The following is a 55,673-nucleotide window of genomic DNA, read 5'->3' on the forward strand; positions in this document are numbered from 1 at the left end:
CTCATCTCACACCTCTTGGGCTGAATACAGGCTGCACCCGCAGGGCCGAGGGCCGGGCGGAAAGCGGGGCGGTGCACTTGTGATTCCGTGAGCCGGAAGGCTCTTGTGAGGCGGGGCCACGCGAGGGGTGCAGCAAAGCGCGGCGATTATACGCCAAGCCGTCCGTCGCGCGAGGTCCGTTCAGCCGCGCAGATGACCCAGGGGCAGCTCGGTGCTGCTCAACACCTGATTGAGCACGAAGCTCGAACGCACGCTGGTCACGCCTTCGATCCGGGTCAACTGGCCCAGCAGGAATTGCTGGTAATGGTCCATGTCTGGTACCACCACTTTCAGCTGGTAGTCCGCCTCCATTCCGGTCACCAGGCTGCACTCCAGCACCTCGGGACACTGACGGATGACTTCCTGGAAATGCTCGAAGCGTTCCGGTGTGTGGCGATCCATGCCGATCAACACATAGGCGGTGAGGCTGAGGCCGAGCTTCTTGCGGTCAAGCAGCGCGACCTGGCGGACGATGTAGCCGTCGTCCTCCAGCTGCTTTACCCGCCGAGAGCAGGGGGAAGGTGACAGTCCGATCCGTTCGGCCAGCTCTTGATTCGAGATGCGCGCGTCGCGCTGCAATTCGGCGAGGATCTTGAGGTCGTATCGATCGAGTTTTTCCATTGCAGAGCCATCTCTTTGTTCTGATTGCTGTGAATATTGCTGCTTTGGTGATTAATTGCGCAAGCAGTACTTTTGTGAGCAATATTCGCAATCATTCGTCGCGTTCGTCGCCGTAATATTTCTCTCAGTTTCACGGCCCGGACAGCAAGTCCACCCGACCCGCCCAATCAGGTGTGTCGGCGCCGCCGATCCAACCGGATCGAGCAGGCCCCCGGGTCCGCACTGCCCAATCAGGCAGGCGATGAAAGCGGCGACAAAATCGCCAGCACAGGACGAATTTCCCGAAGGGGGCCCGCTGTACGGGGCCCCCTTTTTTATTAGCTTCCTGAGGCGTCAGATCACCCCGGCCAGCTTTAGCAGCCACCAGGCCATGATTGCCAGCTGCACGAAGAACCCGGCAAATCTCAGCCAGACGAACAGCGCGCTGGTGCTGATGAGGTGCACGAGGCTCTGGAACAAGCGGGCGCCCAGCAACAAACCGGCGAGTGGATCGGTGACGGCGGTCTGCTCGGTGGTGATGGCATAGAGCAACAGCGCGGCCTGCATCGGCAGGTTTTCCAGGGTGTTGGCATGGGCGCGCACCAGGCGCTGCCCGAAGGCGCCGGGGGTGTTGCTGCCATCAGCGGCGAAGGCGTTGACCCTCATCCGCCCGGTCAGCACCAGCAGGCCACGCTGGTTCACCATCAGGAAAACCAGCAGCAGACTCCAGGCGACCAGGCCGAGCAGGGTGGTGGCGGAAAGGGACAGGGGCATTGCGGACTCCTCGTTCTTGTTATGGAGCGAGCGAGTCTAGAAGTTTTAGAGTAATTACTCTAGTCGTGTTTCACCACTTCACTGGGGTCGGCGTGCACCAGCACTTCGGCGCGCGGGTACTGGTCGGTGATGGCCTGCGCCGCCTCCTCGCAGAGTACATGGGCGCGGGATAGCGTCAGTTCGCCCGGTAGTTCCAGGTGCAATTGCACGTACCAATGGTTGCCGGAGATTCGCGTGCGCAGGTCATGAGCGCCGAGTACACCCGGGACGGAGCAGGCAAGCCGGTGCATGTCGGCGCTGATGGCGGGCGTCAGCTCCTCGTCCATCAATACCGAGATCGATTCCCGGGCGATGCCGATCGCGCTCCAGAGGATGTATCCGGCAATACCCATGCCGAACAGCCCGTCGGCCCGCTGCCAGCCGAAGCTCGCCAGGATGAGTGCGAGGAGGATGCTGCCGTTGAGCAGCAGGTCGGAGCGATAGTGCAGCGAGTCGGCACGGATCGCAGAGGAACCGGTGGCGCGGATCACCCGGCGCTGGAGCATCAGCAAGCCGGCGGTAAGCGCCAGCGACAGGATCATCACGCCTATGCCGAGCGCCTGCGCGCCGAGCGGTTCCGGGTCGTTCAGCCGTTCATACGCCTGGGCGGCCACCAGTACGGCGCTGACGCTGATGAACAGCGCCTGGGCCAGGCCTGCCAGGGCCTCGGCCTTGCCATGCCCGTAGCGGTGATCGTCGTCTGCCGGCTTCAGTGCGTAATGCACCGCCAGCAGGTTGAGCAATGACGCTGCGCTGTCCATCAGAGAGTCGGTGAGGCCGGCCAGCAAGCTGACCGAGCCACTCATGGCCCAGGCAATGGCTTTGGCAATGACCAGGGTGATGGCGACAACGAGTGAGGCGCGAGTGGCCAGGCGCAGCAACTGCGCGTGCTGGCGGGATGAGGTCATGCCGACTCCGGCTTGAAGTAGATGAAGTCCATGGCTGGCGTCTCCAGGCCCATTGCCGAGATTGCGGCGGATGCCTGGCCCCGGTGATGGGTGCCATGGTTGACCAGGTGGGTGACGATATCGCTCAGCGAACGCTGCTGTGGATCGCCGCGCATGTTGCGGTAATCCAGCGGGCGCAACAGGGTCGCGTCATCCAGGCCGACCAGTTGTGCCTGCCAGGCCTGGACGCCTGCCGCCAGGCAGGTGGCGAGTTCGTCACGGCCGCTGGCCACTTCCACATCCAGTCGATCATAGGGCTGGGGTTCCTGGCGAACCCTTGCCAGCCAGATGCGGTCCACTGCAGCCAGATGATTCAGGGTGCCGTGCAGGCTGCCAAAGAACAGCCCGCACGGGGCGCGGTACGCCGCGTCATCCACTTGCCGCAGGCTATCCAGCAGACGTTGGTACGCCCAGGCGTGGTAAGCCAGCAGATGTTGGAAATGCCGCGCCAGCTCGCCCATTTCAGGCCGCCGGGTGCAGACCGTATGCAGCCAACTGCTGCAGGTTGCCGCTGCGCTGCAGCAGTTGCGGGTTGTCCAGCGGCAGGTCATGGCCGGTTTCACGGGCGATGATCGACTTCAGGCGCACCGGGTCGACCTTGCCATCGGCGCCGATGGCCTCGCGCAGGGTTTCAGGGGCGACTTGTGCGGTCTGGCCATCGGGCAGGTAGATCGCGCCGGTGGCGAAATCGACGGCGAAGGCGATCAGGCCGGGGATCACATAGAAAAGAATGCCGATAGCATCCAGCGCGGCGACCACGGGGTCGATCTTGCCTTCGATCTGGCCACGACGATCCGGATAGAAGAGCGTGCCGCAGGCGGTGAGCTGGGTGAACAGAGCAGCGGCGACGGCGCCGCCGATCCAACGGGAAGCAATGCGCATATGCATCTCCTGGTCGAAAGATCGCAACTATACCAAGGCGTTCGTTTCAAAACCGCCTGGTTCATCTAAGACCCCGGCAAGGAACTGGCAGTTCGCCGGTATACTTTGCGCCTGCCTGGAGTACCCATGAATCCCCTACCCATCGATGCCGTCCTGCCCGACCTGCGGGCCGCCCTGCAATCTCGCCACGAAGCTGTGCTGGAGGCGCCGCCCGGCGCTGGCAAGACCACCCGCGTGCCGTTGGCGCTGCTGGACGAACCGTGGCTCGCCGGACAGAGCATCCTGATGCTGGAACCGCGCCGCCTGGCCGCCCGGGCGGCCGCCGAGCGCCTGGCCAGCGAACTGGGGGAGTCGGTAGGGGAAACCGTTGGCTACCGCATCCGCCTGGAATCGAAGGTCGGCCCGCGCACACGCATCGAAGTGGTGACCGAGGGCATCCTGGCTCGCCGCCTCCAGGAAGACCCGGCGCTCGAGGGCGTGGGGCTGGTGATTTTCGACGAGTTCCACGAGCGAAGCCTCGATGCCGATCTGGCTCTGGCCCTCTGCCTGAACGGCCGCGCCTTGCTGCGCGACGAGCCGGCGCTGAAGGTGCTGCTGATGTCCGCCACGCTGGAAGGCGAGCGTTTGTCGCGTCTGCTCGACGAGGCGCCGGTGGTGCGCAGCGAAGGTCGCATGTTCCCGGTGGAGCAGCGCTGGGGGCGCGCCAGTCAACCGGGCGATGCGCTTGAACCCAAGGTGGTGCAGGCCGTGCTCCAGGCACTTGCCGACGAACCCGGCAGCCTGTTGGTGTTCCTCCCCGGCCAGGCGGAGATACGTCGCGTTGCCGACCAGTTGGGAGAGCGCCTCGACGGCCGCCCCGACATCCTGCTCTGTCCGCTACATGGCGATTTGGATCTGGCCGCCCAGCGTGCGGCCATCGAACCGGCTCCGGCTGGCAAGCGCAAGATAGTGCTGGCCACCAACATCGCCGAAACCAGCCTGACCATCGACGGCGTACGCGTCGTAGTGGACGCCGGGTTGGAGCGGGTGCCGCGCTTCGACCCCGCCAGCGGCATGACCCGGCTGGATACCCAGCGCATCTCTCGGGCCTCGGCAACCCAGCGCGCCGGCCGGGCGGGCCGTTTGCAAGCGGGTGCCTGTTACAGGCTCTGGTCCGAGGCTCAGCATGAACAGCTGGCTGCCCACGGCAGTGCGGAAATCCTCCAGGCCGACCTCGCGGGTCTGGCTCTGCAATTGGCGCGCTGGGGCATTGCTGATCCCAACGAATTGGCCTGGCTCGATCCACCTCCCGCTGCCGCTTACGCCCAAGGTCGCGACCTGCTGCAACGCCTGGGCGCCCTGGACGAAGGCGGTGGCCTGACCCGGCACGGCCAGGCCATGGCCGAGCTGCCGGCCCATCCGCGCATTGCCCACTTGCTGTTGCGTGGACAGGCGCTGGGGCTTGGTGCTTTGGCCTGCGACCTCGCCGCGCTACTAGGGGAGCGCGACATCCTGCGCGGCGGCGGTGCCGACCTGCATAGCCGCCTCGCGCTGCTGGCAGGCGAAGAGCGCACGGCTCGCGGCTCTCGCGGCGGCGTCCAGCGCGCCCGTCAGCTGGCGCGGCAATTCCGCTCCTACCTGCGTGGCCCGGCCAGCGAGCCGGTGAACGACCCGGAGCATTCGCGTTGGCTCGGCTGCCTGCTGGCATTCGCCTATCCGGACCGGATCGCCCAGCAACGCCGTTCCGGGGGCGCTGATTACCGTCTCGCCAATGGGCGTGCTGCCACCTTCGGCGAGCCGGACGCCTTGATGAAGGAGCCGTGGTTGGTGATTGCCGACCTAGGCAGTCGCCAGGGGCAGCGCGAAGAACGCATTTACCTGGCGGCCGACCTCGACCCGGCACTGTTTGACGGAGCCCTGAGCGAACAAGTGAGCCGCCAGGACCTGCTGGACTGGGACGAGCGCGAAGGTGTGTTGCGTGCCGAACGGCAGGTCCGGGTCGGCGAGCTGGTGCTGGCCCGTGAAGCACTGACCGAACTTGACGGCGAGGCGCGTTCGCGCGCCCTGCTCGGGCTGGTGCGTCGCAAGGGTCTGGAGCTCCTGCCGTGGACGCCTGAGCTCCGCCAATGGCAGGCGCGGGTGAACCTGCTGCGTCGGCTTGACCTGGAAGACAAGGGTAAGAGCGAGTGGCCGGATGTCAGTGACGCGGCGCTACTGGCGACACTGGAAAACTGGCTGCTGCCCTATTTGGGCAAGGTCTCGCGGCTATCGCATTTCGCCAACCTGGAACTGTCCGGCATCCTCCAGGGGCTGTTGCCCTGGCCGCTGCCGCAGCGCCTGGATGAGCTGGCGCCGCGCACCCTGCAAGTGCCCTCGCAGTCGAGCATTCGCCTGGACTATCACGAGTTCCCGCCCGTGTTGGCGGTGCGCCTGCAGGAACTGTTCGGGCTGGCTGACACCCCTCGAATCGCCGGGGGGCGTCTGGCGGTGAAGCTGCACCTGCTCTCACCGGCCCAGCGGCCGGTACAGGTCACCCAGGACCTGGGCAGCTTCTGGCGCAATACCTATGCGGATGTGAAAAAAGACCTGAAAGGGCGGTACCCGAAACACTACTGGCCGGATGACCCCCTTGTGGCAGAGCCAACCGCTCGGGCCAAGCCGCGCAAGTCGTAGCGCTACGACCTGTCCTTATCCGAGGCAGAGGAGAAGGGCGGCAGGGTGCCGCCCTATAGGATCTCGACCTGAGCTCAAATGAGTGGAAGGTTCTTGGTCACGCAATGAATGCCGCCACCGCCGGCGGCGATCGGGTCGATGTTGATCTGCTCCACGACGCGGCCCGGATAGAGCTTGGTTAGCAGGTCCTTGCAGTACTTGTCCGCCGCCGCGTCACCGAACTGCGGGGCGATTACTGCGCCGTTGACGGGCAGGAAGTTGATGTAGCCCGGCGCGAAATCCGGGTTGTTGCTGGTGTACTGGTTGCTGCGCACCTTCAGGGGCGGCGGCAGGGTATGGATCACCAGCTTGCGGCCATCGGCATCCGTGGCAGCGTTGAGGATTTCCAGGTGCTTGCGGGTCACCGCGTAGTCGTAGGACTTGGGGTCGTTGTCCAGGTTGGCAATCACCACGCCGGGTTTGACGAAGCGCGCATAGAAGTCGACGTGGGCGTCGGTGATGTCCTTGTCCTTGATGCCTGGCAGCCAGATGATCTTGCGCAGGCCGAGGTTGGCCTTCAGCTCGGCTTCGATCTGCCCCCGGCTCATCCCCGGGTTGCGGTTGCTGTTGACCCAGCAGCTTTCGGTCATGATTGCGGTGCCATGGCCGTCCACCTCGATGCCGCCGCCTTCGCCGACCAGTGCGCTGCGGATGTAGCTGGCTTCCATCTCATAGCTGAGGGTGTCGGCCACGCGGGTGTCGTTGGCCGCAGTCTGCTTGGCGCCCCAGCCGTTGAAGTTGAAGTCCACCAGGCCCAGGCCGCCGGCTCCATCGACCACGAAGCAGCCGCCGTAATCGCGCACCCAGACATCATCCAGCGGCATGGTCAGGAATTCGATGTTGGTGGTGCCGCATTTGCTCTTGGCCTGCGACAGCTGATTGGCGCGGCACAGCACTGTCACCGGCTGGTACCTGGCGATGGTCTTGGCCAACAGGGCGATGGTGTTGTTGACTGCGGTCTCCCAGCCCTCCCAGACGCGGGAAGAAGCGGCGAACGCCACGATCACCCGCTCCTGCGGGCCTTGTTCGTCGGGCATGTACCAGCTGCCGGCCAGTGCCGCGGGCACACGGGCCGCGCCGAATCCTAGGCCTAGGGAAGCAACTGCGCCGATTCCGCTGGCAGTCATCAGCTGCTTGATGAAGTCACGACGTGTAGACATGGATTTTCCTCTGTTGGATGGGGTGGGCCCGTTGTCGCCGCGGTGCGTGTTGGATCAGTCGTGAATGGCGGTCTTGAACGTGGTCCAGGCGCGCATTCGTGCCCGCATGTCGCGCTGCGGGATGTCCTTGCCGGGGATCAGTCGAGCGTAGGTGGCTTCATCGACATAAATGTCCGGGTTGTTGCGCATGTCGGCAGCCACCATCGGCCTGGCCTTGGCACTGGAGGTCGGGTACCCGGTGGCATTGCTGATCGCTGCCATGTTCTCGGGACGCATGATGAAGTTGATCAGCGCATAGGCGTATTCCGGGTGGCGGGCGTCGGCGGGGATAGCCATGGTGTCCATCCAGACCGTGGTGCCTTCCTGCGAGATGCGGTACTGGAAGTGGGTCGGCTTGCGGGCTTCGTCCGCCGTGCGCTGGGCTTGGGTCATGTCGCCGCTGTAGCCGAGCGACAGGCAGATATCGCCGTTGACCAGCTGGGTGACCGGCTGCGACTGGAACTTGCGGATGTAGGGTTTGATGCCCTTGAGCAGCGCGACCGCGTCGGCCAGTTCGTTCGGTCTTGCGCTGCGGGGGTCGTGGCCGAGGTAGTTGAGCACCACGGCCAGCACCTCGTCGGGCGAGTCGATCATCGAAATGCCGCAGTCTGCGAACTTCGCTGCAAGCTCGGGCTTGAAGATCAGGTCCAGGCTGTTGACCGGTGCACCGGCCAGGCGCTTGTCGATCATCTCCTGGTTGTAGGTAATGCCGATGGTGCCCCAGGTGTAGGGAACCGTCGCGTGGCGCGAGTACGGGTAGCGGGTCTGCAGCGTGCGCAGGCCGGGCTCGACGTCATCCAGGTGCTCGAGCTTGCTCTTGTCCAGCTTCTGCAGGGCTCCGGCGCGCATCAGGCGCTCGGCCACGGTGTCACCGGGGAAGATCAGGTCGTAGCCGCTGTTGCCGGACATCATCTTGGCTTCCAGCGTTTCGCTGCTGTCCATCACGTCGTAGATGACCTGGATACCAGTCTCCCGGGTGAAGTCGCTGATGGTGTCCGGGGCGAAATAGTCCGCCCAGTTGTACAGACGCAAGACCTTCTCCTCCGCTTGGGCGGAAAGTTGCGCGCAGCCCAGGCCAAGGCCCAGCGAGACGATCAACAGCTTCTTGATGACGTTCATCTTCAGGCTCCCTGGCGCTGCCAGCGTTCGTGGGTTTGACGACCGTCCAGCCCCAGCAGCGGGCCGTACATTTCCGGGCGGCGATCCCGGTAGATGCCCCAGTTCAGGCGCTCCTCGCGCATGGCGGCGAGGTCCAGCCGCTGCAGCAGCACACCACTGCTGTCGCGGTCGGCCTCTGCCAGCAGCTTGCCCTTGTGATCGGTAATGAAGGACGAACCATAGAAACGCATCCGCAGTTCCGGATCAGTCGTCGCCACTTCTTCGCCAACGCGGTTGGCGGCGATCACCGGGAGGATGTTGGCAGCGGCATGACCGCGCTGGGCCAGTTGCCAGTGGTCGCGGGAGTCCAGTCCGGCAGCTCCCGGCTCCGAGCCGATGGCAGTGGGATAGAGCAGCACTTCGGCACCCATCAGCGCCAGGCAGCGCGCGGTCTCGGGGAACCACTGGTCCCAGCAGATGCCGACGCCGATGCGGCCGAACGCGGTATCCCAGACGCGGAAGCCGGTATCGCCGGGGCTGAAGTACTCCTTCTCCTGGTAGCCGATGGCGTTGGGGATGTGGGTCTTGCGGTACACGCCGAGCAGTTGGCCGTCGGCATCGGCCACCGCCAGGGAATTGAAACAGGCGTTGCCGGCGCGCTCGAACCAGCTCAGCGGCAGCACCACTCCCAGTTCGCGAGCGAGGTCGGCGAAGCGCTCGAGCACGGGGCTGTGGCCATATTCCTGTGCCAGGGCGAGGTGCTTGTGGTCCTGCTCGATGCAGAAGTACGGAGTGGCGAACAGCTCCTGCAGGAGGATCAGCTGCGCCCCCTTGGCAGCAGCTTCCCGCACGAGTTTCTCGGCCTGGTCGAGATTGCTTTCCAGGTCCCAGCTACAGGCGAACTGGGTGGTGGCGACGGTGAGCATGGTCATCGCATTACCCCTTCAGCGGCCAGGCCGGCTGTTGTTGGGTGATGCAGTGCACGCCGCCACCGCCATGGGCCAGTTGGTTGATCTGCACCGGAACCACTTCGCGTCCCGGGAAGGCCAGGCGCAGGGTCGCGGCTGCTTCGTCGTCGGCGGCAATGCCATAGGCGGGCATGATGATCGCGCCATTGGCGATGTAGAAGTTGGTGTAGGAGGCGCAGAACACCTCGGCGTCCTGGTCCACCGCCTCGCTGGCTTCAAAGAGTTCGAGCATTTCGAAGCGACGCCCCTGAGCGTCAGTGGAAAGCTCCAGGGCACGGCGGTTTTCGCGTGCCACCCGGGCGTAGTCCGAGGACTGATCGCGGGTGGCATCTACCAGTAGCGCACCCGGACGAGCGAAGGCGCACACACCATCGACATGGCCATCGGTCATGTCACCAGTGATGTACTCGGGGTCGCCCGGCAGCCAGATGGTTTTCTTCACGCCCAGCAGGCGAGCGAAGATTTCTTCCATCTCCACCTTGCTCATGCCTGGGTTGCGGTTGCCATTGAGCAGCACGGATTCGGTGGTGATCAGCGTGCCCTGGCCGTCGACGTGGATGGCACCGCCTTCGTTGGTCAGAATGGTATCGAAGCATTCCAGGCCCAGGTGGCCGAGGATGCGTCGGGCGAGGCTTTCGTCCAGATCGAAGGCGGACTTGCCGCCCCAGGCGTTGAAGCGCCAGTTGACGCCGGCCGTGCCCAGTCGCGGATGGCAGACGAAGCTGGGGCCGGAATCACGGCACCAGCTGTCGTTGATCGCCAGCTCGATCAGTTCGACGTTCGGCCCGCAGAGCTCCTTCGCCCGCGCCACGGCGGAAGGGTCCACCACCATCCGCACAGGTTCGAAGCGGGCAATTGCGTTAGCCACACGGGCGAAGTCGACCTGGACTTCGGCGAGGGTTACGCCCCAGCCGTTCTCCCACAGTGCCTGGTTATGGGGAAAGGCCATCCAGGTGGCGGCGTGCGGTACCCATTCGGCGGGCATGACCCAGCCGTTCTGCAAATCGGTGAATTGCATACAAGAGCCTTCAGTTAAGATTTTGTTATCACTGATTAACCGCGAATGCGGTGATGGCTTGCATGCTAGGCCTGTAAAAACGCGCGAACAAACGATAGATTTTGCTGATTACTGATTAGCAAGGCTTATTGATGATGCTCAAACACTGGCCCCCCCTGAATGCCCTGCGTGGCTTTGAGGCGGCCGCCCGCCTGGGCAGCTTCCATAAGGCAGCCGAAGAACTGCACCTCACCCAGTCCGCCATCAGCCAACAGATTCGCAGCCTGGAAAGTTTTCTCGAACAGCCGCTGTTCTTCCGCAGCGGCCGCAGCGTCGCACTGACCGACGCCGGCTTCGACCTGCTGAGCACTACCCAGTCGCTGCTGCAGCAGTTGGCCGTGGGTATTCGCCGCCTGGACCAGTACCGCAAGCCCAATCAACTGGTGGTCAACACCACACCGGCGTTCGCCCGCCACTGGCTGGTACCGAGGCTGGCGGACTTCCACCAGCGCCATCCGCAAGTCGACCTCTGGCTGCTGACCACCGATGAAACACCGGACATGGCGACCCAGACCATCGACATTGCCGTACGTGACGACCTGAGCGCACAGGCCGAGTGCAGTTTTCGCGTGCTGCTGGAGGATCGCCTGTATCCCGCCTGCCACCCTGGACTTCTGGATCTGACAGTGGCTGAACGCACTACCCTGCACGGCGAGCGCGAGATGGACTGGAGCCACTGGGAAGTGCAGGGCGGCGCTGAAGTCGGCCAGCAAAGCCAGGGACTTAACTTCTCCGATCCCGGCCTGCTTCTGGACGCAGCCAGCCAAGGATTGGGAATTGCTCTGGTCAGCCAGCTGCTGGCCGGACGCGCGCGAGATCAGGACCTGCTGGTGCCGTTGGTGGAGCAGACGGTACGTGGACCGAACTGGAGCTGGCTGGTGCATCGCGATAGCGAAGGCGACCCGCTCACCCGCAGTTTCTGCGATTGGCTGGTTGGGGCACTCGAAACGGATACGAATCGAGGCTTTGAGTAGGAGCGAGCTTGCTCGTGAAGATTTGCACAGGAGGTTCGCGAGCAAGCGCGCTCCAACGCGTGCAGCGTCATGCCGAGTCGATCCTCAATGCCCCGATGGCAGGAAGAACCTTGCCGTCAGCGGCAGGTGATCGGAGATGCGCAGGGTGTCTTGCTGGCGCACCCGCGCTTCGATGCGGGTCAGGTTGGCACTGTGGAACACGTAATCCAGCGTGCGGTCCGGTCCTTTCACCCGTGGATCGTTGGGGTAGTGCGTGAACCACTGCGCCTGCTGCGCGCTGCTGGTTTCTTCGATGCTGGGGATCATCGGGTAGCGGCTCCACAGCGCTTTCAGCTCGCTGTCGTGGGCGTAACGGCTACGTTGGGCTGCGGACAGCTGCTCGTACTGCCCGGGTGGTAGCTGGTTGAAGTCGCCCGCCAATACCCAGGGCATTCCTTCGCTCTGCAGTTGATCGAGCAGACCGCGGGTCATGGCTACCTGGCGCTTGAGGGTTTCCTGGTCCGCGGCCAATGCATCCAGGTGGGTGTTGATCGCGGCCAGGCGTCCACCACCACGAATCGGTAGATAGCTCACCAGCAGCGCTCGTTTCTTGTCGAACTGGCGACTGACCGGGTCGTTTTCTTCCAGCGGCAGTTGCAGGCGTTCGGCGCTCTCGATGCGGAAGCGGCTGAGGGTGGCCAGCTTCATGCCGACGCTGCCGAGGATATGCGGGTGAGGCACGAATGCCGCTTTCCAGTAGAAGGCCTGGCTGGCACACGGGTAGAGGTCGGTCAGGCGCTCCTGGAGCAGGGTCAGTTGGTCCTGGTAGTCGGTGGCGCGAGCGCCTTCGTGCAGCTCCTGGAGATTGACGATATCCGGCTGCTCTTCGCGTATCACCCGGACGACCTCGTCAAGGCTGTATGCGAGGTCTTCCGGAGTGGGGCGCTCGTCCGGGCCATTGCCATCGGGCAGGTCGTAGTAGAAGACATAGCGCTTGCCGGCCAGGTACTGCAGGTTCCAGGTCATCACCTTGAGCGCCTGCCCGGGTTGCAGTTGTGGTGCTTCGGCCTGGCAGGCCAGGATGGCCGGTTCGCGGGCTGCGGGATGCCAGGTCAGCGCATAGATCAGGGCGACCAAGCCGATGGCGAAGATCGACAGGCTGAGCAGGGCGAAACGCAGGACTCGGGGCATCGTCGGGGGCTGGCATCTATGCTGGAAGAGGGCGAGCATAACCGAGCCGCCGCTGCGGCCCAAGCCGAGGCGCGCCCCGGAGAAATGCCATGAGCAGCGAAGTGAGGATCGCCCAGAAGGGCCCCTATGAGGTCGAGGTGGTGGCAGGCAAGGACTACTTCTGGTGTCGCTGCGGCCGCAGCCAGCAACAGCCATTCTGTGACGGGTCTCACAAAGGCACAGGCCTGGCGCCACTCAAATTCCATGCAGATGTCAGCGAAACCCTGTATTTCTGTGGCTGCAAACATAGCCAATCGCCACCTTGCTGTGATGGCACCCATAACGAACTTCAAGACTGATCCGGGAGCCGGCATGCAGCTGGGCGCAGTCCTCTGGTCATTCCTGGCCTTGATTTACAAAGCGGGGCGTTTTCGCTTCTGGCTCGCAAGCTTGCTGTTGCTGCCTGGCCTGGTCGCTGCCGACGACCATCCCCCGCTGCGTGTGATGACCGACGTCTGGCCGCCCTTTCGCATCGCCAGCGAAGGGGGTCAGCTGCGTGGCCTGGATATGGACCTGTTGGCCGAACTCGAGCGCCGCACCGGGCTGCGCTTCGAGGTGCAGCGTGCGCCCTGGTCGCGAGGGCTGGCCGCGCTGGAAAAGGGCTCGGCGGACCTGATGACCGGGCTCGCCCGTACGGCCGAGCGCGTGCGCTATATCGACTACCTGGAGCGCCCCTACTTCACCTGCGCGCCGCGCTTCTACAGCCGCCCCGAGCTGGCCCAGCGGGTCTCCGGCTATCCGCAGTTGGGGCAGTACGACATCGGTTTCGTGCGGGGCTCGGCCTATTTCGAACCCTTCGACTCCGACCAGGCACTGCGCAAGGTCGGGGTCGGTAATGAAGGGCAATTACTGGACATGCTGCGCCACAAGCGGTTGCCGCTGGTGATTGGCACCGACTGCCAGGTGGACTACGAATTACTGCGGGATCCGGCACTGGCCGGACGTATCGTCAAACTCGCCTATCGGCCTCCGGCCCGGACCGAACTCTTTCTCGGTTTCTCGCGCCAGCGTCCGCTGCAGGCCCAGCGCGCGGCCATTGCCCAGGCACTTGGGCAGATGATCGACGAGGGTTGGGTGCTGGACGCCGCGCGACGCTATCGCCCCGGCGCTCAGTGAGCGTGGGGCTCGACGTAAATCTCGTAGCCCGGATCCAGCTCCATGTCCCAGAACGCCGCTTCGATCTTGTGGCCGTCCAGGTCGCGGACGAAGCAGCCGTAGTAGGGCTCGCCATACTCCGGGCGCGGTCCGGGCTGGCCGTCGCCCGTGGCGCCGGCATCCAGTGCCGCTTCGAAGAAGGCCAGCACCGCTTCCTTACTGGGAGCGAAGAAGCCGATGTGGGTGCCGTTGCCGACACTGGCCGGTCGGCCGTCGATGGGTGACTGCACCCAGAACTCCGGGTACTCGCGACCGTACGCCACGGCGCCGGGGTGTTCCATGATGCGCTTGCAGCCCAGGGTGGGCAGCACCTTGTCGTAGAAGGCGACAGCGCGGTCGAAGTCGTTGGTGCCCACCGAGATGTGGGACAGGATGCTGGGATTCTCAGCCATGAAGGGATCCTCCTTGAGTGGCCTGAAAAGCCTAGCAGTCCGTTGAAAAACTACTCTGCGCGATGCGTGTGGGGTGTTTTCAGAAGATTTCCCTATAGGGAATCACTGCTCGACCGCTCGTTCCGTCACGAGGGTGAACATCCGGTACAGGGCAACGCTGACGAAAAGCTGGAAGAAGCTATTGAAGGTTTCCAGGATCACCGTGCCGACCGGGTCGGGATTTTCTCCGAGCTCACGATAGGCGAACCAGTCCACCAGCCAGATCGGCCCCATCACCAGCAGCACGCAGGCGAGGATGGTCCAGAAATGCCCACCGGTCAGGGTGAAGCTCTCCTTGATGGCATCCAGCGGGGACTTGCCCTCGAGCACCAACAGGTACTCGGCAAAGGCCAGTTTGATCATCACGTAGAGTCCGGGAATGATCAGCATCCAGGCGCCGACCATGATCAGCAGGGTGCTGATGGCAGCCAGTACCGCGAAGGACGGCCAGCGGAAAATGGCCATCTCCAGAACCTGCCGGGGTTTCAGGCGGATGCGGTGGCTGCGGCTGTCGACGAAGATGATCAGCGCACCGACGTACAGCGGATAGAACAGCATGCTGACGATGATCGAGGCACCCTGGGACTTATCCGGGCCGAGCCACGCGATCAGACCCTGCTGCGCAATCGCCTCGGTGAGGATGGCAGGCAGGCAGAGCAAGGCGATTTCGCCGACGTTTCGGGAGAAGAAATACCAGGAGGCGCGCAGCAGCTCGAACGGATTCATCAGCGGGCATTCACATCTTGCGGCAGTTGGTCTTGGGCACTTTAGCCCAAGCCAGGGCAGCCTCCAAAGGCCGTCTCACTCAGAACGATAGCGCAGCACCCGGTTCGGTAATTGCGGCAACAGACGGGCGAGGTCGGCGGTGGGCACTTCCAGGGTGTACTCCGGTGGGCCGGGCGAATAGATCAGGTAGTCGTGCCGGAAGATCGCCTCGTCGAACACCAGCGCGATTTCCCCGGCGTGGCCCAGGGGGCAAGCGCACTGGGGCACGCAGCCAGTCATCGCCACCAACTCGTCGTCGCTGGCGACGCTCGGCCGAGCGCCCAGCAGCGTCTTGAGCTGGGCCCAATCGGCGCGCGCACCTTCCAGGGTCACCAGCATTGCGTAGCCGCCATTCTTCAGGCGCAGGAACAGGCTCTTGCTTTCCACCCCGAGGAGGCCGAAGCGTTCGCGCACCGCATGCGCGGTCGGATAGTCGAGTACGGGTTCGTGAACGACTTCTCGGTAACGGATGGCATGTTCGTCGAGCAGGGCCAGATTGCGGGCGTGGAGCGACATCGGAAATCCGGGAGGCGAGAAACGGGAGCGCCATGATAATCGCTCAGGGTGGGCTGAGGTCATCCAATCCTGCTTCATGCAGGACCTGTCGCTCGATCTCCTGCAGGCGACCCCTCTGCGCCATGTGCCGCAGCACTTCCTCCAGGCGTGGCGCCAGATCGCGATGGCGTGGGTTCAGGTAGTGGTGCATGGAGAAACGCTCCAGCACCGGATGCAACGGCTGGATACCGCGCATGCCGCTCTGGCGCAGGATGCACATGCCTGAGTAGTAATCCTCCACATGCACGTCCACCCGACCACCGGCCAGCTTGCGCATGCCGTTCTCCACTCCGTTGGAGGGTGACATCCGCACCCCCTTGAGTCGCAGTTCCAGGGCCGCCTTGCCGCGCTCGAAACCCACGAGGTAGGGCTTGAGACTGGACCAGCCGCGCAGCTGTAACGGGCGATTGGCGAAGGCGACCGCATAGGACTCGAACAGGGGCGTGCGGATCAGCAGCAGGTCACTACGCTGTTCGGCTACCAGTCTGGTACGGCACAACTCGCCGTCGTTCAGTCCACGCTCGGCATACTGCAGGGCGCGTGCGGCCGGGGCGGCGCGGGTCTCGATGCTGATGCCGAGTTCGCCGTAGGCTTCCACGAGGATGCGCTTGCAGATCTGGAACAGCGGCAGGCCTTGATCGGGAAACGCACTGAATACCAGGCGCGCCTCGGCATGGCTGGGGGTGGACAGGAGCAGCAGGGCAAGCAGGCAGCATCCATGAACTCGCATTGCACAATAGCCCTGGAACACGGCCTGCGGCTGGAGTGACTGCCAGACAGCGCCGCCTGCCATGGCGAGCGCCTTGCTCCCTGCAACAGACCCATGCGGTGGGTCGCGGCGTCTTCCCCGTTCTCGATGCTTGCGGGGTTAGTTGAAACTATAGACGTCCGTCCTCAGGGTGTTGGCGAGTTCGCGAGTAGTTCGTCCGTGTACAGCACCCGGGCGTACTCGCCTTGCAGATTGGCCATGGCCATGTCGTGGACTTCGTCGGCGCTGCGCGGGCGGCCGGCAAAGTCGGTCTTGGCGAAGGTGTAGCAGGCGTCCGCTACCACGGTAGTGGCAAAGCCCAGGTTGCCGGCGCTGCGAGCCGTAGCTTCCACCGAGTTCTCGCTGGCTACACCGACAATCACCAGCCCATCGATGCCGCGCACTCGCAGCCAGTGCTCCAGGCCGCTGTTGATGAAGGCATCGGGAACATTCTTCTCCAGCACCTGCTCGCGCTCCCGAGGCATGAACTCCGGCTGGAACAGGGCGCCGGATTGCCCGGGAGCAAACACCGAAGCCGCCTCTCTCGATATATGGCGGATATGTACCAGCGGCCACCCGGCGTCACGCCAGCGTGCCAGCAGGGCGGCGATGCGGACTTCGGCATCGGGGTTGTTGCGCGGCTTGTCCAGGCTGCGGATACCTTGCTGCTGATCGATGATCAGCAGGGCACCGGGAGTGTTCTGCAAGGTCGTATCCACTTTCCGTTCCCTGAGGCTGGCATACTGGCCGCAATCTACCCCCATCGAGTCGCCGCCAGCCAGCGGCGAGGAGCTGCATTGAAGAAAATCGCCGTATTCGCCGACGTGCAGAACCTCTATTACACGGTGCGCCATGCCTATGGTTGCCACTTCCACTATGGCGCCTTCTGGCAGAGTGTCAGTGCCGAAGGCGATATCGTCGAAGCCAACGCTTACGCCATCGACCGCGGGGACCCGAAGCAGCAGCAGTTCCAGCAGATCCTTCGCAATCTGGGCTTCAACGTGAAGCTCAAACCGTTCATCCAGCGCAGCGACGGATCGGCCAAGGGTGACTGGGACGTCGGCATCACCATCGATGTGCTCGACGCCGCGCCTCGGGTTGACCTGATAGTGCTGGCCTCGGGGGACGGCGACTTCGACCTGCTACTGGAGCGGGTGGCCCAGGCCCATGGTGTGGAAACCCTGGTGTATGGGGTGCCCGGCCTGACCGCGCAATCGCTGATTCGTGCAGCCAGCCGCTACCAGCCCATCGAAGACCCCCTGCTGAAGCGCAACTGAACCGCCTCCAACCTGGAACATCTTGTGGACCCCATAGCTGTCATCGACTTCGAAACCACCGGCATCACGCCGGGCAACGACTGCCGCGCCACCGAGATTGGCGTCGTCATCCTTGAGGGCGGTCGCATCGTCGATCGCTACCAGAGCCTGATGAACGCAGGCGTACCGATTCCTCCGTTTATCCAGGGCCTCACCGGCATCACCAACGCCATGGTGCGCGAAGCGCCACCGGCGGAGCAGGTGATGGGCGAAGCAGCCGACTTCATCGGCGACCTGCCACTGCTGGCGCACAACGCGTCTTTCGATCAGAAGTTCTGGGACTTCGAACTGGCGCGCATTGGTCGCTCCCGTCGCCAGGCGTTCGCCTGTTCCTTGCTGCTCGCTCGCCGCCTGTTGCCCGAGGCACCCAACCACAAGCTCGGCACCTTGAACGCCTGGGCGAATCTGCCTGACACCGGCAAGGCGCACCGGGCATTGGCCGACGCCGAAATGGCCGCGAACCTCACTTTGCATCTGGCTGGGCGCCTGCGGGAAAAGCATGGGATCAACGCAGTGTCGCACCAGTTGTTCTGCAGCTTGCAGAAGGTGCCAGCGGCGAAGATTCCTGAAGCCCTGAGGCGGCATCGGGAGGGGTAGTCAACCCGTAGGTTGGTGCAGAGCGAAGCCCAACGGCTGGGTCGACCCGGAATCGTTGGGCCTTGCGGAGCTCGGACCAACCTACAAGCACGACTCAGCCTTTTACCGTGCGCAGGGTTTCCACCTTGCCGCGCTCCTGAAGCACGCCAGGAATCCGCTGCTCGAAGGGCGTCGAGAGGATCAGCGAAGTCTTGGTCGCGCCGAACTTGCCGATCTGGTCGATCAGATCCTGCAATTCCGGCATCGATGCCACGGCAGCCTTGATCAGCAGACAGGCATCGCCGGTGACGCGGTGGCAGAGGTTCAGCTGCGGGATATTCTCCAGAGCTTCCTGGGTTCGCTTGTAGTCACGGTCGGTGATGCGCAATTCGATCACGCACTCGATGGGCAGGCCCAGCTTCGCCAGGTCCACGCTGGCGTGGTAACCGGTAATCAGCCCACCGGCTTCCAGCTTGGCCACCCGGTCGGCCACTGCGGGTGGTGAAAGGTTGACCCGGCGTGCGAGGTCGGCGAACGACGCACGGCCATTCTCGATAAGCGCTGCAATCAGCAAGCGGTCGTACTTGTCCACAGGGACCTCCGAAATCTGCTTCTGTCGAATCAACGGTAGAAGCTGATGAAAACAGTTCTTTCCAAGGGGTATGGCGCCATGAATAAGGTTTTCGTCCTTATTTCGCCATCCTTACCTTACTTAGAATAGACACCTCATCCCCGCCTGTGTCGAGTTCCGATCATGCCTGCGCGCCGCTTTCCGCTCCTGCTCATAGGAGCCTTCATCGCCCTCTACCTGATCTGGGGTTCCACTTACCTGGCGATTCGGATCGGCGTGGAATCCTGGCCGCCCATGCTGATGGCCGGTGTCCGCTTCGTGGTCGCAGGCGCGCTGATGTACGGCTTCCTGCGCTGGCGCGGCGTGCCCAACCCGACCTGGCAGGAGTGGAAGTCCGCTGCCGCCATCGGTTTCCTGCTGCTCAGTTGCGGAAACGGTGGAGTCACCCTGGCCGAAGACCTTGGCGTGGCATCCGGTGTCGCGGCCCTGGCAGTGGCCACGGTGCCGTTGTTCGCCCTGCTGTTCGGGTTGATCTGGGGACAACGCACCACCCGCCTGGAATGGGCTGGCATCCTCCTCGGGTTGATCGGTATCGGCCTGCTCAATCTCGGCTCCAACCTTCAGGCAAGTCCTCTGGGCGCAGTCTTGATCATCTTCGCGGCGGCGGCCTGGTCCTTCGGCTCCATGTGGAGCAAGAACCTCAAGTTGCCTGCCGGCCCCATGGCCAGCGCGGCGGAAATGCTCGCCGGTGGCGTCGCGTTGCTGGCCGGCAGCCTGCTGAGCGGTGAGCGCATGGCCGCCGCGCCGACGCTCGCCGGTTGGGGGGCATTGGCCTACCTGATCGTGTTCGGCTCCATCATCGCCTTCAGTTCCTACCTCTACCTGCTGAAGAACGTGCGCCCGGCCGCGGCCACCAGCTACGCCTACGTCAACCCGGTGGTGGCGGTGCTGCTGGGAATCGGCTTTGCGGGCGAGACCTTCGGTGCGGAAGAGGGCCTGGCCATGCTGGTGATCATCGGCGCCGTGGTGCTGATCGGCCTGCCGCAATGGCGTGAGCGCAAGGACATGAAGGCGCAGAAGGCAGAAGGGCTGGAACAGCAGACCAGTTGATCCCGGAAATCGTGGGCAGCCTGATAGAATTGCGCCTTTTCCGCACACTATGGCTGCCCCAATGACCTTCGCTTCCCTCGGCCTGATCGAACCCCTGCTGCGCGCCACCGAGGCGCTTGGCTACCAGACCCCGTCGCCGGTGCAGGCCGAGGCGATTCCCGCCGTCCTCAAAGGTCGTGACCTGATGGCCGCGGCCCAGACCGGCACTGGCAAGACTGCCGGCTTCGCCCTGCCGCTGTTGCAGAAGTTGACCCAGGAAGGCCCGGAAGTGGCCAGCAACTCGGTTCGCGCCCTGGTGCTGGTGCCCACCCGTGAGCTGGCCGAGCAGGTCAACGAAAGCTTCCACGTCTACGGCCAGCACCTGCCGCTGCGCAACTACGCGGTCTACGGTGGCGTGAGCATCAATCCGCAGATGATGAAGCTGCGCAAGGGTATCGACGTCCTGGTCGCCACCCCTGGCCGGTTGCTTGACCTTTATCGGCAGAACGCCGTGAAGTTCAACCAGCTCCAGGTGCTGGTGCTGGACGAGGCCGACCGCATGCTTGACCTGGGTTTCGCCCGTGAACTGGACGAGCTCTTCACTGCGCTGCCGAAACGCCGGCAAACCCTGCTGTTCTCCGCCACTTTCTCCGATGCCATTCGCCAGATGGCCCGCGAACTGCTGCGTGACCCGCTGTCCATCGAGGTCAGTCCGCGCAATGCGGCTGCGAAAAGCGTGCGCCAGTGGCTGATCCCGGTGGACAAGAAGCGCAAGAGCGAGCTGTTCCTGCACCTGCTGGCAGATCGCGGCTGGGGCCAGGTGCTGGTCTTCGTCAAGACCCGCAAGGGTGTCGACCAACTGGTGGACGAACTCCAGGCCAGTGGCGTCAGTGCCGATTCCATCCACGGCGACAAGCCACAGCCGTCGCGCCTGCGCGCGCTGCAGCGCTTCAAGGCCGGCGAAGTACAAATCCTGGTCGCCACCGATGTGGCTGCTCGTGGCCTGGATATCGACGACTTGCCGCTGGTGGTCAATTTCGACCTGCCCATCGTTGCTGAGGATTACGTACACCGTATCGGCCGTACCGGCCGCGCCGGTGCCACTGGTGAGGCGGTTTCGCTGGTCTGCGCCGATGAGGTGCAACTGCTGGCGGCTATCGAGGTGCTGATCCGCCAGACCATCCAGCGTCGTGACGAACCAGACTTCTACCCTGATCACCGGGTGCCCATGACTGACGCTACTGGCCAGGTGATCAAGAAGCCGAAGAAACCCAAGAAGCCGAAGGAATCCCAGGCCGTCGCCGGCAAGCCGGGCAAGGGTGCAGCACTGGGCCGCTGGGTCGACAGCGAGAAGCCCAAGGTGAAATCCGTGCGCAAGGCGCCGGGATTCGGTAAGGCGAAGAAGGGCTGAATCCGGCTCCAGGCGTCACCGTACTGTGGTGATGGGTGACGCCTGATGGGGCAACGGGAACCGGAACGGGGCAGGGCAGGTGACCGACACCCCCGTGCCAGAGGGGCTGGCGAGCTTTCAGGATATTGGCGCACTTCCTGCATTTCTGTGCGAAATGCTGAACGCCTATAGTGATTGAAGCGCAGCCCAACCTCAGGCATTTCCCACATGCGCCACAAGGAACTCAAACACTGGACCACCGGTGTTGCCCATCTGCTTGCCCAGCCCGCCGGGCGGGCCCGTCTGCTTGGCCTCAGCCAGTGGCTGCAGCAGGTCTGCCATGTCGACCATTTCGTGCTCTTCGTCTATGAAGGCAACCACAGGCCGCTGGCCCTGTTCGATACCTTTCCGCCGGACAAGCGCCATGTGTACGTCGAGGATTACCAGGTCGGTCCCTACCTGCTCGACCCCTTCTATCTCGCCTGCACCCGAAACCAGGCCCCCGGCCTCTGGCGCTTGCGCCAGTTCGCCCCGGACCACTTCTACCTCGGTGAGTACTACGTCACCTATTACCAGCAGACCGGCCTGACCGAAGAGATCGCCTTCTTCATCGACCTGGCCGATGGTGCCAAGGCGGTATTCTCGCTGATGCGCAGCACCTGCAGCCCGGCCTACAGCCGCGATGAAATGCAGTTGCTGGATTGCGCCCAGCCAGTGGTGGAACAGGTGGTGAACGAAGCCTGGGAGCAGGCCCGTGCCCACGCGCCGCGCCCGGTCCAGGACCTGGACTACAAGATCCGCGAAGCCTTCGATCAGTTCGGCGCCCATGTGCTGACGGCGCGGGAGCAGGAAGTGGTGCAGATGCTTTTGCGTGGCCACTCCAGTGCATCGGTAGCCGAGCACCTGGCAATCAGCCCCGGCACGGTGAAAATCCACCGCAAGAACATCTACGCCAAGCTCGGTATAGGCAGCCAGTCGGAGTTGCTGGGCTTGTTTGTGCGGGAGTTGGGTGGCCAGCGTGATGAGCCCGAGCCGTTACAGAAGGCGGTCTAGCCTTATCGCCATTGGTGATTAACAAGCGACTGATCAATAACCAGCCAGTCTGGTCTGGCCCAGCAGACATCGGCATCCGACGCGGATGCCCACGAGTTATCCACAACGATTTGCACAGAAATTGTGAGCAGCGGGGGACGATGAAGCTGCCCCTGTGGGGGCGAATTCATTCGCCAAGGGCAACGCTGTTGCCCCGTTGGAATCCATAGGGCAAGCCTTCGGCCTGCTTGGCGCTTGAAATCGCCCCGACAAAGAGAGGCTGATCAAAAAATGATCGCAAGGCTCAAGGCCTAGCCCCCTGTGGCCTGCAGCCCACCATCCATAACTTATCCACAATGGATTCCACAGTTTCTGTGGAATGAGCGTCTATCCCCCGAGGGATATATACAGCCCGGAATCGCCATTGCTAGCGTGTGGCCATATGCCAAGAACACCTGCAAAAAGGGGCCGGTCGTGAGCGATGTAAGCGAGTTCTGCGATATCGAGTTCCGCAATGTGGTCAAGCGCTATGGCGCGGTCACGGCGGTCAACGGCCTGAACTTCAAGGTGCGGCGTGGTGCTTTCCATTCTTTCCTCGGCAGCTCTGGCTGCGGCAAGACCACCACCCTGCGGATGATCGCCGGCTTCGAACAACCCAGCGAGGGCGAGGTACTGCTGGCCGGGCATTCGGTTGCGGGAGTACCGGCGCACCAGCGGCCGGTGAACATGGTGTTCCAGAGTTATGCGCTGTTCCCGCACCTGTCGGTGGCGGAGAACATCGCCTATGGCCTGCGCTACCACCAGCCACGCCCAGGCCGTGCCGAGCAACGCCGCCTGGCGGACGAAGCCTTGGAAATGGTGCGGCTGTCCGGCTTTGGCCAGCGCAAGCCGCACGAGCTTTCCGGCGGCCAGCAGCAGCGGGTGGCCTTGGCCCGTGCGCTGGTGAACAAGCCCACCGTGCTGTTGCTGGACGAACCTCTGGCCGCGCTCGATCGCAAGCTGCGCAAGGAAATGCAGTCCGAACTGCTGCGCCTGCAGCGCGAAGTGGGCATCACCTTCGTGCTGGTCACCCACGACCAGGAAGAGGCGTTGTCCATGAGCGACAGCATCAGCGTCATGCAGGACGGCCAGATCCTCCAGAGCGCCAGCCCCGAGCAACTCTATGAAACCCCGGCGAGTCGCTACGTAGCGGACTTCATCGGCGAATCCAACCTGTTCGATGGCACGGTGCGGCGCATCGACAATGGCCGCGTGCTTCTGGAAACCACCCACGGCCTGCAACTGGCCAGCCCGCAGACGCCCACTGGCCCCGCCCTCAAGGCGGCCGAGCCCGGCTGCATCGCGGTGCGCCCGGAGTTGATCGCCATTGGCGCCAGCGAGGTCGCGCTACCCCGCGAGATCAGCCTGCCGGGCCAGGTGGTGGACCGCATCTACCTCGGCAACCTCACTGAATACCGCGTGCGCACCGAGCCTTTCGGCATCGTCTGCGTGCGCGTGCAGCGCCATGGCCAGCACGAGCGCTCGGCCTTCGAGCACGGATCGCCAGTGCGGATCGGCTGGGACCAGGCCAGTGGCCTGGCCATGACGTTGTGATAACGCAGTACGGTACGGACAAGAACAACCAACCCTTACAGGCAGGTAGCAGCAATGGATCGGAAAGACTTCATCAAGCAACTGCGTAGTTGGCAGAACGGTTCCATCAGCCGTCGCGAGTTCCTCGGCCGTACGGGGCTTGGCGTAGCCATGGCGGTGATGGCCGCCAATATGCCGGGTCTGCTCACCAGCAACCGCGCCTTCGCCGCCGAAAAGGGCGCCCTTGGCGACCGCGTGGTCCTGGCCACCTGGCCGAACTATCACAACGCCAACAACTTCGCCGCCTTCGCCGAACAGACCGGCGCCCAGGTACAGATGAACGTGTTCGGCTCTAACGAAGAGATGCTCGCCAAGCTCCAGGCGGGCGGCAGCGGCTGGGACGTCTTCGTGCCCACCAACTACACCATCAGCACCTACGCTGAATTGGGCCTGATCGAGCCGCTGGACCTGTCGCGCCTGCCCAATTTCGATCCGGCTTCGTATGAAAAGCGCTTCATGGAACAGGGCGTCATCAACGGCAAGACCTACGCGGTACCGAAGAACTGGGGCACCACCGGCTTCGTCTATGACGGCGACAAGATCAAGGCCAGGCCCACGACCTGGAAGGAGTTCTGGGAGCTGACAAAAGGGGACGCCACTGGCCGGGTGATGGTCCACGACTACCAGCTCACGGTGATCGGCAATGCGTTGAAGTCCTTCGGCTACAGCTTCAATTCGCTGGATCCGAAGGAGCTGGCCGAAGCCGAGAAGTTGCTGCTGGAGGTCAAGCCGCACCTCTTCGCGATCAACTCCGACTACCAGCCGTCCATGCGCAATGGCGATGCCTGGATGTCCATGTGCTGGACCGGCGACGCCTCGCAACTGCATCGCGACATGCCGCAGATGACCTACGTACTGGGTCGCGAGGGTGGCGAGCTGTGGAGCGATTTCTTCGCCATTCCGAAGAGTGCCGAGCGGCCGGATGCGGCCTACGCGTTGATCAACTTCCTGCTCGACCCGCGGGTGAACAAGCTGGAAGTCGAGGCCCACGGTTATCCCACCGGTGACAAGCGTGTAGATGCGCTGCTGCCCAAGGACATGCTCGACGACCCGATCATGTATCCGGCAGCCGATCTGCTCAGCGCGCTGGAGTTCGGCGCCGCAGCCACCCTGACCAGCCCGGCGCGGGCGGAACTGATGGCGCGCTTCAAGGCAGCCTGACTGGTAGGAGCGAGCTTGCCCGCGAACCTCGCTGCGAGCATTCGCGAGCAAGCTCGCTCCTACGAAAACCGCAGTAATGAATCGCAAGGAATCTTCCATGAACGTCGCTCTCAGCGCCCCCGCGCTGGCCGATGCGGGCCAGGCCGCGCCGGTGGAAAGCCGCAGCCTCGGCCGGCGTGTCACGCTGCTCCTGCTGTTGCCGTCCACGCTGTGGTTCCTGCTGCTGCTTCTGATGCCACTGGTGATCATCCTGGTCTTCAGCCTCGGTGAACGCAGCCCCGTGGGGGGCTACAGCGCGGCCCTGACCCTGGAGAACTACCTGAACCTTGGCTCGCGGGCGAAGGCTTTCTACAACACGCTGGTGCTGGCGCCCCTGGGTACCCTGGTGTGCCTGGTGGCGGCCTACCCGCTGGCCTATTTCCTGGCGGTGAAGGTGCAGCGCAGCCGGTCGTTGTTGCTGACCCTGGTGATCGTACCGTTCTGGACCAGCTTCCTGATCCGTACCTACGCCTGGATCTTCATTCTCGGCGGCAAGGGCATCCCGGCGCTGCTGGCGATGGTCGGGCTGGAGGATGTGCGGCTGATCAACACCCCGACCGCGGTGCTGATCGGCATCGTCTACGGCTACCTGCCGCTGATGGTGTTCCCCATCTACGTCAGCCTGGAGAAGCTGGACAAGCGCCTGCTGGAGGCGTCGTCGGACCTCGGCGCGGGGGCCTTCGAGACGTTCCGCCGGATAACCCTGCCGCTCTCGGCGCCCGGTGTCATTACCGGCAGCATGCTGGTGTTCATCCTGCTCATGGGCGAGTTCCTGATCCCGGCGATCCTCGGCGGCGGCAAGGTGTTCTTCGTCGGCAACGCCCTGGTGGATCTCTTCCTGCAATCACGCAACTGGCCGTTCGGCAGTGCGGTGGCCATGACCCTGGTGGCGATGATGCTGGTGATCATCGCCCTCTACCTGAAACTGGTGGCGCGCTACGGCAAGCGCGGCACTGAGGGGATGCTCTGATGTGGCTGCGCAGCTATTCCACCTCGCTCTACCTGTTCCTCTACGCGCCCATCGCGCTGATCGTGTTGTTCTCCTTCAATGCCGGGCGCAGTGGGCTGTCCTTCGAGTGCTGCTCGGTACAGTGGTTCGGCCGCGCGTTCAGTAACCCCTTCATCATGGAAGCCCTCGGCACCAGCGCGCTGATCGCCTTCTGCTCGGCGCTGATCGCCACGCTGTTCGGCACCCTTGCGGTATTCGGCCTGGAGCGGGCGGGCAAACGCGTGCGGCTGTTCTTCGACGCCATGACCTACTGCGCGATCATCATTCCCGGCATCGTCATCGGCATCGCCACCCTGATTGCGTTCATCAGCCTGTTCGAAGTGGTCAACCCGCTGCTCGACCTGCTGCTGGGCGCCGGGCTGCCGCGCTTGCGCATGGGGTTTTTCACGGTGATCGCCGCGCACTCACTATTCACCATGGCGCTGGTGATCGTGATCGTCCGCACCCGCGTGGAGTCTCTGGACAGGGCTTTGCTGGAAGCCTCCGCCGACCTCTATGCACCGCCCCTGGAAACCTTCCGCCGGGTGACCTTGCCGCAGATCGCCCCGGCCATCCTGGCCGGCTTCCTGCTCGCGTTCACCTTCAGCTTTGACGACTTCATCGTCGCCTTCTTCGTCGCCGGGTCGGAAACCACCTTGCCGATCTACATCTTCTCGTCGATCCGCCGGGGCATCACACCGGAGATCAATGCCATTTCGACGGTGATCATCTGCGTCTCCCTGGCGCTGCTGTTCACCTCCCGCTACCTGCAGAACCGCCACAGCGGCGCCTGAGCGCCCATGGAGCAGAGCCATGCGTGACCAGTTGTACATCAACGGGCAATGGGTCCGTCCCGACCTGGGCGGATATTTCGAAGTGCTGGACCCCAGCAGCGGCGACCTGATCCAGCGGGTGCCGGCGGCCACCGAGGAAGATGTCGACCACGCCGTGCACGCCGCCCGCCAGGCCTTCAACCGTGGCTGGGGCCAAAGCAGCGGGGCCGAGCGCGCCGATTGGCTTGATGCCCTGGCCAGCGAGCTGGAAGGTCGCCAGGACGCCTTGGCAGTACTGGAGGTGCGCGACAACGGCAAGCCCCTGCCGGAAGCGCAATGGGACATCGCCGACGCCATCGGCTGCTTCCGCTACTACGCCGAACTGGCGCGGGAGCTGGACGCCCGCCAGGACGAGCCGTTGGCGCTGCCGGATGATCGCTTCAGTTGCCGTATCCGCCATGAGCCGGTGGGGGTTGCGGGGCAGATCATCCCCTGGAATTACCCGCTGCTGATGGCCTCCTGGAAGGTCGCCCCGGCTCTCGCAGCGGGCGCCACCTGCGTACTCAAACCGTCCGAGCTGACGCCGCTGACCGCGCTGGAACTGGCTGGCGCCGCCGAGCGCATAGGCCTGCCTTCCGGTGTGCTCAACGTGGTGACGGGACTGGGCGGCGAGGCTGGTGGCCCGCTCAGCCAGCACCCCGGCGTGGACAAGCTGGCCTTTACCGGCAGCGTACCGACGGGGGCGAAGATCATGTCGGCGGCGGCAGCCGACATCAAGAACATCAGCCTCGAACTGGGCGGGAAGTCGGCGTTCATCGTCTTCGATGACGCCGATGTGGAAGCCGCCGTGGAATGGATCATGTTCGGCATCTTCTGGAACCAGGGGCAGGTGTGCAGTGCCACCTCGCGGCTGCTGGTGCAGGAGGGCGTCGCCAACCGTCTGATCGAACGCCTGGTGGAAGAGACGCGGCGCATCACCATCGGCCCCGGCCTGGAACGTGGCGTGCTGCTTGGGCCTCTGGTCAGCGCCGGGCAGTACCAGAAGGTCATGGGCATGATCGAACAGGGCCGGCAGGAGGCCAGTCTGCTTACTGGCGGAAAGCGCCCGGCGCATCTGTCCCATGGCTACTTCGTCGAGCCGGCGGTGTTCGACGAGCCGGCGGACAACAGCCGCATCTGGCGCGAGGAAATCTTCGGTCCGGTGCTTTGCGTGAAGCGCTTCAAGACCGAGGCCGACGCCCTGCGCATGGCCAATGACAGCCGCTTCGGCCTGGCCGCCGCCGTGATGAGCGCCGACCTCGACCGCGCCGCGCGGGTGGCCAATGGCCTGCGCGCCGGCATTGTCTGGGTCAACTGCTCGCAGCCGACCTTCACCCAGGCACCCTGGGGCGGCATGAAACAGAGTGGCATCGGCCGCGAGCTGGGCCGCTGGGGCCTGGACAACTACCTGGAGGTAAAACAGGTCACCGAGTACAGAAGTACCGAGCCGTGGGGGTGGTACATCAAATAGGGCGACGGGAGATCATTGTGGGAGCGAATTTATTCGCGAAAGGGACGCGCAGCGGTCCCTACAAGTCTGATTGGCAGGCCTGTGGCCTGCTTCGCGATTGAAATCGCTCCCACAGGCGCGTCGTCACTTTTCCGCCAATTGCCGCTTCAACCGCGCCACCTCGGTCATGTCGGTGATCACCAGGCAAACGCGCTCCACCTTTCCGCCAGCAGCGGCCAGCGGCAGGATGGTGAGGTTCTGGTACATGAAATCTTCTTCGCCGGTGATCGGCCGGTAGTTCTCGAAGCGGATCAGGTAGGGTCGCTGCTCCCACAGGCTGAAGGCGCGCGTACCGAGTTGCAGCACGCTGTCCACCTTGCGGCGCAGCCAGTTGCGCTCGATCTCCGGGAACAGCTCGAAGATGTTCTTGCCGTGTACCCGGTCGGGACCGAGGCCGGAGTGGTTCTCCATGAAGCTGTTCCACACCTCGATGCGGTACTGGCGGTCCAGGACCACCACGCCGACATCCAGGCACTGGACGATGTCCAGCAGCCAGTGGAGTTCCTTGAAATCGATTTGTGCCGGCATGGATCAGTCCATCAGGTAGTGGATCTTCTGGGTCAGGCGCGCGATGGAGGTTTCGGTGAAGAGCAGCAGCAGATCGAAGTGCAGGTTGTGATCTTCGATGGCGTAGCTGATCTCCACTGCCAGCGTCTTGCGCCAGCGCCGGTTGTTGAGCTGGAACAGGCGTTCTATGGAGCTGTGCCGGCCGAGCAGTTGCGGATGGCCCTGGGAGAAACGCACGTCGATCTGCTCGGCGATGCCGGCCAGGCAAGCGCCGATCAGGATGCTCGCGAGGTCGAGTTGCATCTCTGCCTCATCGTTTTCGCCCTGTGGCTGCCAGCCGAGCAGGCGCGCCACCTCGGCGCTCTCGGCGTCATGGAACAACAGCAGCGCCTCGCCGGCGATGGATTCGCCGATGAAGCCCTGGCACACCGCCGACAGCCGCTCGCCGCGCTGGGCATCGGCCAGGGCCATGTGCAGTTCGCTGACTTCGAACAGGTTGACGTTGGGCACCGGCAGTTGCACGAACACCCCGAGTACGCGCGCCAGCAAGGCGGCCGCGCGGCCCATGGCGACGTTGCTGACCTCGCGCAGGGCGTCGCGGAAGTTCACCCGCAGGTCCGGATCGTGGCGTCCGGGTACGCCGGTGACCGGGCTCGTGGATGGCGCCGGGCGCAGCAGGCCGAGGCGGATCAGGGTTTCCCGCAGTTCGTCCGGATCGGCAGGCTTGCGGATGAAGGCCAGGGCACCGAGTTCGTGGACTCGGCGCTGGGCTTCTTCCTGGATGTCGCCGGAGACCACCACCACCCTGGCTTTCAAACCTTCAGCGCGAATCCGGCTGAGGACCTGATAGCCATCCATCACCGGCATGGTCAGGTCCAATAGGACGATCTGGCCATGACCCTGGCGTATGGCCTCAAGAGCTTCTTCACCGTTACTGGCCTGGGTGATATGCACCGGCCAGTCCAGCGGTAGCGCGCGAATCAACTGCTTGCGCGCCATCATCGAGTCGTCGCAGACGAGGAGGGGAATCACCTTGGGGGCACCGCATGAAGAAAGCTGGGCTCAGGGCAAGAATAGACGCTGGCCGCGTGCCAGCCGACACCTCGCGGCCAGCTTCCGATCAGATGTTCTGTCCGATGCGCCAAAGGACGCCACTGGGATCGATGAGGACAAAATCGCGCATCCGCCAGGGCTGGTCCTGGGGTGGCACCACCCGCAGGCCGTAGCGCTCGATCACACCCGAGGTCTGCACGTGCTGCCACCAGGATTCAACGTCCTTCACTTGCAAATGCATCATCAGGTTCTCCGCAAACTCCTTGCTATAGAAGTTCTGCAGGAGGAAGGCACTGTGGCCGTATCGGAAGTAGCTGACCTCGTCCGAAGTGCTGCACATTTCGAAGCCGAGTTCACGGTAGAAATCCTTGCTCTGTGCGTAATCCTTCGCTGGAACGAAGGCTTTGATCTCGATGGTGTCCAGTGTGCTCATTGGGCGTTCCATGACAGTGGCTGGAAAACGAGCCATCACGGTGGCAGGCGGCCCTCTGGCGGGGCCTGGCGAGCGATGCTACTCCAGCGCGACAGGGCGTGAAAGCCAGTGCAATACGCCTTGTGCAGCGACCCGCCCGCTGGCGAAGCAGGCGGTGAGCAGATAGCCGCCGGTAGGTGCTTCCCAATCGAGCATCTCCCCGGCGCAGAAGACCCCCGGCAACTGTTTGAGCATCAACCCCTTGTCCATTGCCTCGAAGGGAATTCCGCCGGCGGTGCTGATGGCTTCGTCCAGCGGACGCGGACGCACCAGCGTCAGCGGCAGGGCTTTGATGACCGTCGCCAGCTGCGCGGTATCGAGGAAGTCGTCCTTGCTCGCCAGCTCGCGCAGCAAGCCGGCGCGGGCGCCATCGATGCCCAACTGGCTGTGCAGGTGCTTGGCCATGGAACGCGACCCGCGCGGACGGGCGAGGGCCTTGGCGACTTTGTCCACAGGCTGGCCGGGCAGCAGATCCAGATGAATGGTGGCGCTGCCACTCGCGTTTATCCGCTCACGGATGGCGGCAGAGTAGGCATAGATCAGGCTGCCTTCGACGCCGTAGCTGGTGAGTACGAATTCGCCTTGGCGCGGAGGCTCGTCGTCCAGGCGAATGGCCACCGGCTTTACCGGCGCCCCGGCGAACTTCTCCTCGAGCAGCGGGCTCCAGCCTTCCACTTCGAAGCCGCAATTGGAGGGCTGCAACGGCGCAACGGACACGCCCCGCTGTTCCAGCAGTGGAACCCACGCGCCGTCCGAGCCCAGCCGCGCCCAGCTGCCGCCACCCAGAGCGAGCAGGCAGCCATCGGCATTGACGGCTTTCTCGCCATCGGGCGTGGCAATGCGCATGGCGCCGTCGGCGTTCCAACCCAGCCAACGGCTGCGTGTGTGGATGACCACACCCTGCTCGCGCAGGCGCTTGAGCCAGGCGCGCAACAGTGGAGCGGCCTTCATGTCAGTGGGGAAGACCCGCCCGGAACTGCCGACGAAGGTCTCGATGCCCAGGCCATGAATCCATGCGCGCAGCTCGTCGGCGCCAAATTCTTCCAGCAGCGCCGCCAACTCTTCTCGACGCGCACCGTAACGGCCGATGAAAGGCGCCCTGGGTTCGGAATGGGTGATGTTCATCCCGCCCACGCCGGCCAGCAGGAACTTGCGCCCCACCGACGGCATGGCATCGAACAGCTCCACCCGCGCACCACCCTGGGCGAGCACTTCGGCGGCCATCAGGCCAGCGGGGCCACCGCCGATGACGGCGACGAAGGGGGAGGAGTTGTTCATGGGAATAGAAGCGAAGGAGTTGGGAAGGGGCGCATTCTACTGCACAAGGCTGGGTGGACACGGCATGTTGTGGGGGCGAATTCATTCGCGATGGGTGTGGAACTGCCCCGATACGTTCAACCGGGCAGGCCGGTGACCTGCGTTCGCGAATGAATTCGCTCCTACAACAAGGATGGCGAGCCTCCCAAGCCCATCTCCCGCCACACCCGATCCGCGCTGTGGTGCAGGATGCCATGCCGCCTTGCCAGCGCCGCGCGGTCCTTGCTGTAACCGCCACCGATCAAGCCCACCACGGGGATATCCCGGCCGAGGCAATGACGGATCACCTGCTCGTCGCGCTGAGCCACACCAGCGTCAGTGAGTTGCAGATAGCCGAGGGCATCGTCCTTGTGCACGTCCACGCCCGCGTCGTAGAGCACGATGTCCGGCTGGTAGAGCGGCAGCAGATAGTTCAGCGCATCCTCCACCACCTGGAGATAGTCAGCATCTCCCATGCCCATCGGCAGGGGAATGTCCCAGTCGCTATCGGCCTTGCGGGCCGGGAAGTTCTTTTCGCAATGCAGGGAAACGGTAATGGCCTCCGGAGTATCGGCCAGCAACCGGGCGGTGCCGTCGCCCTGGTGTACGTCGCAGTCGAAGATCAGTACTCGCTGCACCTTGCCGGCCTCCAGCAGGTAGCGGCTGATCACCGCGAGGTCGTTGAAGATGCAGAAGCCCGCCGCATGGTCGAAGTGAGCGTGATGGGTGCCTCCGGCCAGGTGACAGGCAAGGCCATGCTTCAGGGCCAGGTCGGCGGCCAGCAGCGAACCGCCCACCGCGCGCACGGTGCGTCGCGCCAGCGGTTCGCTCCAGGGCAGGCCGAGGCGACGTTGTTCCTCGCGGCCCAGGTCACCATTGAGGAACCGCTGGATGTACGACGGGCAATGGGCCAGCGCCAGCACTTCGGGCGGGCAGGTCTCCGGTCGGTGCAGGCGCTCGTCGGTGGTCAGGCCGCTTTCCAGCAGATGCTCATAGAGCAGGCGGAACTTCTCCATGGGGAAGCGGTGCTCCGCCGGGAAGGGCGGGCTGTAGTCGTCGTGGTAGACCAGCGGCAGGAACATCGATAGGCACTCGGGGTGGTACGTACGGCAGTATGATTGGGCCTTCGAGCCCACCTCAAGAGACGCGCCCGTGCATCCGATCGAACTCATCACTCCACGACTGCGCTTGCGTAGCTGGCGCGACGACGACCTGCCGGCTTTCGCCGAGCTCAACGCCGACCCGGAGGTGATGCGTCACTTCCCTGCCTGCCTGGATCGAGCAGAAAGCGATGCCCTGGCGGCGCGCATTCGTCAGCATTTCCAGCGGTACAACTTTGGCCAGTGGGTAATCGAGCATCGTGGCGACGGCGGCTTTGTGGGTGTCCTGGGGCTGCAGAACGTGAACTTCGAGGGACACTTCACCCCGGCTGTGGAGATTGGCTGGCGACTGATGCATCGCTACTGGGGGCAGGGCCTGGCCAGCGAGGCAGCGCAAGCGACGCTGGCATTCGCTTTCGAGCCCTTGCAACTGGCTGAGGTCGTGGCCTTCACCGTACCCGGCAACCTGCGTTCGCAAACGGTGATGCAGCGCATCGGCATGCAGCACGATCCGGATGGCGACTTCGAGCACCCGCTCTTGCCCGAGGGGCACCCGTTGCGCCGTCATGTGCTCTACCGGCTGGGGCGCGCCGAGTGGGAAGCGTTGCGATGAACGACGCCGTGCGCGGCTATCACGCACTCAGCAAGCATCGACCGGATGGCTTCGCTCCCGGTCCGGGGCAGCTCGATTGGGCGACCCAGCCGGCTCCCTTCCGTCGCTACAGTGGGGCGCGCCTGGTCGAACTGTTTCACCGCCCGCTGGAAGAAACGCCGCCCTACGACGTGGTGTTCGCAGCTCCGGTCGGCGAGCCTGCACCGTTGAACCTCGACAGCATTTCCCAGCTGCTCTACGACAGCCTGGCGATTTCCGCCTGGAAGCAAGCTGGGGCCAGCAAGTGGGCGCTGCGGGTCAATCCCTCCTCGGGCAACCTGCATCCCACCGAGGCCTACTTGCTGCTGCCACCCGGCGCAGTGGAGGAGGCTGGGTTGCTTGCTCACTACGCACCGGACGTTCATGTACTGGAAGTCCGCGCCGAACTGCCGGCACCCCTGGCCACACAACTGTCAGCGGCGTTGCCTCCAGGTGGCTTCCTGCTGGGACTTTCCAGCATTCCGTGGCGCGAAGCCTGGAAGTATGGCGAGCGCGCCTACCGCTATTGCCAGCACGACCTGGGACACGCACTGGCAGCTCTGGCGATCGCCGCGTCGGCCTTGGGCTGGCAGGTGCGGGTCATGGGCGGCGTTGCCGAAGAGTCGCTTGACGGCATGCTGGGGCTGGATCGTCCCGGCTTTGTCGAACGTGAATGCTCCGATGTGCTGCTGTGGATCGGCCCGGCCCAAGCGTGCGAATTCGCCTTGGGGCAATCGCTGCAGGACGGCCTCGCCGCGCTGGAGCTGCGTGGCTCGCCCAATCGACTGTCTCGCGAGCAGCGCCATTGGCCTGAGCTGGAGCGGGTCCACGGCCTGTGCCGAGCACCGCGCCAGCCGTTGGCGGAATGGCCCAAGGTCGAGGCCCGTGCTGTTGTGGATAACCCTGGCCTGCCGCTGCGTCCGCTGCTGCACCGGCGGCGCAGCGCCCAATCCCTGGACGGCCGCAGCGGTGTCCAGGCGGAACTGCTGCTGGCCTGGCTGCGCCGGCTGATGCCAGCGAACTCGCCGGTTCCCTTCGCCAGCCTCGGCGAGGTTCGGGTGGACCTGCTGCTGTTCGTGCATCGCGTGCAAGGCATGGCGCCCGGTCTCTATTGGCTGGCACGCGGCGCAGTGCCCGAGGCGGAACTGGCGGCTGGCATGCGCGAAGATTTCGTCTGGGAACGGGCCGATGACGAACTGCCGCTGTACCGCCTGCTTGAAGGCGATGCCCGCGGCCTGGCCGGCTTCCTCTCCTGCGGCCAGGACATCGCCGCCGACGGATGCGTTGCACTGGCCATGCTCGCCCGCTTCGACGCCGCCCTGGAAGAGGGCGCCTGGCTGTACCCGCGGCTTTACTGGGAGTGCGGGCAGATCGGCCAGTTGCTCTACCTGGAAGCCGAGGCCGCCGGGTTATCGGGAACCGGCATCGGCTGCTACTTCGATGATTCGGTACATGAATTGCTGGAAATGGCCGACAGTCGTTGGCAAAGCCTTTACCATTTCACCATTGGCCGCGCGCAGTGGGACGAGCGCCTGACGACGTTGCCGGCCTATCCCGAACTACGAAGACCGCCTCGGCAATGACCGGGGCGGCAGCCTTGCAGAGGAGAATTCCATGACCCAGGTGCTCGACGAGCTGGTCGCGCTGCTGAGCCTCGAATCCATCGAAGAAAACCTGTTCCGTGGCGTCAGCCAGGACCTGGGTTTCCGCCAGCTGTTCGGTGGCCAGGTACTCGGCCAGTCGCTTTCTGCCGCCAGCCAGACGGTGGAATCCGAGCGCCATGTGCATTCCCTGCACGGTTACTTCCTGCGTCCGGGGGACGCCTCCCTGCCGGTGGTCTACTCGGTAGAGCGGGTGCGCGATGGTGGTAGCTTCAGCACCCGCCGCGTGACCGCCATCCAGAAGGGCCAGCAGATCTTCACCTGCAGCGCTTCCTTCCAGCAGGACGAGGGCGGCTTCGACCACCAGCTCACCATGCCCGACGTGCCAGGGCCGGAGAACCTGCCCAGCGAGCTGGAACTTGCCCGCCAGAGCACCCACCTGCTGTCCGAGCGCGTGCGCGACAATTTCCTCTGCGCCAAGCCCATCGAGATCCGCCCGGTCACCGCGGAAAACCCCTTCAATCCACGTCGTGGCGAGCCGGTCAAGCACGTCTGGTTCCGCGCCGATGGCAGCCTCCCGGACATTCCTGCGATCCACAAGTACATCCTCGCCTACGCGTCGGACTTCGGCCTGCTGACCACTTCCATGCTCCCCCATGGCGTGTCGGTTTGGCAGAAGTTCATGCAGGTGGCCAGCCTCGACCACGCCCTGTGGTTCCATCGCGACCTGCGCGCAGATGACTGGCTGCTCTACTCCATGGACAGCCCCTGGGCCGGCAATGCCCGTGGCTTCTCCCGTGGCAGCATCTTCAATCGCGCCGGCCAGCTGGTTGCCTCGGTGGCCCAGGAGGGTCTGACCCGCCTGCGCGAAGACTGGCGCTGATGTCTCCGGGCGGTCACCTGGCCGCCCTTATCTCTGCTCGAACTAGAACCGTACGAATTCCACAAACTATGGCTCTATAGCCAGTTAATGGCGGAAATCTCATTTTTTTGTAAGCGTTTTGCCTGCCTGTAGAGGGGCACCTGCTTACTCCTTCGCTGCACATTCCGAGAATTCAGACGTTTAGACGAACTATGCAGCATGGCGGCCAAATGCCACTTATGAACCGTTTGTAGAGGTTTTTTGCTCCACATCGTTTTTGAACTACGGTCCAGACAGAGGTGCATGTAAAGACAAGGAACCGTAGGAGTCGTCCGATGAAAGTCTTGCGCTGGCTGCTTCCCTTCCTGCTGCTGCTCACTCCGATACACCAGGCCCAGGCCGCCGGGACTCTCCAGGGCAACCTGGGCATCCAGATCACCATCGGTGCCGGGTGCACGGTGAACAACAGCTCCAACAACGGCAGTACCAACAGCTTCGGCAGCATCAGCTTCGGTACCTACCCAAGCCTGGCCAATATCGTCGAAGGCCAGTCCGTGGGGGCCGGCGCCGGCAGCTCGTTCGGCATCCAGTGCGCCAACAACACCGCCTACACCGTTGCGTTGAATAGCGGCCTCGCACCCTCCGGCAATCAACGGCGGATGAGCGGCGGCGCCAGCGAGTTCATCACTTACAACCTCTACCAGGACGCCGCCCGCACCACGCCCTGGGGGAATGGCAGTAACGGTGCAAACGCCTATTCGGGCACCGGCAACGGCAACAACCAGGACATCGTGGTCTATGGCCGCGTCCCCGCGCAGACGACGCCGACGTCCGGCACTTACACCGATACCGTGCTGGTCACCGTTACCTGGTAAACCGCTTTCGCCTGCCTGCGGGCAATCAAGGAAGACCAGCCAGAAGCCAGGAACGAGCCATGGTTTGCCCCCGCTACAGCAGATTGAGCCAGCTGGTGCTGATGGCCCTGTTGGCCGAGCCGGCCAGCGGCCTTGGCGCCACCAAGAGCGCCACCATCGGATTCGCCGCGGAGGTACTGTCGGCCTGCAGCGTCGGTAGCACCAACCCCGGAAACCTGGGGCAGTTCGGCACCCTGGACTTCGGCACCCATTTCTCTCTCAGTAGCGTGATCAACATGGCCGGCACTGTCGGCAACGGAGCGCTGCGGGTGAACTGCCTGAGCAGCACGCCTTACCGGGTGCTGATCAGCGCCGGTGGCAGCGGCAACGTCAGCGCCCGACGCATGACCGGGCCAGGCACCGAGCAGGTCGCCTACAACCTGTACACCGCTGCCAACTACCTGACCGTCTGGGACAACAGCGTCGGCGTGACCGGTGTCGGCAACGGCAGCGACCAGTACCTGCCCGTCTATGGCCGGGTGCCGGCCCAGGCGACACCCGCTGCCGGTGTCTACAGCGACACTGTCATCGTCACGGTGAGCTGGTGATGCGTGGCATTTTCCTGTTCGCCCTGCTGGCGCTGGCACCACCCTTGGCGGCGGATACCGGTACCAATGAACTCACCGTGCAGCAGAGCTTCCAGATCCAGGCCGTGATCAGCTCGGGTTGCCTCCTGGGGAGCGGTGCCAGCGATGTCACCAGCTTCGGCTCGTTGTCCTTCGGCCAGTTCGCCACACTGCCCGCCGACGTCAACCAGGTGACCACGCCGGGCGGCGGCTCGATCATCCTGCAATGCACGCCGGGTTTGGCGTTGACCATCGCCCTCAGCGCCGGGGCCAACACCAGCAATGTCAGCAGCGGGCGCCTGCTGGCCAAGGGCGCCGAGACCCTGCGCTACCAGTTGTACAAGGACGCCGGCTACAGCGCCGTCTGGGGTGACGGCAGTAACGGCGCCACCGCGATGAGCCTGACCTTTCCCGTAGGCGGCACCAGCCAGACCTTTCCGGTCTATGCGCGCTTGTTCAGCACGGCAGTGATGCCGTCGGCCGGGATCTACACCGACACGGTTACGGTGACCATCACCTACTAGACGGAACGAGGGGGGACAACATGGATGTTCGACAAGCAGCGAAGCGTGGTGGCCGCGCTCTGGTCGTGTTCGGGCTGCTCGGTCTGCTGACGGGCATTCCTGAGGCGCGGGCAGCCAGTTCCATCTTGATCTGGCCGATCAATCCGGTGATCGAGGCTGATCAGAAGGCGACCGCGCTCTGGCTGGAGAATCGCGGACAGGCACCCGTGAGCATGCAGGTACGGGTGATGGCCTGGAGCCAGACCGGCTATGACGATCAACTGACCCCGCAGAAAACCGTGGTGGGCAGTCCGCCGGTGGCCAACATCGCCCCCGGCAAGCGCCAGCTGATTCGCCTGATAGGCCTGCAACCGGCGCCAGCGGGTACCGAGCAGGCCTACCGGGTGCTGGTGGACGAGATGCTTCAGCCGGACGCCGAGCCGGATGTGCGCCTGGGGGTGAAATTCCAGATGCGTTACTCGGTGCCGCTGTTCGTGTTCGGCAGTGGCGCCGGGCCGGCCAGCGCTGACAAGCCCAGGGCCGGCATCCAGCCGCTGGAACCGAGGCTGAGCTTCACTGTGCAGCGCGAGGGCGGGCAGCGCTTTCTGCTGCTGCACAACCAGGGGCCGGCCCACGCGCGATTGTCCGAGGTGAGCCTCAGCCAGGGCGGTCGTACCACCACCCTGGCCGAGGGCCTGCTCGGTTATGTACTGCCGGGCGCGCGGATGCGTTGGGAACTTCCGGCAAGTGTGGCGGACAACGGCCTTGGTCTGCAGGCGAGAATCAATGAGCGGCGCGAGCTCCAACCGATTCCTGGCCTGTGACCCCGGCCGGGGCAGGGTGGGAGCATGGCAATCCGGCGCAGGCGACAGTCCGTCAGGAGCGGCGGCGGGTGCTTGCGCGCTCCGGCGCTGGCGCTGCTGCTGGGGGCCGAACTCGTGCTGGCGCAGGAGCAGTCCTATCAGCTCTACCTGCAACTTCAGGTCAACCAGATGCCGACCCAGAGGATCATCCCGGTGACCGTGCAAGGCGGCCGCTACCTGGTCGATGCGGAGGATTTGCGCAGCGTCGGCGTGCGAGTTCCGGATGGCGTCCAAGGGCCTACTGCGCTGGACGGGATTCCCGGCCTGGGCAGCCATTACAACGAAGCGCAGCAGCAACTGGAACTGACCCTGCCCAGTGACTGGCTGCCGCGCCAGCAGCTGGGGCAGACCAGCGTCTACGACATGACCCCGGCACAGAGCGACCTCGGTCTGCTGTTCAACTACGACCTCTTCTACAACCACAGCGAAGACGGCGCGCACTACCTCAGCGGCCTCCTCGAGCAGCGCGCATTTGGCGGTTTCGGCGTGCTCGACAATACCGGGGTCTACCGCCATTCCTTCGATGACTTTGCGACCGAGGACGACGGTTACCGCCGCTTCGACAGCTTCTGGCGCTACAACGACCAGCCCCGCATGACCAGCTACCAGGCCGGCGACCTGGTCACCGGCGCCCTGACCTGGAACAGCGCGGTTCGACTAGGCGGTGTGCAGGTATCGCGCAACTTCGGCCTGCGTCCGGACCTGGTCACCTACCCGTTGCCGCGCTTCAGCGGCGATGCCCAGGTGCCCACCTCGGTGGACCTGTTCATCAACAACGCGCGGGTCAGCAGCGACCAGATCAACCCCGGCCCCTTCACCCTGAGCAACGTGCCCTATATCAGTGGTGCCGGTACCGCCACCGTGATCACCACTGACGCCCTTGGCCGCCAGGTCGCCACCATCGTGCCCTTCTACGTGACCAACAGCCTGTTGCAGAAGGGGCTCTACGACTACTCGCTGTCCATCGGCCGCTTGCGCGAAGACTACGGACTGAAGAATTTCTCCTACGGCAGCCACGCCACCAGCGGCACCTTCCGCTACGGCGTCAGCAACGCCTTCACCCTGGAGAGCCACGCTGAGTTCGGCGAAAAGCTGCGCCTCGGCGGTCTGGGCGGAACCTTCGCGGTGGGGCGCTGGGGCACCCTCGGCACCTCCTGGTCGCAGAGCGAGTACGACAGCGAGCGCGGGCATCAGTACAGCCTGGGCTACAGCTACTACTCGCCGTTGTTCGGCATTGGCATGCAGCGGCTGCAGCGCACGTCCGGCTACGCCGACCTCGGGCGCGTAGGGGCACTGGAGGACGACCTTCTGGACAGCGCATTGGCACGGCGGGTCGACCAGCTCACCTTCTCCGTCAACCCACCCGCGCTGGGCAGCTTTGGCATCGGCTACTTCGCCAGTGAGAGCATGGACGGCGAGCGCACCCGACTGCTCAACCTGTCGTGGTCGCGCAGCCTCTGGGGCAACAGCAGCCTCTACCTCTCGCTCAATAGGGAAATCGGTGATTCCGGCTATTCGGCGCTGTTGCAACTCATCGTGCCGTTCGACCTCAACTCCACCTTCAGCGCCTCCCTCGAGCGGGACAATCAGGGCGACTATCGCCAGCGCGTCAACTTCGGGCGCACGCCGCCCACCGATGGCGGCGTCGGCTACAACCTGGCCTATGCCACGGGCAACGGCCAGTACCGCCAGGCCGACCTGACCTGGCGCAATCGCTACAACCAGCTCCAGGCTGGGGTCTACGAGGATGAAGGCCGCACCACCCACTGGGGCGACCTGAGTGGTTCGGTAGTGGCCATGGATGACGGACTGTTCGCCGCCAATCGCATCAATGATGCGTTCGTGCTGGTCAGCACCAGCGGTTTCTCCGACGTGCCTGTGAGCTTCGAGCATCAGCCCATCGGCCGCACCGATGGTGACGGCCACCTGTTGGTGCCCTGGGTGCCTTCGTATTACCGGGGCCAGTACGAGATCGATCCGCTGAACCTTCCGGCCAATGTGCGGGTGCCTGAAGTGGCGCGGAACATTGCCGTGCACCAGGGTAGTGGCGCCTTGCTGGAGTTCGGGATGCAGCGGGTAGCGGCGGCCAGCATCGTGCTGATCGACAGTCGCGGTGAGGTGTTGCCCCGTGGCAGCAAGGCCGAACTCATCGGCAGCGACATCAGCAGCTATGTGGGTTGGGACGGTCTGGTGTATTTCGAGGGGCTCGGCGAGTTCAACCGGTTGCGGGTGGTACGGCCGGACGGCGGGGACTGCGAGGTGGCCTTCGAACTCGAGAATGCCAACCAGGAGCTGGCGCTGGTCGGTCCGCTGACCTGTCGCTGAGAAGGAGAGGGAATGGGCCGGAAGCTGCTGCGCTGGATACTGTTGTCGATCTGCCTGTTGGGGGCGGGGCGGGCAGCCGCCACCTGTGCCGTGACGGCCGCCCCAGCAGTCAGTCTGGGCAACGTCAGCTCGCTGGCGCTGATCACCACCGCCCAGGGCAATATCGGTGGCGCCGGGCTCAAGTGCGCCAGTGTGATCGTGCTGCTGGCCAACAACTACATCCGTGTGACCCTGCAGACCACGCCGCTGGTGCTGAGCGACGGCGCCGGCCATGGCATTCCCTTCAAGGTGTTCACCCGTAACGGCGGTACCGAGCTGCAGCCCAATGTCGCCCTGGAGCTAAGCGACCTCACCATCCTCGGCCTGCTGGCCGGCGCCACAGGGCTGCCGCTGTACTTCCAGGTGCCGGCTGGCCCCAACGTCCCCGCCGGCACCTATACGGCCACAGTGAACCTGAACTGGCAGTACGCGATCTGCGAGAACGGCGTCCTCGTGCTCTGCGGCTGGCAGCGTAGCCCGGGCCTCACCCAGAACTGCCCGGCGAACATCTGCACCGCACCCACCAACTGGGGCACAGGTTCCGTGGCGTCCATCCAACTGACCCTGGTGGTCAGCAAGGCCTGCATCATCAACAGCACGCCACCTGTGAGCCTCGGCAATCATGCGCTGATCAGCCAGTTCGGCACGACGACGACCACCGTCGGCGTCACCTGCACCAACACCGAGGGCTACACCATCGGTTTCGACAGCGGGCAGAACTACCAGGCCCCCTGGCGGCGACTGGCCAGCGGAACCGACCGGATCAACTACAACCTCTACTTCCCCTCAACCAGTACGGTCTGGACCACCTCGCAGACCCAGTCCGCGACCGGTAGCGGCGCGCAACAGAACTACCAGTTCGATACCACCCTCGACCCCACGCAGCCCAACGTTCCCGCCGGCACCTACAACGACAACGTCACGCTGATCATCAACTACTGAACGTCCCGACCGGTGTACCCTTCGGCCCTGTGAAACCCGCCGTTGGAGAGACAGATGAGCCTGGCGCACTACCGCCACTGGGTGTTCGACATGGACGGCACCCTGACTATCGCCGTGCATGACTTCGCTGCCATTCGCGTGGCCCTGGACATCCCCCCGGAGGACGACATCCTCCACCACCTGGCCGCCTTGCCCGAAGACGAAGCCGCCGCCAAGCATGCCTGGTTGCTGGAGCACGAGCGGGAACTGGCGCTGAACGCCAAACCCGCTACAGGCGCCGTCGAACTGGTGCGTGAACTGCACCGGCGTGACTGCCGGCTCGGCATCCTCACCCGCAACGCTCACGAACTGGCGCTCCTCACCTTGCAGGCGATAGGGCTGGGCGATTGTTTCGCCACCGACGACATCCTCGGCCGCGGCGAGGCACCGCCCAAGCCGCACCCGGGCGGGCTGCTGCACCTGGCCGAGCGCTGGCAGGTCGAACCGCGCGAACTGGTGATGGTGGGCGACTACCGCTTCGACCTCGACAGCGGCCGCGCTGCGGGGACGAGCACCGTGCTGGTGAACCTGCCGGATAACCCATGGCCGGAACTGGCGGACTGGTTTGCGCGGGATTGTGGGGAGTTGCTGGGGATGGTGAGGGGGTAAGGGGCAGGTGATTGCGAGCAAGGAGGCTCAATGGAACTCAAGAAATTTGCCAGGGAATTGCGCAGCAACATGACGGATGCTGAGCGTCACCTTTGGTACTACCTGCGTGGACATCGGTTGTTCGGACTGAGTTCAAACGACCGATGCCAATGGGGCGCTACATAGTCGACTTCGTTTGCCTGGAGCAGCGGCTGGTGATCGAACTGGATGGTGGCCAGCATCAGGAACAGGCTGGCCGAGATGGCGAACGCGATCGCTGGCTGTCAGAGCAGGGCCATCAGGTGTTGCGATTCTGGAATCATGAAGTGCTGGGGGATACGGACGCTGTGCTTGAGGCGATAGCACGTGCGTTCGGAAAGCTCTGACCCTCTCCCCGGCCCTCTCCCGCCTGCGGGAGAGGGCGGGGAGAGGGTAAGTGACAATCCGCTAAAGCCTCGCCGTCGAAAACGTATCGCACTTGCCCACTTCACCCTTCTCGAATCCCATCTTGAACCAGCGCACCCGCTGTTCCGACGTGCCGTGGGTGAAGGAGTCCGGGACCACCTGGCCGCGAGCCTGGCGTTGCAGGCGGTCGTCGCCGATGGCGTTGGCGGCATTGAGGGCTTCTTCCAGGTCGCCGGGCTCCAGCCAGTTCAGGCGTTGCTGGGCATGGAAGGCCCAGACGCCGGCCAGGCAGTCGGCCTGGAGTTCCTGGCGCACCAGCAGGCCGTTGTCGCCTTCCACCCGCTCGCCGCGTTGGCGGGCGGCGTTGACCTTGGCGGACACACCCAACAGGGTCTGCACGTGATGGCCCACTTCATGGGCGATGACGTAGGCCTGGGCGAAGTCGCCGGCGGCCTTGAAGCGGCTGGCCATTTCCTCGAAGAAGTCCAGGTCCAGGTACACCTTGCGGTCCCCTGGACAATAGAACGGGCCAACCGCCGACGAGGCGAAGCCGCAGGCCGATTGCACGCCGCCGTTGAACAGCACGAGGGTCGGATCCTGATACTGGCGGCCGGCGGATTGGAAGATGGCGCGCCAGGTGTCTTCGGTATCGCCGAGGATGGCACGGACGAACTCGCGCTCCTCCGGTGTGCCGGTAGGGTTGGCCGACTGCTGCTGGGGATTGACCGAGGCGTTCTGTTGGGTGATCTGACCCAGGATCTGCAACGGGTCCTCACCCATCAGCAGCGCCACGACGACGACGATGGCGATCCCGCCCAGGCCCAGGCCCCTGCCTCCGCCCAGGCGCATGCCGCCGCCACCTGCGCTTCCGCCGTCTTGCACGTTGTCGCTGCGTCGCGCACGTTGCCAGCGCATGATCGCTCTCCGTTCGTATGCGAGTTAATCAGTGTTGACGCTGGCGCCAGTCACCGCCAGCCCGGTCGTCAGCCCAGATCCGCCGTAGTGGGCAGCAGACGGGCATGGGCCAGCAGCTGGACCTCGCCACCCACCAATACGTTACCGGCCGCTGTGACGCAGACGTCGAGCCGGCTCGGGCGGCCAAGGAAGCGGCCCTGGGCCAGGGCGAACGGCTTGTCAGCGGGGTCCAGCCCCTGTGCTACACGCCAGGCCGCCACCGGACCAGCGGCGCTGCCGGTGGCGATGTCCTCCACCACGCCAAGCGGGTCCCAGGTGCGGCCTTCGCGGGCGTCCACGTCCATCAGGAAGGCGAATGCGGCACCAATGCCGGCCAGGGCGTCGTCCAGGGATTCGCGCTGTTTCGCGGCGGCCAACCCCGCGGAGGTCACCGGCAGCAGCAGATAGGGCAACCCGTTGCTGACCACCTGAGCGGGATAGCGGCGGTCACGCTCGCTGCTGAAAGCCGCCGCGAAGGTATCGGCGGCGGCCTCATCCAGCACCTTGCCGAACACTGCGGGCCCCTGGTCCATCTCGGCGTAGAAGCCCTTGTTCTGGCGGCGCGTGGCAATACGCACCTGCTTCTCCGGCAGGTGCAGCAACCAGCTGGCGTCGGACTTGCCGCCATGCAGGTGGTGCAACAGGGCGGCGGCGCCGAGGATCGGGTGGCCGGCGAATGGCAGTTCCTCTTCCACGGTGAACACCCGGGCGGAGAAGGCATTGGGGGCATCCAGCGGTGCGAGGAAGATGGATTCGAATTGCCGCAGTTCGCGGGTCAGCTCCTGCATCGCTGTGGCGGTGAGCTCGCTGGCATCAGGGAAAACCGCCAGGCCGTTTCCGGCCAATACACGTTCGGCGAACACATCGACTTGCCAATATTCCATTTCAGGCTCCAGAAAATGAAAACGGCCGCATCAGGCGGCCGTCGACGAGATGCTGCGCTTCAGTGTGCAGGATACTCGCTGAGTACGCTGAGCTTACCGCCCTGGGAGACACCCACCACCTGGTAGGCGTCCTGCCGGTCGCCCATTTCCATACCGGGCGAACCGACGGGCATGCCGGGCACGGCGGCGCCCAGCAGGTCGGGCCGCTCGCGCAGCTTGAGCACATCGCTGGCCGGCACATGGCCTTCGACGAACTTGCCGTCCACCACCCCGGTGTGACACGAACCGAGTTGGTAGGGCACGCCCAGGCGCATCTTCACGGAAGCCATGTTGGTTTCTTCGTGGTCGCGGACCTGGATGCCGTTATCCCGCAGGTGGCTGATCCAGGCCTTGCAGCAACCGCAGTTCGGGTCGCGGAAGACGTCCATGGCGATGGGCTCGGCGGCCTGGGCGATACCAGCGAACAGGGTGGTGAGCAGGAGAAGGGAACGCATGTGGACTCCTTGCGGCCAGGCAGGCCGGAGACAAAGAAAGGCAGGATAGCGCCGCGACTTCCCGCTCCCAAGCACAGCTCTGTATCAGACTATTCCCAAGCGCCTATGCTTTTTCCTGACCGCGTTGCGAGACCCGTCGATGCTCTTCACCCGCATCCTGTTGGGCCTGCAGGCCCTGATCCTTGCCGTCTTCGGCCTGGCCTACTTCATTCGTCCGGAGGAAATGGCCAGCCTCAGTGGCATGCTGCTGATGGACCCGTCGGCGGTCACCGACGTGCGTGCCTGGTACGGTTGCCTGCCGCTGGGCATTGCCGCGTTCCTCCTGCTGGCGCAGTTGCGCCTGCAACTGGCGCGGGCCGCGCTGGACCTGCTGGTGCTGGTCTACGTCGCCCTGGCGTTGGGGCGGGTCAGCGGACTCTGGCTCGACGGTAGCCTCGGGCAGACCTTCAACCTGTACGCGCTGCTATTCGAGGTGGTGTCCGCGGGGCTCGCCTTCGCCGCCCTGCGCAAGCTGGATGGCGCTTAGGGACCTGGCGTTGCGAGCTTGCTCGCGAACCTCCTTAACCCGATCTTTCGCGAGCAAGCTCGCTCCTACACAAGCCCCTGTGTTGCGCCTGGGATTTCGTCGCATTCGATCACCCGCTCTACCAGTGCCCGCGCATGGGCGGACAGGTCGTAGCCCACACGGCTGACGATGCCATAGCGCGTGTGGCATTCCTCCAGGTCCTCGGGCAGGTCGACCACGTCCAGTCGCACCAGTGCCGCGGCGTCCAGGTACGGGGCCAGGTTGCCCTGGCCGGCGATGCCGATGGCATTGGAGTTCAGCACTACGTTGAGCAGGGCGTAGCCATGCTCGCATTCCACATTGGGCGTGAAATCCTGGCGGCCGCTGTAGTCCACCAGCACCTTGCGGATGTTCGGCGGGCGGAAGGTCGTGGCCAGCGGGTACTGAAATACATCCGCGACGCGAACCTCCTCGTGCTCGGTCAGGGGGTGGCCGGCGCGGCAGCAGAAGTGCCAGCGCTGGGGTTTGAGCTTGTGTACCCGGTAATCAGGATCTGCCTCGAAATGGCGGGTATCGGCAACGAAAAATTCGATTTCTTCGCTGATCAGCCGGCGGTTCAGCTCCTGCCAGCTATCCACCTGGAACTTCACCCGAACGCCTGGGTAGTCGTTGACGAAACGCCCTACGGCGCGAGGGATCAATTGGGCGGCCGGTGCCGGGCCGCAGCCGAAGCGCACCAGCCCTGCGGCAAGGCCATTGAACTGGCTGATCTCGTTGACCAGATTGTGCGCGCCATGCACCAGGCGGCGAGCGTGTTCCAGTACCAGCAGACCCTGCCGGGTCGGGTCCAGGTCCTTGCTGGCGCGGTCCACCAGGCGGCAACCGACGTTGTGTTCCAGCGTCTGGATGCTGCGGCTGAAGGCAGATTGCGACAGGTTCACCGCAGCCGCGGCAGCGATGAAGCTGCGGTGCTCGGCTAGCGCGATGAAGTGGCGGAGTTGGCGAAGGTCGATATGCATTTTCTACATGGAAAGATTCGGTGAAATGCAATTGCTGCTTGGGGTCCCGATCCTTATAAAGGCAATTACTTATTTCTAAAACGAAGAAATAAAACTATTTATATTCGTTAAAGATATATGTGATTTGCCGCCCGATCGCGATTCGGTTCCGCCAACGGAAGTGCTCGCCAAGGCCATCGACCTTAGGAGCACTGCATGTCCCGACTTATCCAGAGTCCGACGCGAACGTCGACGCACCCCCTGAAACTCCTCGCCCTGGCGGTATTGCTGGCCGGCGGCGGCCTGGCCCTGATTGCCCAGGCCGAAGAAACCACCAGCACCCGGGCGAAAGCCGAGCAGGACACCCAGCTCGGCACCGTCACCGTCAATGCCCGCCGCCGCGAGGAAACCGCCCAGAGCGTGCCCACGCCCATCAGCGTGCTCGGTGGCGAGACCCTGGAGCACCAGCGTGTCTACCGTGTGCAGGACCTGCAGCAACTGGTGCCCAGCACCAACGTCTCCTACGTGCATGCCCGCCAGTCGAGCATTTCTATCCGAGGCCTGGGCAACAACCCGGCCAGCGATGGTCTGGAGGGCAGCGTCGGTGTCTATCTGGACAACGTCTATCTCGGCCGCCCCGGCATGGCGGTGTTCGACTTGCTCGATGTGGAGCAGCTCGAGGTCCTGCGCGGCCCCCAAGGCACCCTGTTCGGCAAGAACACCACCGCCGGGGTGATCAACATCAGCACCCGCAAGCCCACTTTCACCACCGAGCGCAGCCTCCAGGCCTCGGTGGGCGAGGACGGTTACTGGCAGACCCTGGGCAGTGTTTCCGGTGGTTTGACCGAAACCCTGGCCGGCCGTCTGACCGCCTATCACACCGAAGACGATGGCTATGTGAAGAACGTCTTCAACGGTGAAGACCTCAACGGCGGCAAGCGCCAGGGCTTCCGCAGCCAGCTGCTGTTCGAACCGAGCGAAACCTTCAACCTGCGCTGGATTGGCGAGTACAACGAGGAGGACTCCAACAACGGCATCCTTACCCTCTACAGCACCGGCCCGACCGTCAACGGGGTCAACCGTTACGAACGCCTTGCCGCGCAGGCCGGTGCCACGCTGGTGTCCGGCAAGGACCGCAAGGTCAACTTCGACTCCGACCAGCAGGTGACGGTGTTCCAGGGTGGCACTTCGGTGGAGGCCAACTGGACCCTGCCGAACGACTTCACCCTGACTTCGATCACTGCCTACCGCTGGTGGGATTTCACCCCGCGCAATGACGACGGTCTCAACGTCTCTGCGTCGATCAATGCCGGCGTCTCGGTGCGTGACAAGCAGTACTCCCAGGAATTCCGCCTGGCCTCGCCCACCGGCGGTGCCTTCGACTATGTACTGGGCGCCTACTACTTCAAGCAGGATCTGGATAACCACTCCTTCAACTTCTACGGCCCCCAGGCGGACATCTGGAACTCCACGCCCGCCGGCGTCCTGGCCAATGTCACCAGCGAGGGCGATGGCCACATCGACACCGACAGCTACGCGCTCTTCGCCCAAGGCACCTGGCACCTGACCGAGCGCCTGGACTTCACCGTCGGTATCCGCGGCACCTACGAAGAGAAGAGCGCCTGGGTCGATCGCGACGCGCCAGTCGGTGGCGCCGCCGTTACCGGTGCCGCCGCAGCCGCGCGCCAGGGCCGGGTCGGCGCCTTCGACTCCGGTGACCTCAACCAGTACAGCTTCAGTCCGTCGGGCCTGCTGTCCCTGAGCTATCAGTTCAATCCCGACGTGCTGGGCTACGCCTCGCTGTCCCACGGTGAGAAGTCCGGCGGCGTCAACCTGACGGTGGGCGCTGCACCGCGCCTGGGCACCGACTCGCTGCTGGTGGGCACCGAGCGGGTCAATAACGCCGAACTCGGCATCAAGAGCACCCTGCTTGACCACCGCCTGCTGCTCAACGCCAACCTGTTCTGGGCTGAGGTACATGGCTACCAGGCCAATGTCTACGACCAGGTCAACCGCGTGCAATTCCTCGCCAACTCCGGCTCCGTACGCTCCCGTGGCCTGGAGTTCGAGGCCACCGCGCTGCCGGTCCGTGGCCTGACCCTGAACTTCAACGGCTCCTGGAACGACGTTCGCTACACCGACTACAAGGACGCGCCGTGCCCGCCGGAAGTGAGTCTGGCCAACCCTGTCGCCACTTGCGACCTGACCGGGCACCAGGTGGTGGGAGCCTCCAAGTACATCGCCAACCTGAACGGCGAATACAAGTGGCAACTGGCCGATCGCGTCGAGCCTTATGTCACCGCGAGCTACGCCTTCCGCTCCAAGGCCGTGGGCACCATCGACGACTCCGACTTCGGCCAGATCCCCAGCTACGCCGTGGTCAACCTCTCCGGCGGCGTGCGCCTGGACCAGGGCGATGGCGTCCTCGACCTGTCCCTCTGGGTGAAGAACGCCGGTGACAAGACCTACTTCACCAGCCTGTGGAACTCCGCCAACGGTGGCTACGCCGGCGTATTGGGTACGCCTAGGACCGTGGGCGCCACCGCCCGCTACGACTTCTGAGCACAAGGAAACTGCAATGAAACTCAAGACCCTCGGCCTCGCGGCCACCCTGGTCGCCGGCCAAGCTGTCGGCGCCCCCAGCGTCTACCCCACCGGCGTGACCCTTTATGACCCGGCCAAGGCCTGGAACGGCTATGTGATCTTCAGCTCGCCGGATAAGCAGACTCGCCTGATCGACATGAATGGCAACGAGGTGCGGCACTGGAACAACGCCGGCTTTCCCGCCGCGCTGATCGACCCGAAGAACAATGGCGGCAAGCGCGGCCACCTCTTCGTGCAGCTCGAAGAGGTGAAGGAACCGAGCAAGTTGGCTTCCGCCGGCAATGGCCTGCGTAACAAGACGGTGGGTGAGCTGGACTGGAGTGGCGAGGTGGTCTGGCAGTGGGGTGACAAGGCGCCGGGTGGGGCGGCCCATCAACACCATGACCAGCGCCGGTTGGCCAACGGCAACACCCTGGTGCTGGCCAACCAGCTGCATGCGGTGAAGGGCTTTACCGTGCCGCAGGTGATCGACGACGTGATCTACGAGGTCACGCCGGCCGGCAAGGTGGCCTGGAGCTGGATGGCCTCGCGGCACCTGGATGAGTTCGGCTTCTCCGCTGAGCAGCTCAAGCTGGTACGCGCCAGCAAGAATCCTGACGTGCTGCACATCAACAACCTCAGCGTGGTCGGGCCGAACAAGTGGTTCGACGCCGGCGACAAGCGCTTCCACCCGGACAACCTGCTGATCGATTCGCGCGAAGGCAACTTCATCGCCATCATCGACAAGGCCACCGGCAAGGTCGCCTGGCACCTCGGCCCGAACCTGCCGAAGCTCAATGCCTACGCACCGGCCACGGTGCCGCGCCCGGTGGACCAGTTCTCCGGCCAGCACGACGCCCACATCATTCCCGAAGGCCTGCCCGGTGCCGGCAACCTGCTGGTGTTCGACAACCAGGGCGAGGCCGGCTACCCGCGCGTACCGTTGAGCCTGCTAGGCGGTTCGCGGGTTCTGGAGATCGACCCGGTGAAGGGCGAGATCGTCTGGCAGTACAGCGCCGCGGACAGCGGCCAGCCGGGCTGGGCCTTCTTCAGCGCCTTCATCAGCAGCGCCCGGCGCCTGCCCAACGGCAACACCCTGATCGACGAAGGCAAGTTCGGCCGGGTGTTCCAGGTCACCCCCGCAGGCGAGATCGTCTGGGAGTACGTCAGCCCGTACTTCGGCAAGACCCCTGTGGGCAACGCGCGCAGTAACTGGATCTACCGCGCGCTACCGGTGCCCTACGACTGGGTACCCGAGGGCACGCCACGTTCCGAGCAGGCCGTCACGCCGCCCGCCATCGACCAGTTCCGCGTATCCACCAACCCCTGATTGCCACTACTTCCTGTGGGAGCGAATTCATTCGCGAATCGCCCCGCAGGATCTCATTGAAGGACACACAAGATGAACGCCAAAACCGAAACCCCTGCCATCCCCGAAGGCGCCTGCATCACCGCCAAGGTCCCCGAGCGTGGCACCGCGCTGCTCGGCGACGTGGTGGTCAACCCCTACAAGCTGGCGCCGCTGATCGCCATCATCCGCGACGGTGGCCAGGCCATCAGCGCGGCCCATGTGCGCGTGCTGGGTCGTGGCGAGCGTGGCGTAGACATCGCCTATGAGGTCTCCGAGCGCTCGCTGTGGACCTATGGCGGAATCCCGGTCTTCGGCCTCTACCCGGACCACGTCAACCAGGTGGAAGTGACCTACAAGCTGGATGGCGAACGCATCCGCGAGCGCTATCAGGTATACGCGCCGGCCGTGCGCCTACCGGTGGTGGCCAACCAGACCGCCGCACTGCCGCTGGTGGAACCGATCAAGGTGGCGCCCGGCTTCGAACACCGCCTGTACCTGTTCAACCACCTGCTGGGGGAGATTCCCGGCGGACGTGCCTTCAAGTGGAATGCCCTGGGCGGTGCCGCCGAGTGGGACCAGGTGGGCAACAACTGGATCGCCGACAGTAACGGCGACGTGCGCTGGTACCTGGACATCGAGCAGATCCACGATTCTGGTCGCAGGGACGGTCTGGGCGGCACCATGGGCTTCCAGCAGACCCGCGACGGCAAACTGATCTGGGGGCAGGGCCAGACCTATTCCAAGTACGACCTGCTTGGGCGTCGCGTGTGGCAACGCGCTCTACCGGACAAGTTCGCCGACTTCTCCCACGAAATCCGTGAGACCCCCAACGGCACCTACCTGCTGCGCGTCGGCACCAGCGACTACCGCCGTCCGGACAACAAGCGCGTGCGCTCCATCCGTGACCACATCATCGAAGTCAACGAAGCCGGCGACGTGCTGGACTTCTGGGACCTTAACCAGATCCTCGATCCCTATCGTGGCGAGCTGCTGGAAACCCTGGGCAAGGCCGCGATCCAGCTCCCCGAAGGCGTTCAGAAGCAGGAGAGTAATGCCGCGAACGAACTGCTCGAAGGCGACCTGCCTTTTGGCGATACCCCCGGTGTCGGCACTGGCCGCAACTGGGCTCACGTCAACGCCATCGACTACGACGCCAGCGATGACAGCATCATCATTTCCGCCCGCCATCAGGGCGTGGTGAAGATCGGTCGCAACAAGGAGGTGAAATGGATTCTCGCCTCGCCCCAGGGCTGGCCGGAGCGCCTCAAGGCCAAGGTGCTGACCCCGGTGAACGCCAAGGGTGAAGCGCTCGCAGAGGAGGGCGGGCTCTACGCCGAAGGCTTCGACTGGTCCTGGACCCAGCACACGGCGTGGCTCACCGGCAAAGGCACGCTGAGCGTGTTCGACAACGGCTGGGGGCGCAACTTTTCGCCAACGAAGCTTGCCGGCAACTACAGTCGCGCGGTGGAGTACCGCATCGACGAGGCGAAGGGCACTGTCGAGCAGCTCTGGGAGTACGGCAAGGAACGCGGGGACGAGTGGTACAGCCCGGTGACCTCGGTAGTCGAATACCGCGCTGACAAGGACACCCAGTTCATCTACTCGGCCTCGGTCGGCTTCCTGACCCCGGAGAAACTCACCACCACCGTGCTCAACGAAGTGAAGTACGGCACCCAGGATGTTCAGGTGGAACTCAAGGTCAGCAGCCGCCAGCCGGGCAGCGTGGGCTATCGGGCGCTGGTGATCGATCTGGCGTGTGCCTTCTCGTAGGTAAGCGCTCTTGTAGGATGCTATAGAGCGCAGCGAAGCCCAACGATTCCGGGAACACCAAGTTGCGCTCTGCTGCCCTCACCCCCTGCCCCTCTCCCCTTGGGAAAGGGGCAGGGGGTGAGGGTGGGCAGGAAACTCAGCGCCGCTCCAGCAACACACCCGATTCCATGTGGTGGGTGTAGGGGAACTGGTCGAACAGCGCGCAACGCACCACCTTGTGGGTGTCGCTGAGCTGCTGGATGTTCGCGGCCAGGGTTTCCGGATTGCAGGAAATGTAGAGGATGCGGTCGAAGCGGCGGGTCAGTTCGCAGGTGTCCGGGTCCATGCCGGCACGGGGCGGATCGACGAAGACGTTGCCGAACTCATAGCCCTTGAGGTCGATGCCGGCCAGACGGCGGAATGGACGGACCTCGTTCAATGCTTCGGTCAATTCCTCGGCGGACAGGCGTACCAGGGTGACGTTATCCACAGCGTTATCGGCCAGATTGGCCAGGGCTGCGTTCACCGAGGTCTTGCTGATCTCGGTGGCCAGTACCTTGCGCACGCGAGTGGCCAGCGGGAGCGTGAAGTTGCCGTTGCCGCAGTACAGCTCCAGCAGGTCGTCCTGGCGCTCGCCCAGCACATCGAAAGCCCAGCCGAGCATCTTCTGGTTCACCTCGCCGTTGGGCTGGGTGAAGGCACCCTCCGGTTGGCGATAGCGGAATGCCCGGCCGGCGACGGTCAGTTCTTCCTCGACATAGTCGCGGCCGATGACGATGCGCTTGCCCTTGGAACGGCCCACCAGGCTTACGCCCAAATCGGCCGCGAGCTTCTCGGCCTCGGCTTGCCAGGCCTCGTCCAGCGGACGGTGGTAGCAGAGGGTAATCAGTGCATCGCCGGCCAGGGTGGTGAGGAACTCAACCTGGAACAGCTTGAACGACAGCACCTGGCTCGCCTGCCAGCCCGCCTTGAGGCGCGGCATCAGCTCATTGATGCGGCGGCTGGCGATAGGGAAGTCCTCGATCAGTATCGGGGTGAACTTGTCGCCGGCCTCGAACATCGCGTAATGGCGGGTTTCGTTGCCGGTTTCGCGCCAAAGGCGGAACTCGGCGCGCAGGCGGTAGTGTTCGCGGGGGGATTCGAAGACTTCCGGCTCCGGCGCGTTAAAGGGCGCCAGCAGCGCCTTCAGGCGCTGTGTCTTCTCGGTGAGTTGGGCGGCGTAGGCCGCCGGATCGAACTGGGGACGACTCATCAGTGGAAGAAACCCATCTTGATAACGAAGAGCACGGCGAGGATCACCAGCGCCGGGCTGAGTTCCTTGTAGCGGCCGGCCAGGGTCTTGATCGCGGCCCAGGCAATGAAGCCGAAGGCGATGCCGTCGGCAATGGAATAGGTGAACGGCATCGCCAGGGTGGTGATCAGCACCGGCGCGGCGGTGGTCAGGTCGTCCCAGTCGATTTCAGCCAGGCCCGAGGCCATCAGCACGGCAACGAAGAACAGCGCCGGGGCGGTGGCGAAGGCCGGCACGCTGCCCGCCAACGGCGAGAGGAACAGCGCCAGCAGGAAGAGTACCGCCACCGTCAGGGCGGTGAGACCGGTACGACCGCCGGCACTGACGCCTGCAGCGGATTCGATGTAGCTGGTGGTGGTGGAGGTACCCAGCAGGGAACCGCCCATGGCTGCGGTGGAGTCGGCGATCAGCGCGCGGCCCATCTTCGGCATGTAGCCATCGGCCCGCATCAGGCCGGCTTTCTTGGCCACGGCGATGAGGGTACCGGAGTTGTCGAACAGATCGACGAAGAGGAAGGCGAAGATCACGCTCACCAGACCGATTTCCAGCGCGCCCTTGATGTCCAGCTGGAGGAAGGTAGGCGCCAGCGACGGCGGCATGGAGAAGATGCCACCGAACTGGGACACGCCAAGGGCGATACCGGCGATGGTCACCACGAGGATGCCGATCAGCACGGCGCCGGTCACCTTGCGGGCTTCCAGGGCAACGATCAGGAAGAAACCGAGCACGGCGAGGATCGGCTCGGGCTTGGTCAGGTCCCCCAGGGTCAGCATGGTCACCGGATGGGCCGCGACGATGCCGGCCTTTTGCAGGGCGATCAGCGCCAGGAACAGGCCGATCCCCGCAGCGATGGCCGAGCGCAGTTCCAGCGGAATGCTGTTGATGATCCATTCACGGATTCGGAAGATCGACAGCAGGAAGAACATGCACGCCGAAATGAACACCGCGCCCAGGGCTACCTGCCAGGTGTGGCCCATGTGCAGGACCACGGTGTAGGTGAAGAAAGCGTTCAGCCCCATGCCGGGAGCCAGGGCAATCGGATAGTTGGCGATCAGTCCCATGACCGTCGAGCCGATGGCTGCTGCCAGGCAAGTGGCGACGAACACCGCGCCCTTGTCCATGCCGGTCTCGCCGAGGATGGCCGGGTTGACGAAGAGGATGTAGGCCATCGTCAGGAAGGTCGTCAGACCGGCCAGGATCTCGGTGCGCACGTTGGTGTCGTGCGCCTTGAGTTGGAACAGCTTTTCCAGCATGTGTGGGCTCCCCGTGACGCACTGCGTCGTTGTCATTCAGCTGGCGAAAAGCAAAGCACAAATGCACGGCACACGCGGGCGCCATGGACTTTTCTCTGCCAGTCTGAAAAAAGGCGCGCATCATACCAGCTCACCCGTGAGCGGTGAATTTATGACCGGACGGACAGCTTCGGTTTCCAGGAACAGGAGATTGCCATGCATACCCAACCCCAACTCCAGGCCCTGATCGCCGTCGCCGAAGGCGTAGAAGACCTGGAGACCGTGACTCTCATCGACGTGCTGCGGCGCGCCGAAATCAAGACGGTGGTGGCCAGCATCGAAACCCGCCGCATGATCACGCTGGCCCGTGGCACGCGTCTGACCGCCGATACCATGCTCCTCGACGTACTGGCTCAGGATTACGACCTGATCGTGCTGCCCGGTGGTATGCCGGGCGCGCAGCGTCTTGGCGAACACGAACCATTGGGCGAGAAGGTCCGCGAGCAGGCGAAGGCCGGCCGCTTCTTCGCCGCCATCTGTGCTTCTCCTGCGATGGCCCTGCAGCCCTTCGGCGTCCTGCGCCAGCGGCGCATGACCTGTTACCCGAGCTTCAGCGACCGCCTTTCCGGCTGCACCTTCGTCGACCAGCCGGTGGTGGTGGACGGCAATTGCATCACCG

57 protein-coding genes and 1 pseudogene (2 of these 58 cut by a window edge) are annotated in these 55,673 nt (G+C 64.2%); 30 read left to right on the forward strand and 28 right to left on the reverse strand.

Annotated elements, in window-relative coordinates; translation table 11 throughout:
• From E8E75_RS26880 to E8E75_RS26905, 6 genes are all read right to left on the reverse strand, one after another.
• Positions 1-5 carry the start of a DUF2788 domain-containing protein gene (locus E8E75_RS26880; protein WP_077525185.1) on the reverse strand. It extends 199 nt beyond the left edge of the window, so the window shows 5 of its 204 coding nt (coding positions 1-5); its start codon is at positions 3-5; its stop codon lies off the left edge, out of view.
• A 175-nt stretch (positions 6-180) separates the two neighbouring features.
• Positions 181-660 (reverse strand): Lrp/AsnC family transcriptional regulator, encoded by a 480-nt coding sequence (locus E8E75_RS26885; RefSeq protein WP_016490763.1) that lies wholly within the window; start codon positions 658-660, stop codon positions 181-183.
• Between the two features lie 333 nt (positions 661-993).
• Positions 994-1,413 (reverse strand): MAPEG family protein, encoded by a 420-nt coding sequence (locus E8E75_RS26890; protein ID WP_120653095.1) that lies wholly within the window; start codon positions 1,411-1,413, stop codon positions 994-996.
• A gap of 59 nt (positions 1,414-1,472) precedes the next feature.
• Entirely contained in the window at positions 1,473-2,360 is an 888-nt protein-coding gene (locus tag E8E75_RS26895) for a cation diffusion facilitator family transporter (RefSeq protein ID WP_120653094.1), read from the reverse strand.
• A complete protein-coding gene (locus E8E75_RS26900) occupies positions 2,357-2,860 on the reverse strand; it encodes a DinB family protein (RefSeq protein ID WP_120653093.1) in 504 nt (167 codons plus the stop codon). Before E8E75_RS26900 ends, E8E75_RS26895 begins: the two co-directional genes overlap by 4 nt.
• Before the next feature lies 1 nt (position 2,861).
• Positions 2,862-3,281, reverse strand: a complete 420-nt coding sequence (locus tag E8E75_RS26905; protein WP_120653092.1) for a polyribonucleotide nucleotidyltransferase — start codon at positions 3,279-3,281, stop codon at positions 2,862-2,864.
• 126 nt (positions 3,282-3,407) lie between these two features.
• On the opposite strand from E8E75_RS26905, the gene hrpB reads away from it, so the two are divergent.
• Positions 3,408-5,933 (forward strand): ATP-dependent helicase HrpB, encoded by a 2,526-nt coding sequence (gene hrpB / locus E8E75_RS26910; protein ID WP_153921467.1) that lies wholly within the window; start codon positions 3,408-3,410, stop codon positions 5,931-5,933.
• A gap of 74 nt (positions 5,934-6,007) precedes the next feature.
• On the opposite strand, the gene E8E75_RS26915 is transcribed toward hrpB, so the two are convergent.
• Genes E8E75_RS26915 through E8E75_RS26930 form a run of 4 tightly spaced genes read right to left on the reverse strand, consistent with a single transcriptional unit; the run spans position 6,008 to position 10,255 of the window.
• Positions 6,008-7,132, reverse strand: coding sequence for an agmatine deiminase family protein (locus E8E75_RS26915; protein WP_120653090.1), 1,125 nt, complete (start codon positions 7,130-7,132; stop codon positions 6,008-6,010).
• A 54-nt stretch (positions 7,133-7,186) separates the two neighbouring features.
• Positions 7,187-8,290, reverse strand: a complete 1,104-nt coding sequence (locus tag E8E75_RS26920) for an extracellular solute-binding protein (RefSeq protein ID WP_153921465.1) — start codon at positions 8,288-8,290, stop codon at positions 7,187-7,189.
• Positions 8,291-8,292: 2 nt separating this feature from the next.
• Positions 8,293-9,201, reverse strand: a complete 909-nt coding sequence (gene aguB / locus E8E75_RS26925) for an N-carbamoylputrescine amidase (protein ID WP_153921463.1) — start codon at positions 9,199-9,201, stop codon at positions 8,293-8,295.
• A 4-nt stretch (positions 9,202-9,205) separates the two neighbouring features.
• Positions 9,206-10,255 (reverse strand): agmatine deiminase family protein, encoded by a 1,050-nt coding sequence (locus tag E8E75_RS26930; RefSeq protein WP_153921461.1) that lies wholly within the window; start codon positions 10,253-10,255, stop codon positions 9,206-9,208.
• Positions 10,256-10,389: 134 nt separating this feature from the next.
• Here E8E75_RS26930 and E8E75_RS26935 point away from each other — a divergent pair, with 134 nt between their 5' ends.
• On the forward strand, positions 10,390-11,268 hold the full coding sequence (locus E8E75_RS26935; protein WP_153921504.1) for a LysR substrate-binding domain-containing protein: 879 nt from the start codon (positions 10,390-10,392) through the stop codon (positions 11,266-11,268).
• Between the two features lie 84 nt (positions 11,269-11,352).
• On the opposite strand, the gene E8E75_RS26940 is transcribed toward E8E75_RS26935, so the two are convergent.
• Positions 11,353-12,438: an endonuclease/exonuclease/phosphatase family protein gene (locus E8E75_RS26940; RefSeq protein WP_120653086.1), complete on the reverse strand. Its 1,086-nt coding sequence runs from the start codon at positions 12,436-12,438 to the stop codon at positions 11,353-11,355.
• Positions 12,439-12,527: 89 nt separating this feature from the next.
• On the opposite strand from E8E75_RS26940, the gene E8E75_RS26945 reads away from it, so the two are divergent.
• Both E8E75_RS26945 and E8E75_RS26950 read left to right on the forward strand, forming a co-directional pair.
• On the forward strand, positions 12,528-12,776 hold the full coding sequence (locus E8E75_RS26945; RefSeq protein ID WP_120653085.1) for a CDGSH iron-sulfur domain-containing protein: 249 nt from the start codon (positions 12,528-12,530) through the stop codon (positions 12,774-12,776).
• 13 nt (positions 12,777-12,789) lie between these two features.
• Positions 12,790-13,593 carry a transporter substrate-binding domain-containing protein gene (locus E8E75_RS26950; protein ID WP_120653084.1) on the forward strand — a complete coding sequence of 268 codons (804 nt, stop codon included), beginning with the start codon at positions 12,790-12,792 and terminating at the stop codon, positions 13,591-13,593.
• On the opposite strand, the gene E8E75_RS26955 is transcribed toward E8E75_RS26950, so the two are convergent.
• The 5 genes from E8E75_RS26955 to E8E75_RS26975 all read right to left on the reverse strand — a co-directional run bounded on the left by E8E75_RS26955 (position 13,587) and on the right by E8E75_RS26975 (position 16,838).
• Positions 13,587-14,024 carry a VOC family protein gene (locus tag E8E75_RS26955; protein ID WP_153921459.1) on the reverse strand — a complete coding sequence of 146 codons (438 nt, stop codon included), beginning with the start codon at positions 14,022-14,024 and terminating at the stop codon, positions 13,587-13,589. The two genes, E8E75_RS26950 and E8E75_RS26955, sit on opposite strands and share 7 nt — an antisense overlap.
• A gap of 102 nt (positions 14,025-14,126) precedes the next feature.
• Positions 14,127-14,789, reverse strand: coding sequence for a YciC family protein (locus tag E8E75_RS26960; RefSeq protein WP_120653082.1), 663 nt, complete (start codon positions 14,787-14,789; stop codon positions 14,127-14,129).
• Between the two features lie 75 nt (positions 14,790-14,864).
• Positions 14,865-15,344 (reverse strand): YbaK/EbsC family protein, encoded by a 480-nt coding sequence (locus E8E75_RS26965; protein WP_153921457.1) that lies wholly within the window; start codon positions 15,342-15,344, stop codon positions 14,865-14,867.
• 43 nt (positions 15,345-15,387) lie between these two features.
• On the reverse strand, positions 15,388-16,176 hold the full coding sequence (locus E8E75_RS26970; protein WP_256660867.1) for a hypothetical protein: 789 nt from the start codon (positions 16,174-16,176) through the stop codon (positions 15,388-15,390).
• Positions 16,177-16,277: 101 nt separating this feature from the next.
• The gene (locus E8E75_RS26975) at positions 16,278-16,838 is read right to left on the reverse strand and encodes a cysteine hydrolase family protein (protein WP_256673252.1); all 561 of its coding nucleotides are present in this window, start codon (positions 16,836-16,838) and stop codon (positions 16,278-16,280) included.
• A gap of 90 nt (positions 16,839-16,928) precedes the next feature.
• Here E8E75_RS26975 and E8E75_RS26980 point away from each other — a divergent pair, with 90 nt between their 5' ends.
• The gene (locus tag E8E75_RS26980) at positions 16,929-17,408 is read left to right on the forward strand and encodes an NYN domain-containing protein (protein ID WP_153921453.1); all 480 of its coding nucleotides are present in this window, start codon (positions 16,929-16,931) and stop codon (positions 17,406-17,408) included.
• 24 nt (positions 17,409-17,432) lie between these two features.
• Positions 17,433-18,044, forward strand: a complete 612-nt coding sequence (locus E8E75_RS26985; RefSeq protein ID WP_120653078.1) for a 3'-5' exonuclease — start codon at positions 17,433-17,435, stop codon at positions 18,042-18,044.
• Between the two features lie 94 nt (positions 18,045-18,138).
• On the opposite strand, the gene E8E75_RS26990 is transcribed toward E8E75_RS26985, so the two are convergent.
• The gene (locus E8E75_RS26990) at positions 18,139-18,615 is read right to left on the reverse strand and encodes an Lrp/AsnC family transcriptional regulator (RefSeq protein WP_120653077.1); all 477 of its coding nucleotides are present in this window, start codon (positions 18,613-18,615) and stop codon (positions 18,139-18,141) included.
• A 162-nt stretch (positions 18,616-18,777) separates the two neighbouring features.
• Here E8E75_RS26990 and yedA point away from each other — a divergent pair, with 162 nt between their 5' ends.
• From yedA to E8E75_RS27030, 8 genes are all read left to right on the forward strand, one after another.
• Entirely contained in the window at positions 18,778-19,704 is a 927-nt protein-coding gene (yedA, locus tag E8E75_RS26995; RefSeq protein ID WP_120653076.1) for a drug/metabolite exporter YedA, read from the forward strand.
• 61 nt (positions 19,705-19,765) lie between these two features.
• Positions 19,766-21,094 carry a DEAD/DEAH box helicase gene (locus E8E75_RS27000; protein WP_153921446.1) on the forward strand — a complete coding sequence of 443 codons (1,329 nt, stop codon included), beginning with the start codon at positions 19,766-19,768 and terminating at the stop codon, positions 21,092-21,094.
• Positions 21,095-21,301: 207 nt separating this feature from the next.
• Positions 21,302-22,126 (forward strand): helix-turn-helix transcriptional regulator, encoded by an 825-nt coding sequence (locus E8E75_RS27005; RefSeq protein WP_120653074.1) that lies wholly within the window; start codon positions 21,302-21,304, stop codon positions 22,124-22,126.
• A 453-nt stretch (positions 22,127-22,579) separates the two neighbouring features.
• The gene (locus E8E75_RS27010; RefSeq protein WP_280359945.1) at positions 22,580-23,698 is read left to right on the forward strand and encodes an ABC transporter ATP-binding protein; all 1,119 of its coding nucleotides are present in this window, start codon (positions 22,580-22,582) and stop codon (positions 23,696-23,698) included.
• Between the two features lie 54 nt (positions 23,699-23,752).
• A complete protein-coding gene (locus E8E75_RS27015) occupies positions 23,753-24,898 on the forward strand; it encodes a spermidine/putrescine ABC transporter substrate-binding protein (protein WP_153921444.1) in 1,146 nt (381 codons plus the stop codon).
• Between the two features lie 97 nt (positions 24,899-24,995).
• The gene (locus E8E75_RS27020; RefSeq protein ID WP_120653072.1) at positions 24,996-25,907 is read left to right on the forward strand and encodes an ABC transporter permease; all 912 of its coding nucleotides are present in this window, start codon (positions 24,996-24,998) and stop codon (positions 25,905-25,907) included.
• On the forward strand, positions 25,907-26,719 hold the full coding sequence (locus E8E75_RS27025; protein WP_120653071.1) for an ABC transporter permease: 813 nt from the start codon (positions 25,907-25,909) through the stop codon (positions 26,717-26,719). The genes E8E75_RS27020 and E8E75_RS27025 overlap by 1 nt, the downstream gene beginning before the upstream one ends.
• Before the next feature lie 19 nt (positions 26,720-26,738).
• Entirely contained in the window at positions 26,739-28,208 is a 1,470-nt protein-coding gene (locus tag E8E75_RS27030; RefSeq protein WP_120653070.1) for an aldehyde dehydrogenase family protein, read from the forward strand.
• Positions 28,209-28,331: 123 nt separating this feature from the next.
• Here the strand turns inward: E8E75_RS27030 and E8E75_RS27035 are convergent, their stop codons facing one another.
• The 5 genes from E8E75_RS27035 to E8E75_RS27055 form a co-directional block, all read right to left on the reverse strand.
• Positions 28,332-28,775: a PAS domain-containing protein gene (locus tag E8E75_RS27035; RefSeq protein ID WP_120653069.1), complete on the reverse strand. Its 444-nt coding sequence runs from the start codon at positions 28,773-28,775 to the stop codon at positions 28,332-28,334.
• Between the two features lie 3 nt (positions 28,776-28,778).
• A complete protein-coding gene (locus E8E75_RS27040) occupies positions 28,779-29,786 on the reverse strand; it encodes a response regulator (RefSeq protein ID WP_120653068.1) in 1,008 nt (335 codons plus the stop codon).
• Between the two features lie 88 nt (positions 29,787-29,874).
• On the reverse strand, positions 29,875-30,240 hold the full coding sequence (locus E8E75_RS27045) for a VOC family protein (protein ID WP_120653067.1): 366 nt from the start codon (positions 30,238-30,240) through the stop codon (positions 29,875-29,877).
• 78 nt (positions 30,241-30,318) lie between these two features.
• A complete protein-coding gene (locus E8E75_RS27050) occupies positions 30,319-31,557 on the reverse strand; it encodes a TIGR03862 family flavoprotein (protein ID WP_153921442.1) in 1,239 nt (412 codons plus the stop codon).
• A gap of 161 nt (positions 31,558-31,718) precedes the next feature.
• The gene (locus E8E75_RS27055) at positions 31,719-32,657 is read right to left on the reverse strand and encodes a histone deacetylase (RefSeq protein ID WP_153921440.1); all 939 of its coding nucleotides are present in this window, start codon (positions 32,655-32,657) and stop codon (positions 31,719-31,721) included.
• Between the two features lie 70 nt (positions 32,658-32,727).
• Between E8E75_RS27055 and E8E75_RS27060 the strand changes: the two genes are divergently transcribed.
• The 11 genes and pseudogenes from E8E75_RS27060 to E8E75_RS27110 all read left to right on the forward strand — a co-directional run bounded on the left by E8E75_RS27060 (position 32,728) and on the right by E8E75_RS27110 (position 42,934).
• Positions 32,728-33,288, forward strand: coding sequence for a GNAT family N-acetyltransferase (locus tag E8E75_RS27060; protein ID WP_280359948.1), 561 nt, complete (start codon positions 32,728-32,730; stop codon positions 33,286-33,288).
• Positions 33,285-34,889, forward strand: a complete 1,605-nt coding sequence (locus E8E75_RS27065; RefSeq protein ID WP_153921438.1) for a nitroreductase family protein — start codon at positions 33,285-33,287, stop codon at positions 34,887-34,889. Before E8E75_RS27060 ends, E8E75_RS27065 begins: the two co-directional genes overlap by 4 nt.
• A 31-nt stretch (positions 34,890-34,920) precedes the next feature.
• Positions 34,921-35,790: an acyl-CoA thioesterase II gene (gene tesB / locus E8E75_RS27070; protein ID WP_153921436.1), complete on the forward strand. Its 870-nt coding sequence runs from the start codon at positions 34,921-34,923 to the stop codon at positions 35,788-35,790.
• Between the two features lie 314 nt (positions 35,791-36,104).
• Complete coding sequence (locus tag E8E75_RS27075) at positions 36,105-36,644, forward strand: spore coat U domain-containing protein (protein ID WP_120653061.1); 540 nt, start codon at positions 36,105-36,107, stop codon at positions 36,642-36,644.
• A gap of 59 nt (positions 36,645-36,703) precedes the next feature.
• A complete protein-coding gene (locus E8E75_RS27080) occupies positions 36,704-37,231 on the forward strand; it encodes a spore coat U domain-containing protein (RefSeq protein ID WP_256673243.1) in 528 nt (175 codons plus the stop codon).
• Positions 37,231-37,773, forward strand: a complete 543-nt coding sequence (locus E8E75_RS27085; protein ID WP_120653060.1) for a spore coat U domain-containing protein — start codon at positions 37,231-37,233, stop codon at positions 37,771-37,773. The genes E8E75_RS27080 and E8E75_RS27085 overlap by 1 nt, the downstream gene beginning before the upstream one ends.
• A gap of 20 nt (positions 37,774-37,793) precedes the next feature.
• Positions 37,794-38,576: a molecular chaperone gene (locus E8E75_RS27090; RefSeq protein ID WP_153921428.1), complete on the forward strand. Its 783-nt coding sequence runs from the start codon at positions 37,794-37,796 to the stop codon at positions 38,574-38,576.
• 72 nt (positions 38,577-38,648) lie between these two features.
• Positions 38,649-40,940 (forward strand): fimbria/pilus outer membrane usher protein, encoded by a 2,292-nt coding sequence (locus E8E75_RS27095; RefSeq protein WP_306109945.1) that lies wholly within the window; start codon positions 38,649-38,651, stop codon positions 40,938-40,940.
• Positions 40,941-40,952: 12 nt separating this feature from the next.
• Positions 40,953-41,921, forward strand: a complete 969-nt coding sequence (locus tag E8E75_RS27100) for a spore coat protein U domain-containing protein (protein WP_120653057.1) — start codon at positions 40,953-40,955, stop codon at positions 41,919-41,921.
• 54 nt (positions 41,922-41,975) lie between these two features.
• Positions 41,976-42,569 carry an HAD family hydrolase gene (locus tag E8E75_RS27105; RefSeq protein WP_120653056.1) on the forward strand — a complete coding sequence of 198 codons (594 nt, stop codon included), beginning with the start codon at positions 41,976-41,978 and terminating at the stop codon, positions 42,567-42,569.
• A 69-nt stretch (positions 42,570-42,638) separates the two neighbouring features.
• Positions 42,639-42,934, forward strand: a pseudogene (locus E8E75_RS27110) (DUF559 domain-containing protein).
• A gap of 61 nt (positions 42,935-42,995) precedes the next feature.
• On the opposite strand, the gene E8E75_RS27115 reads toward E8E75_RS27110, so the two are convergent.
• From E8E75_RS27115 to E8E75_RS27125, 3 genes are all read right to left on the reverse strand, one after another.
• Positions 42,996-43,868, reverse strand: coding sequence for a neutral zinc metallopeptidase (locus E8E75_RS27115; protein WP_120653055.1), 873 nt, complete (start codon positions 43,866-43,868; stop codon positions 42,996-42,998).
• A 68-nt stretch (positions 43,869-43,936) separates the two neighbouring features.
• Complete coding sequence (locus tag E8E75_RS27120) at positions 43,937-44,791, reverse strand: PhzF family phenazine biosynthesis protein (RefSeq protein ID WP_153921425.1); 855 nt, start codon at positions 44,789-44,791, stop codon at positions 43,937-43,939.
• A gap of 59 nt (positions 44,792-44,850) precedes the next feature.
• Positions 44,851-45,285, reverse strand: coding sequence for a DUF411 domain-containing protein (locus E8E75_RS27125; protein WP_153921423.1), 435 nt, complete (start codon positions 45,283-45,285; stop codon positions 44,851-44,853).
• Positions 45,286-45,424: 139 nt separating this feature from the next.
• On the opposite strand from E8E75_RS27125, the gene E8E75_RS27130 reads away from it, so the two are divergent.
• Entirely contained in the window at positions 45,425-45,811 is a 387-nt protein-coding gene (locus E8E75_RS27130; RefSeq protein WP_120653052.1) for a DUF4345 domain-containing protein, read from the forward strand.
• A gap of 65 nt (positions 45,812-45,876) precedes the next feature.
• Here E8E75_RS27130 and E8E75_RS27135 read toward each other — a convergent pair whose 3' ends face one another.
• Positions 45,877-46,809 carry a LysR family transcriptional regulator gene (locus E8E75_RS27135; protein WP_120653051.1) on the reverse strand — a complete coding sequence of 311 codons (933 nt, stop codon included), beginning with the start codon at positions 46,807-46,809 and terminating at the stop codon, positions 45,877-45,879.
• 195 nt (positions 46,810-47,004) lie between these two features.
• Between E8E75_RS27135 and E8E75_RS27140 the strand changes: the two genes are divergently transcribed.
• The 3 genes from E8E75_RS27140 (at position 47,005) to E8E75_RS27150 (ending at position 52,492) form a co-directional block, all read left to right on the forward strand.
• Positions 47,005-49,350 (forward strand): TonB-dependent receptor, encoded by a 2,346-nt coding sequence (locus E8E75_RS27140; RefSeq protein WP_153921421.1) that lies wholly within the window; start codon positions 47,005-47,007, stop codon positions 49,348-49,350.
• A gap of 16 nt (positions 49,351-49,366) precedes the next feature.
• On the forward strand, positions 49,367-50,701 hold the full coding sequence (locus E8E75_RS27145) for an aryl-sulfate sulfotransferase (RefSeq protein WP_153921420.1): 1,335 nt from the start codon (positions 49,367-49,369) through the stop codon (positions 50,699-50,701).
• Between the two features lie 72 nt (positions 50,702-50,773).
• Entirely contained in the window at positions 50,774-52,492 is a 1,719-nt protein-coding gene (locus tag E8E75_RS27150; RefSeq protein ID WP_153921419.1) for an aryl-sulfate sulfotransferase, read from the forward strand.
• A 136-nt stretch (positions 52,493-52,628) separates the two neighbouring features.
• Here E8E75_RS27150 and trmA read toward each other — a convergent pair whose 3' ends face one another.
• Positions 52,629-53,723 (reverse strand): tRNA (uridine(54)-C5)-methyltransferase TrmA, encoded by a 1,095-nt coding sequence (gene trmA / locus E8E75_RS27155; RefSeq protein ID WP_153921418.1) that lies wholly within the window; start codon positions 53,721-53,723, stop codon positions 52,629-52,631.
• Entirely contained in the window at positions 53,723-55,015 is a 1,293-nt protein-coding gene (locus E8E75_RS27160; protein WP_120653046.1) for an NCS2 family permease, read from the reverse strand. Before E8E75_RS27160 ends, trmA begins: the two co-directional genes overlap by 1 nt.
• Before the next feature lie 195 nt (positions 55,016-55,210).
• Here E8E75_RS27160 and E8E75_RS27165 point away from each other — a divergent pair, with 195 nt between their 5' ends.
• Positions 55,211-55,673, forward strand: the 5' portion of a protein-coding gene (locus E8E75_RS27165) for a DJ-1 family glyoxalase III (RefSeq protein WP_120653045.1). Its footprint extends 104 nt past the window's final position; 463 of the gene's 567 nt are visible here — the first part of the coding sequence; its start codon is at positions 55,211-55,213; its stop codon lies off the right edge, out of view.

The organism is Pseudomonas sp. BN606 (assembly GCF_029873115.1).
Classification (GTDB): Bacteria; Pseudomonadota; Gammaproteobacteria; order Pseudomonadales; family Pseudomonadaceae; genus Metapseudomonas.

Coding starts and splice junctions, on each gene's coding strand:
- E8E75_RS26935 (WP_153921504.1), top strand. CDS start 10,390: ATGCTCAAACACTGGCCCCCCCTGAATGCCCTGCGTGGCTTTGAGGCG.
- E8E75_RS27100 (WP_120653057.1), top strand. CDS start 40,953: ATGGGCCGGAAGCTGCTGCGCTGGATACTGTTGTCGATCTGCCTGTTG.
- E8E75_RS26955 (WP_153921459.1), bottom strand. CDS start 14,024: ATGGCTGAGAATCCCAGCATCCTGTCCCACATCTCGGTGGGCACCAAC.
- E8E75_RS27105 (WP_120653056.1), top strand. CDS start 41,976: ATGAGCCTGGCGCACTACCGCCACTGGGTGTTCGACATGGACGGCACC.
- E8E75_RS26905 (WP_120653092.1), bottom strand. CDS start 3,281: ATGCGCATTGCTTCCCGTTGGATCGGCGGCGCCGTCGCCGCTGCTCTG.
- E8E75_RS26900 (WP_120653093.1), bottom strand. CDS start 2,860: ATGGGCGAGCTGGCGCGGCATTTCCAACATCTGCTGGCTTACCACGCC.
- E8E75_RS27135 (WP_120653051.1), bottom strand. CDS start 46,809: ATGCATATCGACCTTCGCCAACTCCGCCACTTCATCGCGCTAGCCGAG.
- E8E75_RS27050 (WP_153921442.1), bottom strand. CDS start 31,557: ATGAACAACTCCTCCCCCTTCGTCGCCGTCATCGGCGGTGGCCCCGCT.
- E8E75_RS26890 (WP_120653095.1), bottom strand. CDS start 1,413: ATGCCCCTGTCCCTTTCCGCCACCACCCTGCTCGGCCTGGTCGCCTGG.
- E8E75_RS27025 (WP_120653071.1), top strand. CDS start 25,907: ATGTGGCTGCGCAGCTATTCCACCTCGCTCTACCTGTTCCTCTACGCG.
- E8E75_RS27075 (WP_120653061.1), top strand. CDS start 36,105: ATGAAAGTCTTGCGCTGGCTGCTTCCCTTCCTGCTGCTGCTCACTCCG.
- E8E75_RS27005 (WP_120653074.1), top strand. CDS start 21,302: ATGCGCCACAAGGAACTCAAACACTGGACCACCGGTGTTGCCCATCTG.
- hrpB (WP_153921467.1), top strand. CDS start 3,408: ATGAATCCCCTACCCATCGATGCCGTCCTGCCCGACCTGCGGGCCGCC.
- E8E75_RS27115 (WP_120653055.1), bottom strand. CDS start 43,868: ATGCGCTGGCAACGTGCGCGACGCAGCGACAACGTGCAAGACGGCGGA.
- E8E75_RS27000 (WP_153921446.1), top strand. CDS start 19,766: ATGACCTTCGCTTCCCTCGGCCTGATCGAACCCCTGCTGCGCGCCACC.
- E8E75_RS26885 (WP_016490763.1), bottom strand. CDS start 660: ATGGAAAAACTCGATCGATACGACCTCAAGATCCTCGCCGAATTGCAG.
- E8E75_RS26915 (WP_120653090.1), bottom strand. CDS start 7,132: ATGTCTACACGTCGTGACTTCATCAAGCAGCTGATGACTGCCAGCGGA.
- E8E75_RS27140 (WP_153921421.1), top strand. CDS start 47,005: ATGTCCCGACTTATCCAGAGTCCGACGCGAACGTCGACGCACCCCCTG.
- E8E75_RS26950 (WP_120653084.1), top strand. CDS start 12,790: ATGCAGCTGGGCGCAGTCCTCTGGTCATTCCTGGCCTTGATTTACAAA.
- E8E75_RS27120 (WP_153921425.1), bottom strand. CDS start 44,791: ATGGAATATTGGCAAGTCGATGTGTTCGCCGAACGTGTATTGGCCGGA.
- E8E75_RS27145 (WP_153921420.1), top strand. CDS start 49,367: ATGAAACTCAAGACCCTCGGCCTCGCGGCCACCCTGGTCGCCGGCCAA.
- tesB (WP_153921436.1), top strand. CDS start 34,921: ATGACCCAGGTGCTCGACGAGCTGGTCGCGCTGCTGAGCCTCGAATCC.
- E8E75_RS27130 (WP_120653052.1), top strand. CDS start 45,425: ATGCTCTTCACCCGCATCCTGTTGGGCCTGCAGGCCCTGATCCTTGCC.
- E8E75_RS27055 (WP_153921440.1), bottom strand. CDS start 32,657: ATGTTCCTGCCGCTGGTCTACCACGACGACTACAGCCCGCCCTTCCCG.
- E8E75_RS27090 (WP_153921428.1), top strand. CDS start 37,794: ATGGATGTTCGACAAGCAGCGAAGCGTGGTGGCCGCGCTCTGGTCGTG.
- E8E75_RS26945 (WP_120653085.1), top strand. CDS start 12,528: ATGAGCAGCGAAGTGAGGATCGCCCAGAAGGGCCCCTATGAGGTCGAG.
- E8E75_RS27015 (WP_153921444.1), top strand. CDS start 23,753: ATGGATCGGAAAGACTTCATCAAGCAACTGCGTAGTTGGCAGAACGGT.
- E8E75_RS26930 (WP_153921461.1), bottom strand. CDS start 10,255: ATGCAATTCACCGATTTGCAGAACGGCTGGGTCATGCCCGCCGAATGG.
- aguB (WP_153921463.1), bottom strand. CDS start 9,201: ATGACCATGCTCACCGTCGCCACCACCCAGTTCGCCTGTAGCTGGGAC.
- E8E75_RS26895 (WP_120653094.1), bottom strand. CDS start 2,360: ATGACCTCATCCCGCCAGCACGCGCAGTTGCTGCGCCTGGCCACTCGC.
- E8E75_RS27125 (WP_153921423.1), bottom strand. CDS start 45,285: ATGCGTTCCCTTCTCCTGCTCACCACCCTGTTCGCTGGTATCGCCCAG.
- E8E75_RS26970 (WP_256660867.1), bottom strand. CDS start 16,176: ATGGCAGGCGGCGCTGTCTGGCAGTCACTCCAGCCGCAGGCCGTGTTC.
- E8E75_RS27160 (WP_120653046.1), bottom strand. CDS start 55,015: ATGCTGGAAAAGCTGTTCCAACTCAAGGCGCACGACACCAACGTGCGC.
- E8E75_RS27030 (WP_120653070.1), top strand. CDS start 26,739: ATGCGTGACCAGTTGTACATCAACGGGCAATGGGTCCGTCCCGACCTG.
- E8E75_RS26965 (WP_153921457.1), bottom strand. CDS start 15,344: ATGTCGCTCCACGCCCGCAATCTGGCCCTGCTCGACGAACATGCCATC.
- E8E75_RS27045 (WP_120653067.1), bottom strand. CDS start 30,240: ATGAGCACACTGGACACCATCGAGATCAAAGCCTTCGTTCCAGCGAAG.
- E8E75_RS26960 (WP_120653082.1), bottom strand. CDS start 14,789: ATGAATCCGTTCGAGCTGCTGCGCGCCTCCTGGTATTTCTTCTCCCGA.
- E8E75_RS27085 (WP_120653060.1), top strand. CDS start 37,231: ATGCGTGGCATTTTCCTGTTCGCCCTGCTGGCGCTGGCACCACCCTTG.
- E8E75_RS27080 (WP_256673243.1), top strand. CDS start 36,704: ATGGTTTGCCCCCGCTACAGCAGATTGAGCCAGCTGGTGCTGATGGCC.
- E8E75_RS27065 (WP_153921438.1), top strand. CDS start 33,285: ATGAACGACGCCGTGCGCGGCTATCACGCACTCAGCAAGCATCGACCG.
- E8E75_RS27150 (WP_153921419.1), top strand. CDS start 50,774: ATGAACGCCAAAACCGAAACCCCTGCCATCCCCGAAGGCGCCTGCATC.
- E8E75_RS27020 (WP_120653072.1), top strand. CDS start 24,996: ATGAACGTCGCTCTCAGCGCCCCCGCGCTGGCCGATGCGGGCCAGGCC.
- E8E75_RS26920 (WP_153921465.1), bottom strand. CDS start 8,290: ATGAACGTCATCAAGAAGCTGTTGATCGTCTCGCTGGGCCTTGGCCTG.
- yedA (WP_120653076.1), top strand. CDS start 18,778: ATGCCTGCGCGCCGCTTTCCGCTCCTGCTCATAGGAGCCTTCATCGCC.
- E8E75_RS27035 (WP_120653069.1), bottom strand. CDS start 28,775: ATGCCGGCACAAATCGATTTCAAGGAACTCCACTGGCTGCTGGACATC.
- trmA (WP_153921418.1), bottom strand. CDS start 53,723: ATGAGTCGTCCCCAGTTCGATCCGGCGGCCTACGCCGCCCAACTCACC.
- E8E75_RS26940 (WP_120653086.1), bottom strand. CDS start 12,438: ATGCCCCGAGTCCTGCGTTTCGCCCTGCTCAGCCTGTCGATCTTCGCC.